The organism is Klebsiella sp. CN_Kp075, assembly GCF_040065055.2.
Taxonomy (GTDB): domain Bacteria; phylum Pseudomonadota; class Gammaproteobacteria; order Enterobacterales; family Enterobacteriaceae; genus Klebsiella; species Klebsiella aerogenes.
This window is the reverse complement of the sequence record NZ_CM198050.1, coordinates 5,290,742-5,345,722: the sequence shown is the minus strand read 5'-3', so window position 1 is coordinate 5,345,722 and position 54,981 is coordinate 5,290,742. Positions and strand designations below refer to the sequence as shown.

Genomic DNA, 54,981 nt, shown 5'->3' with positions numbered 1-54,981 from the left:
GGCGGACTCCACTCGAACATAAAATCGATATAAAAGAAAAACTGAAACAATCGTGATTGTTGGCACACGTCGCAAGACCCTGCATAAGCCGAAAAAGCCCCTGCGCAAAAGGGGTGACGTGCGAACCGCTATTTGCGGTTTTACCCGGGTCGGATCCGTGGATCGCGATCGGGACCGGGGATCATAGCCTAAACTGAGAAAGAGATCTTGTGTTTCTCAACAGATTCTTCCCGATTTATCCACAGGAGGATCGAAACCGGGTAAGTGTAATCGATCCTGGCGAGAGTGCGGCACGATTTCGCCCGCATATTGGAAAAATTAATGAGCTATGCCGGTTTTGAACAGAATCGATCTAACAAAGATCCTTTACGATCCTTGCGCTTTACCCGCCAGGCCGTATAATCCCCCACCCGGCGCGTAACGCCCGTTTTCGCAACTCGTCTCAGCTTATTTTTTGTGCGGCAAGGTGCGAGAAATAAGGAAAGAGAATTGACTCCGGAGTGTACAATTATTACAATCCGGCCTCTTTAATCACCCACGCTGAGGCGTAAGTCGTTCGAAGTTCGTTCGGGTCTACGCAAAAGTCAGTGAATTTATTCAAGTTTAGGTAGAAATCGCCATGAAACGCACTTTTCAACCGTCTGTACTGAAGCGCAACCGTTCTCACGGCTTCCGTGCTCGTATGGCTAATAAAAATGGTCGTCAGGTTCTGGCACGTCGTCGTGCTAAAGGCCGCGCTCGTCTGACCGTTTCCAAGTAATAAAGCTAACCCTGCGTGGTTAAGCTAGCATTTCCCAGGGAGTTACGTTTGTTAACTCCCAGTCATTTCACTTTCGTCTTCCAGCAGCCACAACGGGCTGGCACGCCGCAAATCACCATCCTCGGCCGCCTGAATTCGCTGGGGCATCCCCGCATCGGTCTTACCGTCGCCAAGAAAAACGTTAAGCGCGCGCATGAACGCAATCGGATTAAACGTCTGACGCGTGAAAGCTTCCGTTTACGTCAACATGAACTCCCGCCAATGGATTTCGTGGTGGTGGCAAAGAAAGGGGTTGCCGACCTCGATAACCGTGCTCTCTCGGAAGCGTTGGAAAAATTATGGCGCCGCCATTGTCGCCTGGCTCGCGGGTCCTGATAGGCCTTATCAGGGTCTATCAGCGCCTGATTAGTCCGCTACTCGGGCCGCACTGTCGTTTCACGCCAACCTGTTCTCAATACGGAATTGAGGCATTGCGCAGGTTTGGAGTGATAAAAGGCAGTTGGTTGACGGTGAAACGCGTATTAAAATGCCACCCTTTACACCCTGGTGGTGACGACCCCGTCCCGCCTGGACCATTTGATACCAGAGAACACTAACGATGGATTCGCAACGCAATCTTCTTATCATCGCTTTGTTGTTCGTGTCTTTCATGATCTGGCAAGCCTGGGAGCAGGACAAAAATCCGCAAACCCAGCAGCAGACCACGCAGACTACGACCACAGCAGCGGGTAGCGCCGCAGACCAGGGCGTACCGGCCAGTGGCCAGGGGAAACTGATTACGGTTAAAACTGATGTGCTTGATCTGACCATCAACACCAGCGGTGGTGATGTTGAGCAAGCGCTGCTTCCGGCTTACCCGAAAGCGCTGAAATCTACTGAACCGTTCCAGTTACTGGAAACCACGCCACAGTTTATCTATCAGGCACAGAGCGGCTTAACCGGTCGTGACGGCCCGGATAACCCGGCTAACGGCCCGCGTCCGCTGTATAACGCTGATAAAGATGCGTATGTACTGGCTGACGGCCAGAACGAAATCGTTATTCCGCTGACTTACACCGACAAAGCGGGCAACGTCTTCACCAAAACTTTCACCCTGAAACGCGGTGATTATGCGGTGAACGTTGGCTACAACGTGAAAAACGTCGGCGAAAAACCGCTGGAGATCTCCTCCTTCGGTCAGCTGAAGCAAACGGCAGCGCTGCCATCAAGCCGCGATACACAAACCGGCGGTCTGTCTACCATGCACACCTTCCGTGGCGCGGCGTACTCCACTGCTGATTCGAAATACGAAAAATATAAATTCGATACTATCGTCGACAACGAAAACCTGAACGTCAGCACCAAAGACGGTTGGGTGGCGATGTTGCAGCAGTACTTCACCACCGCGTGGGTTCCGCATAACAACGGCACCAACAACTTCTATACCGCTAACCTCGGTAATGGCGTTGTCGCTATCGGCTATAAATCACAGCCGGTACTGGTGCAGCCTGGTCAAACCGACAAGCTGGAAAGCGTGCTGTGGGTCGGCCCGGCTCTGCAGGATAAAATGGCTGCCGTCGCGCCGCACCTGGATCTGACCGTCGACTACGGCTGGCTGTGGTTCATCTCCCAACCGCTGTTTAAGCTGCTGAAATTCATCCACGGCTTCCTCGGCAACTGGGGCTTCTCGATTATCGTCATCACCTTTATCGTTCGTGGCATCATGTACCCGCTGACTAAAGCGCAGTACACCTCCATGGCGAAGATGCGTATGCTGCAGCCGAAGATTCAGGCAATGCGCGAGCGTCTGGGCGACGATAAACAACGTCAAAGCCAGGAAATGATGGCGCTGTATAAAGCTGAAAAAGTTAACCCGCTGGGTGGCTGCTTCCCGCTGATTATTCAGATGCCTATCTTCCTTGCGCTGTACTACATGCTGAGCGCCTCGGTTGAACTGCGTCATGCGCCGTTTATCCTGTGGATCCACGACCTGTCCGCGCAAGACCCGTACTACATCCTGCCGATCATCATGGGCGCGACCATGTTCTTCATCCAAAAGATGTCGCCGACCACCGTGACCGACCCGATGCAGCAGAAGATCATGACCTTTATGCCGGTCATCTTCACGGTGTTCTTCCTGTGGTTCCCGTCTGGTCTGGTGGTGTACTACATCGTCAGCAACCTGGTAACCATTATTCAGCAGCAGCTGATTTACCGTGGTCTGGAGAAGCGTGGCCTGCATAGCCGCGAGAAGAAAAAATCCTGATTCGGTGTAGGCCGGATAAGGCGAAGCCGCCATCCGGCAATGCGCGCCGGGTTGCCTGATGGCGCTAACGCTTATCAGGCCTACAATCAAAAGGCGGTCGAATGACCGCCTTTTTTTATTGCGATTTGAAGAGACATATCATGAGCCATAACGACACTATCGTCGCCCAGGCAACCCCACCGGGACGCGGGGGTGTGGGCATCCTGCGTATCTCCGGCCTTAAGGCGCGCGACGTCGCGCAGGCGGTACTCGGCAAGCTGCCGAAGCCGCGCTATGCCGACTATCTGCCGTTCAAAGACGCCGACGGTACGCCGCTGGATCAGGGGATTGCGCTGTGGTTCCCGGGACCCAATTCCTTTACCGGCGAAGATGTCCTCGAACTGCAGGGCCACGGCGGCCCGGTCATTCTGGATCTGCTGCTCAAACGTATTCTGACGTTGCCCGGCGTTCGCATAGCCAATCCGGGCGAGTTTTCCGAGCGCGCGTTCCTCAACGACAAGCTCGACCTGGCGCAGGCAGAGGCCATCGCCGACCTTATCGACGCCAGCTCAGAGCAGGCGGCCCGTTCGGCGTTGAACTCCTTGCAAGGGGCCTTCTCCGCGCGTGTGAACCATCTTGTGGAAGCGCTCACTCACCTGCGCATCTACGTGGAAGCGGCGATTGATTTCCCGGATGAAGAAATTGATTTCCTCTCCGACGGTAAAATTGAAGCCCAACTGAACGACGTGATCGCCGATCTCGATGCCGTCCGCGCCGAAGCCCGTCAGGGCAGCCTGTTGCGTGAAGGGATGAAAGTGGTGATCGCTGGACGGCCTAACGCCGGTAAATCCAGCCTGCTAAACGCCCTGGCCGGCCGTGAAGCGGCGATCGTCACCGATATCGCCGGCACCACCCGCGACGTGCTGCGCGAGCATATTCATATCGACGGTATGCCGCTGCATATCATCGATACCGCAGGCCTACGTGACGCCAGCGATGAAGTGGAGCGCATCGGCATTGAACGCGCCTGGCAGGAAATTGAACAGGCGGATCGGGTGCTGTTTATGGTCGACGGCACCACCACCAGCGCCGTTGACCCGGCGGAGATCTGGCCGGACTTTATCGAACGCCTACCCGCTAAACTGCCGATTACCGTGGTGCGTAATAAAGCCGACGTCACCGGCGAAGCGCTGGGGCTCAGCGAAGTAAATGGCCACTCACTAATCCGCCTGTCGGCGCGTACCGGTGAAGGGGTCGAGGTGCTGCGCAACCACCTTAAGCAGAGCATGGGCTTCGATACCAACATGGAAGGCGGCTTCCTCGCCCGTCGTCGCCACCTGCAGGCGCTGGAAACGGCAGCGAACCATCTGCAGCAGGGAAAAGCCCAACTGCTGGGCGCCTGGGCCGGGGAACTGCTGGCGGAAGAGCTGCGTCTGTCGCAACAGGCATTAAGCGAAATCACCGGCGAATTTACCTCTGACGACCTGCTGGGCCGCATCTTCTCCAGTTTCTGTATTGGTAAGTAAGCATTACTGGTAAGCATCTACTAACCCGCCATAACGTTCTGTTATGGCGGGTTTTTTATTTAATGTCCCTAATCACATCAACTCTGTGAGGCAATCACCTGTTTTTCCTTTCAGGAAAAGAGTGTTGTCCAAATGGCAACTCGTACTCCCTGGCGCTAGCCACTATGCTGTACGCCATTCTTATTGCGAGGGTCCTATGGCACGCTTTCTTATCTGCAGTTTCGCTTTGGTACTGCTCTATCCATCCGGCATTGATATGTATCTGGTCGGCCTACCGCGCATCGCCCAGGATCTTGGCGCCAGCGAGGCGCAGCTGCATATCGCCTTTTCGGTCTATTTAGCCGGTATGGCTACCGCGATGCTTTTTGCCGGGCGCGCGGCGGATAAATCCGGGCGTAAACCGGTCGCGATTTTTGGCGCCATCACCTTCATACTGGCCTCGCTACTGTGCTCGCAGGCGCATAACAGCACGCATTTCCTGATCGGCCGCTTTATCCAGGGGATCGGCGCGGGAAGCTGCTACGTCGTCGCTTTTGCCGTTCTGCGCGATACGCTGGACGAGCGCCGCCGCGCCAAGGTACTGTCGCTGCTTAATGGCATTACCTGCATCATTCCCGTTCTCGCGCCGGTACTCGGCCATCTGATCATGTTGAAATATCCGTGGCAGAGCCTGTTCTACACCATGACAGGCATGGGGGTGATGGTAGGGTTATTGTCGGTGTTTATGCTGCGCGAGACGCGCCCGACAACGCATCCGCAGGCAGGCGCACAGCATAATGCCACTGCTGAATCGCTGCTAAACCGGTTTTTCCTTAGCCGCATAGTCATTACGACTCTCAGCGTCACCGCAATTCTGACCTACGTGAACGTCTCTCCGGTGCTGATGATGGAAGAGATGGGTTTCGACCGCGGAACTTATTCAATGGCGATGGCGCTGATGGCGATGGTCAGCATGGCCGTGTCGTTCTCCACGCCGTTCGCCCTGACGCTGTTTAAACCACGCACCCTGATGCTGACCTCGCAGACGTTGTTCCTTGTCGCTGGCGTGGTATTGAGCCTCGCCGTCAGCCAGCCCCTCACCATGCTGGGATTAGGCATGATCTGCGCGGGTTTCTCGGTCGGCTTTGGCGTCGCGATGAGCCAGGCGCTAGGGCCTTTCACGCTGCGCGCGGGCGTCGCCAGTTCCGCTCTCGGTATCGCTCAGGTCTGTGGTTCTTCGCTGTGGATTTGGCTGGCGGCTATCATCGGGCTGAGCGCCATGAATATGCTGATCGGGATACTCATTGCCTGTAGCATAGTCAGTATTGTTCTGATACTGGTCGTCTCGCCGGCGCGCGCGACGCAAGATAATGAAGAAATCCCTGTCGAGTCTCGATCTTAATCTCCTGCTGTGCCTGCAGCTTCTGACCCAGGAGCGCAGCGTCACCCGCACGGCGAAACGGATGAACGTTTCGCCGTCGGCGGTGAGTAAATCATTGGCCAAGCTACGCGCCTGGTTTGACGATCCGCTATTTGTTAAAACCCCACTAGGGCTGGCGCCAACGCCGTTAATGAGCAGCATGGAGCAGGATCTCGCCGACTGGATGCAGATGGGCAATCAGATCCTCGATAAACCGCACCACACCATGCCAAGCGGCCTGAAGTTTGAGCTGGCGGCAGAATCGCCGCTGCTGATGATCCTGTTCAACACCCTCTCCCAGCAAATTTATCAACGTTATCCACAGGCGCTGATCCGCTTACGCAACTGGGATTACGACTCGCTGGATGCGATCATTCGCGGCGAGGTCGATATCGGTTTTTGCGGCCGGGAAACCCATCCCCGTTCGCGCGAACAGCTGAGCCTGCTGCCGTGGTATATCGATTTTGATGTCCTGTTTAGCGACCTGCCGCAGGTGTGGCTGCGCGCCGATCATCCGGCGCTTAATGAAGAGTGGAATCTGGAAACATTCCTGCGCTATCCGCACATCAACATCTGCTGGGAACAGAGCGATACCTGGGCGCTGGATGATGTGTTACATGATCTGGGCTACAAGCGCACCGTCGCGCTGACCCTACCCGGCTTTGAGCAGTCATTATTTATGGCGGCGCAGCCGAATCACACCATGATAGCCACCGCGCCGCGCTATTGTCAGCACTATAATCAGCAACACCATCTGCCGCTGGTATCGCGCCCGCTGCCGCTGGAGCCGCAGCTACTGGAAAAAATGCGCGTGCCGTTCACCCTGCTGTGGCATAAGCGTAATAGCTATAATCCAAAGATCGTATGGCTCAGAGAGACCCTTAAACAGCTCTATTCCAATACGCTGTAGGGAATTTGCCCATCATCCTCACGTTGTTGCGCAAGAAATTGTAAAAGTCAGACATTATCCCTTCTCAAGGAAGAATTTCCGCATTAAAACCTGCTCATTGTGAGCGATAATATCATTCACAATTTTTATCTCTGACCATTAATCACGGAGCGACGAATGGCAACGCATTTTGCAAGAGGGATACTCAACACCAGGGAGCCGCTATCGACGCGTTTGTCGGCGGCATGTCATCAATCCGCACGTAACCTACCCGAATACCGACAGAGCCGCTATCGCGCCTCGCGTTCGCTGCTCGCTGAACTGCTTTTCATGCTTTATGGTATCGGCGAACTGCCGGAAATCATTAGCGAACCCAATGGACGGCCCGTATTTCGCGATCCCCACCTTCCCCGCTTTTCCATCTCTTATGCCGGGAATATCGTCGGCGTAGCGCTAACGACGGAAGGTGACTGCGGTCTCGATATGGAACTGCAGCACGCCTCGCGTGGCGTCCATCCGCTACATGCCGCCGATCGCTATGTCTTCAATAGCAATGAGAATTTATGGATTAACATCCAGCACGATCCGGATGAAGCCCGCGCCCAACTGGTCGCGCTGCGCCGCAGCGTGCTGAAGCTCACCGGTGAAGCCCCGGTACGAGTACAACTGCTGCCGGGGTCTGGTCGCCTGCGTACCGCTGGCACCCAATCGATTGAAGCCATCTGTGATGCCGAAACGCTGCTGGTGTGGTCAATTGCCGTCACCCCGAATATCGGGCCGCTGAAGGTCTGGGAATTCGATAGTAAAGAGGGCTGGCGCTGCCTGCCTGATGCGCAAACGCGCGCCAAAGAGACTGACGCGCGCCTGATGCGCTTTACCAGCTTACCGGTAGAAAAAGTATTCTCCCTCAACTGACCGGTTTAGCCGGCCATCATGATGCAAAGGAGCACTCATGTCTGATACGTTGAAAGTTGTTACGTTACTCGGAAGTCTGCGCAAAGGTTCTTTTAATGCCATGGTTGCGCGTACGCTGCCAGGCATTGCGCCTGCGGGCATGGAAATCTCCGCGCTGCCGTCGATCGGCGATATCCCGCTGTACGATGCCGATATCCAACAGGAAGAGGGGTTCCCGCAGAGCGTGCAGGAGATCGCGAAACAAATCCGCGAAGCGGACGGCGTGGTGATCGTTACCCCGGAATATAACTACTCGGTACCCGGCGGCCTGAAGAACGCCATCGACTGGCTCTCACGTCTACCGGAGCAGCCGCTGGCCGGTAAGCCGGTGCTGATCCAGACCAGCTCAATGGGCGCTATCGGCGGGGCTCGCTGCCAGTATCATCTGCGCCAGATTCTGGTCTTCCTCGATGCGATGGTCATGAACAAGCCGGAATTTATGGGCGGCGTGATTCAGAACAAAGTCGATCCGCAGGCGGGTGAAGTGGTCGATCAGAGCACGCTGGACCATCTGCGCGGCCAGCTGACCGCCTTTGGCGATTATATTCAGCGGGTAAAAGCATAAAAAAAGCCCGGCAGCGATGCCGGGCCATTTCATCATGCGTGCGGATCAATGCGCATCGATAAAGACAATTTTCAGCACGAACAGCAGCGAAACGATAATCACGCACGGGCTGAGTTCACGCAGACGGCCAGTGCCAATCTTCATCACGCAGTAGGAAATAAAGCCCAGGGCGATACCTTCGGTGATCGAGAAGCTGAACGGCATCATCACCGCGGTGATAAACGCCGGTACCGCTTCCGTCAGGTCATCCCACTTCACGCGCGCCAGGCTTGAGGTCATCAGCACGCCAACGTAAATCAGCGCCCCGGCGGCGGCATAGGCCGGAACCATCCCCGCCAGCGGCGACAGGAAGATGACCAGCAGGAACAGAATACCCACGACAACGGCGGTCAGGCCGGTACGCCCGCCAACGGAAACGCCGGAGGAGGATTCGATATAGGCCGTAACCGAAGAGGTGCCAATAAAGGAGCCGGCGACGGACGACACGCTATCGACGAACAGCGCCTGCTTCATGCGCGGGAATTTACCCTGCGCATCCGCCAGCCCGGCTTTATCGGTAACGCCAATCAGGGTGCCGGAGGAGTCGAACAGGTTAACCAGCATGAACGAGAAGATCACGCCCGCCAGGCCAAGGTTCAACGAACCGGCCAGATCGACCTGCCCCACAACCGAGGTTACGCTCGGCGGCGCGGAGACGATGCCGGTATAGTGCACATCGCCGAGCATCCAGCCCAACAGGGTGGTGACCACGATGGAGACCAGCACGGCAGCATGAATATTACGCGACGCCAGGATAGCGATAATAAAGAATCCGAGCACGCCCAGCAGCACGCTGTGGGAGGTCAGGTTACCGATGCTGACCAGCGTGTCCTGGTTCGCCACGATAACGCCAGCGTTCTTCAGGCCCATCATGCCGATAAACAACCCGATACCGCTGGTAATGCCCACGCGCAGGCTCACCGGGATATTGGCTATCATCCAGTAGCGTACGCGGAAGAGGGTCAGCAGCAGCAGGCCAACGGCGCCCCAGAAAATCGCGCCCATCCCCACCTGCCACGGCAGGCCCATCGCCTGAACCACCACGAAGGCAAAGAAGGCATTCAGACCCATCGCTGGCGCCAGCGCCACCGGCAGATTCGCGAACAGACCCATCAGGATGCTGCCGAAGGCCGCGATCAGACAGGTGGTCACAAAGACAGCGCTGGTATCCATACCCGCCACGCCAAGAATTTGTGGGTTCACGAAGACGATGTAGACCATCGTCAGGAACGTGGTGAAACCGGCGATCGCTTCAGTGCGCACCGTGGTGCCGTGCTCGCGCAGTTTAAATACGCGCTCCAGCAGACCCTGGCCAGAAGACTGGCTGGTTTGTTGTTGACTCATTATCGGTTTCCGAACGTAAAAGGAGGGAAAATTCGAGGCTATCCTATACCAAATTACGGCACCAGGCGCGGTTGTATGGTAATTTTTTTCATTTATTTTGCTTATACGGCAACGATTGCGTCGCGGCATTGAGCATTACGAAAACGTTAAACTTGTTAAATTGGAAATAGTATGACCCAACCACAAGCAGTATTTTTCGATTGTGACGGCACGCTGGTCGACAGCGAGGTGATTTGCTCACGCGCCTATGTTCACATGTTTCAAGAATTCGGTATTACGCTGGATTTAGCCGAAATTTTTAAGCGCTTCAAGGGCGTTAAGCTGTACGAGATTATCGACACCATCAACGCTGAATATGGCGTTAACCTGCAGAAAGAGACTCTGGAGCCGGTGTATCGCGCCGAAGTCGCCCGTCTGTTCGATAGCGAGCTGGAGGTCATCCCCGGCGCCGCTGCACTGCTGGACGCGGTGAAGATCCCGATGTGCGTGGTGTCGAATGGCCCGGTCAGTAAAATGCAGCATTCGCTCGGTAGAACGCAGATGCTGCACCACTTCCCCGACCGGCTGTACAGCGGTTACGACATTCAGCGCTGGAAACCCGACCCGGCGCTGATGTTCCATGCGGCAGAGGCCATGCAGGTACAAGTCGAAAACTGTATTCTGGTTGATGATTCCAGCGCAGGAGCCCAATCGGGGATCGCCGCAGGTATGGAAGTCTTTTACTTCTGCGCCGACCCGCACAACCAACCGATCGATCATCCAAAGGTAACGACCTTCACCGATTTAGCTGAGCTGCCGGCATTGTGGAGAGCGCGTGGCTGGGATATTACTCGTTAAGACCCGGCGTCGCTACGCTCGGCCGGGCTACGGTTGATCACAACGGTAGCCCCGCTGGCCAGCGGCTTTTTAGTGCTGCAATTCCGCCGCTGCTGCTTTATCCGCAATAATCACCAACGAAGGGTGCAATTTGAGCACCGATGCCGGCACCTGTTCGCTGACCGGGCCTTCCACCACCTGCTTTAGCGCTTGCGCTTTCGCCGCGCCGCTGACAATCAACAGCAGGTTTTTTGCCGCCATCACGCTTTTCGGCCCCATGGTGACATAGCTATCCGGCACCACGTTGAAATCGCCCCCCATCTCACCGTTCGCAACAATGCCAACCAGATCCCCCTGAATCGGTACTTCGACCGTCTCATCATGAAAGCGCGTGGTGTTCGGCAGGTTGCCGCAAAAATGGCCGTCGGCGCCCAGCCCCAGCACAATCAGGTCAAGACCGCCGACCTCTTCCAGGCGGCGATCGTGTTGAGCCGCGTTCTCCAGCGTCAATTTGTGAATATTCTCTTCTTTGATCTGCGCTGGGGTAAAAAACAGCTGGCGCAGGTTGGAAATCGTCACCCCTTCACGCTGCTGGCCGCGAAAAGGAATCTCATCAAAGTTGTAATAGTGCACCCGATCATAGAATGATTTCCCTTTGATGGCGGCCACCAAATGCTCATACATACGCTTCGGCGTACTCCCCGCCGTCACCGCCAGATTCATCCGTCGCAGCATTGTGATATAGCCTAAAAGATGATGGCAGGCGACCAGGCTCATCTCTTCATAATCTTCCGTCACAATCAATTTCATCTCATCTTCCTTTACTGGTTGAGACAGGGGGCGCCATGCCCCCTGACGGTTATTTAAAGAGCTTTTGCACAAACTCGGCATAGGCCGGACGCCAGACGTCCATTTCATGATTCAGGCCGGGATAAGAGTGGTAATCAAATTTGATCTTCTGCTTTTCCAGTTCGCTTTTCAGGCCTGCAATATCTTTGCCAGTGACGGAGTCTTTTTCGCCAACCGCCAGCGTAAAGTTACGCAGTTGCTTATTGATGGCGTCAGGGTTATTCAACTGCGCCTCCACGCCAGCATCGGGAACCGTGGTTGTCGTAACCCCGCTAAAGGTGGCAAGCCACCCGAAGCTATCAAGATGGTTCATCCCGGATACCAGCGCCTGGTAACCGCCCTGCGACAGCCCCGCCAGCGCCCGGCCGTCGGCATCTTTACGCACGTTAAATCGGGAATCGATCAGCGGAATGATGTCGTGCATCAGTTCGTTGTCTGCGGCTTTCGCATTGAGTGGATAGAAGTTTTTACGCCGCTCCTGCGGCGGGAAGTTTTCCGCGATCGCTTGAGGAATATCGGTTTCGGTATCCGGCACCACCACCAGCATCGGCTTGATTTTGCCCTCCGCCAGCAGATTATCCATCATTTGCGGGATGCGTCCCTGGTCGATGGCCGACAGACCGCTATCGCCAAAACCGTGGTAGAAATAGAGCACCGGCAAAGGCTCGCCGCTGCCGTTATAGCCCGGTGGCGTCCAGACGTAGACGCGACGCTCTGACTTAAGCGCCGTCGAATGGTAGGTGACGGTACGCAGATCGCCGTGCGGGACCGCCCGATCGTCAAGAATGCTGCCGGGCACCAGGATCAGGCTGGTATTCACCTGGCGTTGCGGTTTCTGGTAGCGGCTGCCGGTATCGACGGAACGAAAACCATCCACATCGAAATAGTACTCATAAAGATTGGCGGCCAGGCGATCGCTTTTCCACGTCCATACGCCCTGGGTGTCTTTGGTCATGTCATGAGAGACAAAGGTATCCGGCGTCGACCCCGTGACGACGGAAACGCGCCTGGCATCGGGGGCAAATAATCGGAAAGTCACGCTGTTATCCGTATTCACCTGAGTAATATATTGGCTGACAGGAATAGCGGCATCAGGCATCGTCGGCAGCGGTGCGGCGTGCGCCGTAAATGTGGCGCCAGCCAGCGCCAGGGCGAAGTAAATTGCATGTCGTTTCATTTTGATTCCTTTTTACGTTTTTATTAGCAGGCGCTTGCGGCCTTACCACCAAATTTCAGCCTGCGCGCCGACCGCGAACTGGTCGTTCTTGCCATCTTCAAAAACCGCGGTGGTATTGTTAGCAGCCTTATCCAGATCGATATCTTCGGCTTTAATATAAGTCGCATAAAAACGGATTTCCGGGCGCGAGGTCAGCATACTGGTATTAACTTTGAAGGTATGGATTAAGGTGGTCTTATAACCGGATTCGTTATATTTCTTGCCCGTCACATCTTTGTTCTGCTGTTTGAAGTAGCCCAATTCAACGCCGGTCTGATTATATTTATTCCAGATATATGCCGGACGGACCACGGCGCGAATAGATTCAAAGTCTGAATGGGCGCCGGTTTCATAGCTATAGATGTCATTACCAAATGAGTAGACGATTGCATTCGCCATAATGACATCATCGCGCAGATAGGTTTCCCCCTGCGAGGTTAAGCGCACGGCGGTGCCGTTGGTATGATCGCCATAATAACGCCCATTATTGGTGGTATATGGGCTCGAACCGGCATAGCGCGAGAAGCTGCTGGCGATGGAGTTGTTCGCCAGTAATAATGAGAACTCGTTAAAGCCGCCGTTATCAAATTTCTGCGTTAATGAGGTGCCCACCATCCAGGTATCTTTCCATTGGTAGTAACCTTCATTCCCCTCTTTATATTTCTCTGATGAGCTTTGATTGGCGGCGACATAGCGCCCGCTCACCATCAGCGAGGCTTTATCCCACAGCGGAATATCTTTGTAACGCACATCCAGGGTATTGGTATTAATTTGCTGCTTATTAGTCAAAGAGCGGTCATAGTCATCGATGTCTTCGCGCACCAGCGCGATATCAAATTTACCGGCGCCCACCTTCCAGTTTTCAAGCCCCACGCCAGCCGCCGCATCGGTTCTTTGCGTTTTCCAGTCCAGCATCTGGATCTCGATTTTCGGCGCGCCGTGCTTACCGACCCAGAAATCCGCTTCCGGGGCAAACGGCAGAAAGCCTTTGGTGTTGACGTACATATCCGAGAACTGAAGGTAGTTTTCGCCGCCGGCATTGTCGCCAAACCAGCCGGTAGAATACTGCTGACCCACATTGCCATCGAGCATCACGATGGCATCCACACGTTTGTCACCCTCCTGAAAAACGCGCTGTTTAAGCTGTAAATCAAACCAGCCGGAATACTCGTTACCCAAACGGCCAAGCGAGCCGATGGCCCACGATTTTGGCGAACCGTGCGAGGCGGTCCCCCAGCCAGAACGGTAATAGCCGTTATAGCTAAAGCCGATTTCATCTTTTACAAACTTGCTAAAATCTTTCAGCGTCATGGCGCTATAGGTTGGCTCACCGCCCTGCGCCGGCTGTTCATTTTTGACCAGTACCGCATCCGGCTTAGCGGCCGCTTGGGTCGCCGTGGGCGCTTTCGCACTCTGGCTCTTCTGGCTATTTTCCGGTTGCGACCAGGCGGCCCAGACCTGGTTCCTTTTTTTCTCCTGATCCTGATATTTCTTGAGTTCTTTTTGCGTGTCCTGAAGCGCTTTTTCCAGAAGCTCCAGCCGTTGTTCAACCGTAAGTTGCCCGGCAATAAGATTTGTTGAATAAGAAAGCGGCGCCAGCAAAACCATCGCCGAAGCGATCATATTTCTTCTAATCATAATAATCCCTTATATAAGCATTGGCGTAAATGAAACACGTAACAAATAAATAGCGTTATGTTTTTAATAAACTGCATTAATACCATTCCACGTAACTGCAGCTTTTATTTTCCTGCCGAATAAGTGGCAAAAAAAAACCTGAAGGAGACCATCTGCATTAACAGATAATCCTCTTCAGGTTTTGCCCGCTCATTGCGGTAACAACCCTTATCACCAAACCATTCAGCGTCTAAAACAAAAAAACCTGACATCGCCGCCTGGGGCAATATCAGGTTTTGCCTGCTGTCGCAGTAACAATCCATTTGACCTTCTGAGCAGCAACGCCCGGTCAGTGGGAAAGATTGTTACGCGATAAAATTTAAAACTCAAATAGCCAGAGTATTAATTGTGACGATAATCGCAGCAATATGTCAGCGATGCAGACAATCATTGTTGATTCTGATTATTCCCTTTACCAGAATCAACCATCATGATCTTTACTCTTTCGGATCTTTACCCGCGAGCAGTTTATCCAGTTCGTCGCCGCCTACGTGACGGAAATCCTGGCCTTTGACGAAGTAGAAAATATATTCGCAAATATTCTGACAGCGATCGCCGATACGCTCGATGGAACGCGCGCAGAACAGCGCGGTCAGGACGCTCGGAATGGTGCGTGAGTCTTCCATCATGTAGGTCATCAGCTGACGCACGATGCCTTCATATTCCTGGTCGACTTTCTTATCTTCACGATAGATGCGTACCGCCTCATCAAGATCCATACGCGCAAAGGCATCCAGCACGTCATGCAGCATCTGTACGGTATGGCGGCCCAGCGACTCAAGGCTCACCAGCAGCGGCTGGTGCTGCTGAGAAAACTTCTCCAGCGCGGTACGGCAGATTTTATCCGCCACGTCGCCAATACGTTCCAGCTCGGCGATAGTCTTGATGATCGCCATCACCAGGCGCAGGTCGCTGGCGGTCGGCTGACGTTTAGCGATGATGCGCACGCAGGCCTCGTCGATCGCCACTTCCATCATATTGACCTGCTTGTCGCCGTCGATTACGCGCTTCGCCAGATCGCTGTCCTGATTGTGCATCGCGGTGATCGCATCAGAAAGCTGCTGCTCCACCAGCCCACCCATGGTCATCACCTGGGTGCGAATGTACTCCAGCTCTGCGTTGAACTGGCCGGAAATATGTTTATTAAGATTTAAGTTATCCATGATGTCTCCTGATTGCCCATCGGGTTAGCACCTGAAAGCAGAAGGGCAATCAACCGTAGCGGCCAGTAATATAATCTTCAGTTTGCTTCTTAGCGGGCTTGGTAAACAGATCGTCCGTGTTGCTGAATTCAATCAGCTCGCCAAGATACATAAATGCCGTATGGTCGGAACAACGCGCAGCCTGCTGCATGTTGTGGGTAACGATAACGACGGTGTAATCCTGCTTCAGCTCGGTGATAAGTTCCTCGATGCGCCCGGTGGAGATCGGGTCCAGCGCTGAGCAAGGTTCATCGAGCAACAGCACTTCCGGGCGAATCGCGATACCGCGGGCGATACACAGACGCTGCTGCTGACCACCGGAGAGAGAATACCCGCTCTGGTGCAGTTTATCTTTGGTTTCATTCCATAATGCGGCTTTGGTCAACGCCCACTGCACGCGCTCGTCCATATCGGCTCGCGACAGCTTCTCAAACAGGCGCACGCCGAAGGCGATGTTGTCGTAGATGGACATCGGAAACGGCGTCGGCTTCTGGAATACCATCCCCACTTTCGCGCGCAGCAGCGCGATATCCTGGGTATTGGTGAGAATATTGTCGCCATCCAGCAGAATTTCGCCTTCCGCACGCTGCTCCGGGTACAGCTCAAACATCTTGTTGAACGTACGCAGCAGAGTGGATTTACCGCATCCTGACGGGCCGATAAACGCCGTCACCTGGTTCTTAGCGATATCCAGGTTGATGTTCTTCAGGGCATGGAATTTGCCGTAGTAGAAGTTCAGGTCACGAACTGAAATTTTACCCGGATTCGCGTTTACCATACTCATCTCAATCTCTTCCTCATTCGGCGCCGCTTAGGCCGCGCCGCAAAAATTAACCGTGTTTCTTCTTCGCGAAGACAACGCGCGCCAGAATATTCAGCAGCAAGACGCACAGGGTGATAATCAATACCCCGGCCCATGCCAGTTGCTGCCATTCCGCGAACGGACTCATGGCAAATTTAAAAATGGTCACCGGCAGGTTGGCGATCGGCTGCATCATATCGGTGCTCCAGAACTGGTTGGAGAGCGCGGTGAACAGCAGCGGCGCCGTCTCCCCGGCGATACGGGCAATGGCCAGCAGGATACCGGTCATAATGCCGGATACCGACGCCTTAAGGGTGATCGCGGAAATCATCTTCCATTTCGGCGTCCCCAGCGCATAGGCTGCTTCACGCAGGCTATCCGGCACCAGCTTTAGCATGTTTTCAGTGGTACGAATCACGATGGGCACCTGCAGCAGCGCCAGCGCGATAACGCCCGCCCAGCCGGAGAAATGCTGCATCTGCGCCACCACGATGGTGTAGACAAACAGACCCACGACGATAGACGGCGCGGAAAGCAGAATATCGTTGATAAAGCGGATGATTTCCGCCAGTACCGACTTACGGCCATATTCCGCCAGATAGATACCGGCCATGATACCCAGCGGCGTACCAAAGACGGTCGCCCACAGGATCAGCAGGCCGCTGCCCGCCAGGGCGTTCGCCAGACCGCCGCCCGCGGTATTCGGCGGTGGCGTCATTTCGGTGAACAGCGCCAGGCTCATGCCGTCGATGCCACGCGTGATGGTCGACATCAGGATCCAGATAAGCCAGAAGAGGCCGAATGCCATGGTCGCCATCGACAGGGTCAGGGCGATGCGGTTCTTCAGGCGGCGCTTAGCCTGCATCTTGCGACGGGATTCCGCCAGTTCGGCGGTGGTTTGCAATTCGATCGTTGCCATTAGCGTGCCCCCTCGTTCTTAGCGAGACGCATAATCATGAACTTCGACGCGGCCAGAACGATAAAGGTGATAACGAACAGGATCAGGCCCAGTTCCATCAGCGCCGCTACGTGCAGGCCGCTTTCCGCTTCCGCGAATTCATTGGCCAGCGCCGAGGTAATACTGTTGCCCGGCATATACAGCGAAGCGCTGTCGAGCTGATAGGTGTTACCGATAATAAAGGTGACGGCCATGGTTTCGCCCAGCGCGCGGCCCAGGCCGAGCATGACGCCGCCAATCACCCCGTTTTTGGTGAACGGCAGCACAATGCGCCAAATCACCTCCCACGTGGTGCAGCCGATCCCATATGCGGACTCTTTCATCATCACCGGCGTCTGCTCGAAGACATCACGCATTACCGCGGCGATATAAGGAATGATCATGATGGCCAGAATGACGCCGGCCGCCAGGATGCCGATACCGAACGCCGGGCCGGCAAACAGCGCGCCGACAAAGGGGATCGTCGAAAGGACGTTGCCGACTGGTTCCTGGAAGTAAGTCGCAAACAGCGGGGCAAAAATAAACAGGCCCCACATGCCGTATACGATACTCGGGATTGCCGCCAGCAGCTCAATAGCGATACCCAGCGGGCGTTTTAGCCAGGCCGGGGAGAGTTCAGTCAGGAACAGCGCGATGCCGAAGCTCACCGGAACGGCGATCAACAACGCGATAATTGAGGTAACCAGAGTCCCGTAAATCGGTACCAGCGCACCGAAGATCTCATTCGGCGCATCCCACTCTTTGGTCCACAAAAAGGAAAAGCCAAATTTCTGAATACTTGGCCATGAAGAGATGATGAGGGAAACGATGATGCCACCCAGCATCAATAGCACAATCAGCGCAGCCAGTTTTACCAGCGCGCTGAAGATCATGTCACCCTTTTTCCCCGGAGGGTTGAATGCCGGCTTGCTTGCAGCCATAGGTTACTCTTTAAGTTCGGGCCCAAAAAGCCAGCATTTTACTGAGCTTACGGGCAAAGGTAATGCTATACCCGAAATAATTCGAGCTGCAGGAAGCTAGCCGGCAGCTCGACATTCCGCGGGTATTAGTACAGCGCTTTACCGCTGCTGTCTTTCACGTTGGTTTTCCATGCGGCGCGAACCTGCTCAACCACGCTGTCCGGCAGGCTGGCGTAATCCAGCGCATTCGCTTCTTTGCCGCCGTTTTTATATGCCCAGTCGAAGAACTTCAGCACTTCCGCGGTATTCTCCGGCTTATTGGAGGCCTTGTGGACGAGGATGAAAGTGGTTGAGGTGATCGGCCATGCATTTTCACCTTTCTGGTTAGTCAGGTCCTGAGCGAAGGACTTGCTCCAGTCGATACCTTTCGCCGCATTAGCGAAGTTATCTTCCGTCGGGCTGACCGGCTTGCCGTCAGCGGACAGCAGTTTGGTGTAAGCCAGGTTATTCTGCTTAGCGTAAGCATACTCGACGTAGCCGATCGCGCCCGGCAGACGCTGAACGAAGGCCGCGATACCGTCGTTGCCTTTACCGCCCAGACCGGTCGGCCAGTTTACGGTAGAGCCTGCGCCAATTTTAGATTTCCACTCTTCGTTCACTTTCGCCAGATAGCTGGTGAAGACGAAGGAAGTACCGGAACCATCCGCGCGGCGAACCACAGCGATGTTCTGAGCCGGCAGCTTCAGGCCAGGGTTGAGTTTAGCGATCGCTTCGTCATCCCATTTTTTGATTTTGCCCAGGTAGATGTCGCCGAGGGTTTTACCATCCAGCACCAGCTCGCCGGATTTAACGCCCGGCAGGTTAACCGCCAGCACCACGCCGCCGATCACGGTCGGGAACTGGAACAGGCCTTCCTGCGCCAGTTTGTCATCAGCCAGAGGAGCATCAGAAGCACCGAAATCCACGGTGTTGGCAATAATCTGTTTAACGCCGCCAGAGGAACCAATACCCTGGTAGTTAACTTTATTGCCCGTTTCTTTCTGATAGGTATCAGCCCATTTGGCATACACCGGAGCAGGGAAAGTTGCACCTGCGCCAGTCAGGCTTGCTGCTGCGAAAGCAGAGAAAGCGCTCATCGATAAGGTCGCGGCGACAACTGTTGCGACGGTGGTACGCATAACGTTCATAATGTCTCCTGCTGGGATTCGTAAACCGTTGTTTCGAAGCTATGGTGAGCAAAATAGGACAAACAGGTGACAGTAAAATGTACGAATTATGACAGTTTTATGACACACCAGGGGAAAGTAAGAAAACCTAAAATAAAATTAATAATATCAATTAATTACATTTTTATCTTTTGGTCATATGACAGGAAGATTTTGCTTTTATTACATGATTATGGATAACGTAAAATCATCTGGCAACGTTGAGATGTTGGGCAACCATAGCAAGCCTGATCGTACGGCGATAAAGCGTAAACAGGGTAAAAGCCGTTCCATTCATCAATCTACGGCCTAACCAGAGTACGGCTATCTCACACATAAAAAGAATGACCTTATTGGCAGCAATAGCTTCATCTGCGATGACGGCAAGCGCCAGCACTATACAAAAAATAAACAAATTGGCGAGATATAGGTACATAAAAATACGTAATCCAACAGCATGACCTCGACCTACTAACCCTGCAGCTACGCTAGTTATAACAATAACCCCTAAGAGCAGCGGAAAGTAGAAAGCCAGAAAACGGGGCGGAGTAAGTTGGAGACTCTGCAATATAAAAGCCGCATTAACTGAAAAAATAACAATTAATATCAAATAAATACAAGCAGGAACTAGCGGAGAAGGTGATAAGCGTTGCCCATGAGACAAGCTCATCATATCTGTTGTTGTATGCTGCGCGATCTCATCTCTATCTCTTCGCTTGATAAGTTGATCGATTTCCACACCATGCTTGAGAAGCGCTAAGAAATTATTACCACATAAGTTTTTCATTTTAGAATCGCAAACGATTGAATTGTCCCTATTACGTAATCACCAGTTTTTTTAAGGCTCCCAGGTGAACCAATGACTCCACTCACCGCACTTCCCGAAAAAGCAGTCATACTCGATAATGCACTAATTAGTTGTTTTTTAAGCTCTTTCTGGATCGGCTCAATAGGGTAACGTTTAGGATAAACTCCAGCCCGAATCAATGCTTTTATTTCTTTATTAGAAATACCGGGATTTTGTGTTTTTATAATTAACTCGGTTAAACGAGCCCGATCCTGCCTCGGCCATGCTTTAAGCCACTTTTTTGCTTCTAAAGAAGAAATCGCTTTCATACTTTTATAAGTTTTTAAAACATCAAGCAATGCACCAGCAGCAGAAGCAAGAGAGATGACATCCAACGCCGTTGACGTTGATGTATACCAATCTTCCGAATCCAACCAACCTGTTAACGCAGAATTATTGAACTCAATATCCCATAGCCTTATCACACCATTGATACATTGCGCAGTTGTTGCCACCGCACCTGCATACCCTAATATCGCAAATGCGCTTGATGCTCCAGCAGTAACTGCAGTAGCACCAGTACCGATAATAAAAACACCCGCAGTTAACAGAGCACCGCCACAAGATAGTGCTGTTGACGATATTTCCGAACTTAATGACGGCTCAGATATAGCTTTCTTAATACTTTGCTCAGAAGAGTATGTATCTCTACGATTAAGTTTTGTGACTATTACATGGGTTATCTGATTTCGCGATGAGTTAGCATAACAACGGGAAGCCCGGACGAGATAACTCATTCTTCCATCATTAAATATGATACCTACTTGATTAAAATCACGGGTGCAATCTAATGCGGAACCTAGAGCGCGGAAATCAAAGTCAGAGCCAGATGTATTACCCATCCAGCGAGAAAAGTCATAATTTAATAACTTATTTTCTGAAATAGAGAAGAGAGAACTCATAGCATTCCTTGCATTGGCGTTTAGTATAAAAACTATACGACATACTCGTGTATGTAAACACTCCCTATAAGAAAACAGAGAAAAAACAAGAAAACAGGACAATTCCTATTTTGTGTATAGTATTAAAATAAAATCAAAAATAGACTGTGACAATATAAAAAATCCGGCATCCCTTTGCAGAAATACCGGATTATAGCGTCACTCAAAAGAGTGTCGGTCCGTACAGCCTGATTACTCTACGGTCACCGATTTCGCCAGGTTACGCGGCTGGTCAACGTCGGTGCCTTTGATCAGCGCAACGTGATAAGCCAGCAGCTGCAGCGGCACGGTGTAGAAGATCGGCGCAATCACCTCTTCGACATGCGGCATCTCGATGATGTGCATGTTGTCGCTGCCGCTGAAACCGGCGTCTCCATCGGCGAAGACGTACAGTTCACCGCCGCGGGCGCGAACTTCTTCAATATTGGATTTCAGTTTTTCCAACAGTTCGTTGTTCGGCGCCACCACGATAACCGGCATTTCGGCATCAATCAGCGCCAGCGGGCCGTGTTTCAGCTCGCCCGCCGCATAGGCTTCAGCATGAATGTAGGAGATCTCTTTCAGCTTCAGCGCCCCTTCCAGCGCGATCGGGTACTGATCGCCGCGGCCAAGGAACAGCGCGTGATGCTTATCGGAGAAACGTTCCGCCAGCTGTTCGATGCGCTTATCCTGCGATAGCATCTGCTCGATACGGTTCGGCAGCGCCTGCAGGCCATGCACGATATCCTGCTCGATAGCCGCATCCTGGCCCTTGAGACGCGCCAGTTTCGCCACCAGCATCAACAGCACGGTCAGCTGAGTGGTAAAGGCTTTGGTCGATGCCACGCCGATTTCGGTACCGGCTTTGGTCATCAACGCCAGGTCAGACTCGCGCACCAGCGAGGAGCCCGGAACGTTGCAGATAGCCAACGACCCCAGATAGCCAAGCTCTTTAGAGAGACGCAGCGCCGCCAGGGTATCCGCCGTCTCACCGGACTGGGAGAGGGTGATCATCAGGCTGTTGCGACGCACCGCGGATTTGCGGTAGCGGAATTCGGAAGCAATTTCGACATCGCACGGCACACCAGCTAACGCTTCGAACCAGTAACGGGAGACCATCCCGGAGTTATACGAGGTTCCGCAGGCAACAATCTGGATATGCTCAACCTGCGACAGCAGCGCGTTGGCATTCGGCCCCAGTTCGCTGAGATCGACCTCGCCATGGCTGATACGCCCGGTCAGGGTGTTCTTAATCGCGTTCGGCTGTTCGTAAATCTCTTTCTGCATATAGTGGCGATAAATCCCCTTATCACCGGCGTCATACTGCAGATTAGATTCGATCTCCTGGCGATTCACTTCCGCGCCGGATTTATCGAAAATAACCACCGTACGACGGGTAACTTCGGCAATATCGCCCTCTTCGAGGAAGATAAAGCGGCGGGTCACCGGCAGCAGCGCCAGCTGGTCAGAAGCGATAAAGTTTTCGCCCATGCCCAGGCCAATGACCAGCGGGCTACCGGAGCGTGCCGCCAGCAGCGTCCCCGGATCGCGGGTATCCATGATCACCGTACCATAGGCGCCGCGCAGCTGCGGGATTGCGCGCAGTACGGCTTCACGCAAGGTGCCGCCCTGTTCCAGCTCCCAGTGCACCAGATGCGCGATAACTTCGGTATCGGTTTCGGAGACGAAGACATAGCCACGAGACTGCAGCAGGGCGCGCAGCGGCTCATGGTTCTCGATGATCCCGTTATGGACCACCGCAATATGTTCAGAAACATGCGGATGCGCATTGCTCTCAGACGGCTCGCCGTGCGTCGCCCAGCGGGTATGGGCAATCCCGGTACCGCCGTGTAACGGTTGCTCTTCTACCGCCTGAGCCAGCATCTGAACTTTACCGAGACGACGAACGCGGGTCATATGACCTTCGTTATCGACCACTGCCAGACCGGCAGAGTCATAGCCCCGGTATTCCAGACGACGTAAACCTTCGAGAAGGATTTCAGCAATATCACGCTGCGCGACTGCGCCAACAATTCCACACATAGTTAAATTTCCTGATAATGGCGATATGCCATGCGTTGTCGCTGACCTGTATTTGCCCTTTACGGGCGCCCCGAGCCTTGTAGAGAGTGGGGTTATTTTTATGGTACTGCCTGCGGACGGGGACCTATATTGATCCTCTCATCCTGGTTTGCCGGGCGATCTCTCACCCGGCGACAATCTAAAAACTACTTTTTCTTTACCGGACGCTGCCAGCCCTGTTTGTGGACCTGCGGCACGCGACTTAACACTAGTTCGTTGTCAGCAATATTACGCGTGACGGTGGTGCCCGCGGCAATCGTCACGCCGTTACCGACGCTGACCGGCGCGACCAGTTGCGTATCAGAACCGACAAACACGTCATCGCCGATGATCGTTTTATGCTTATTTGCGCCATCATAGTTACAGGTGATGGTACCTGCGCCGATATTAACGTTGTCGCCAATTTCAGCGTCGCCGAGGTAGGAGAGGTGTCCTGCCTTCGAACCTTTGCCCAGACGGGCTTTCTTCATTTCGACAAAGTTGCCAACGTGAGCGCCTTCCAGCAGTTCAGCCCCCGGACGCAGACGCGCAAACGGGCCGATGGTGCAGGCAGCCTGCAGTTGCGCATCTTCAACCACGCTATACGGGCTGATTTCGCAGTCATCGCCGATGACGCTGTCTTTGATGACGCAGCCGGCGCCGATCTTCACGCGATCGCCCAGCACAACATGACCTTGCAGAATAACGTTAGTATCAATTTCGACATCGCGCCCGTGTTTCAGCACGCCGCGCAGATCGAAACGCGCCGGATCGCGCAGCATCACACCCGCCAGCAGCAGTTTTTCTGCCTGCTCTGACTGATATACTCGTTCCAGACGCGAAAGTTGCAGACGGTTGTTCACCCCTTCAACTTCGCTCAGACGCTGTGGATGCACCGCAACGATCTCATGACCTTCCTGATGAGCCATCGCGATAATATCAGTGATGTAGTATTCGCCCTGGGCGTTATTGTTAGTGAGCTTCGCCAACCAGCGTTTCAGGTCCGCGCCGTTAGCAACCAGAATCCCGGTATTGATCTCCTGAATCTGGCGCTGTGCTTCGCTGGCGTCTTTATGCTCAACGATGCCTGTTACCTGGCCATTTTCACGCGTGATGCGCCCATAACCGGTTGGATCATCCAGCTTCACCGTCAACAGGCCGATACCGCCCTGCGGTTTTGCGGCGCGCAGGCGCTGTAGCGTTTCAACCGAAATCAGCGGCACATCGCCATAGAGCATCAAGATATCTTCATCATCATTGAAGAACGGCGCCGCCTGCTGCATCGCATGGCCGGTACCGAGCTGCTCTGCTTGCAGCACCCAGTTGAGGTTATCTTCATGCAGCGTTTGACGCAGCAGATCGCCGCCGTGGCCGTACACCAGGTGTACCGCGGCAGCGCCTAAATCTTTAGCCGCATCAATGACGTGCTGAACCATTGGCTTCCCGGCCAGAGTATGCAGCACCTTAGGAAGATCGGAATACATGCGGGTCCCTTTGCCTGCGGCAAGGATAACCACGCTCATCGCACTGTTTGACATACGCATCCTGACAGCTGTTAGAACGAAAAGTAAAAGCCTTTCACGTTGAAATTGCTACATATTTTTCATCATGAAACGAGACGCGGAGAAAACGTCCAGGCTCAATGCTATACACCATTTTAGGGCGCTATTTTTCACCATCGCAAATCAGTTTAACGCTGAAAAACGATGATAGGGAGAGAAATAGTCGCCTATCTCACTGCTTTTGCTGTTTTTTTTATACATAAATAAAGCATGAGTAAATGGATACCATCTTATGATTAATATGCATTTTATCATTTATGTAAATGGATGGGCGAGTCTGTTTAGCCAGTGAAGCAGTGATGGTTTCATTTCAATAGTCTCTATGGGCATTTTGGTTTACGCTGAGCTAGCTCATTTTTATTTCACTATGCCGTTAGCCAGGAACAGGCTGCTGTTAATCCGCACAGGAAGCGTAATACAATGCATAAATTAAAATTCGGAATTATCCTTACTTTATTGTTATTTATTAATACTTCAGCATGCTATGCGAAATTTCATTCATGCACGGAATATTGGCACGACGATGGCAAAGTTGAAAAAATGTCATGCGGCAGCAATTACAAACCAATACCAGATAGCCCTTATGTATTAAAAAACAACAAAGCCTGGTATACTAATTACAATAGCAGGACATATAATCGGCACTCTGGTTGTGCTGGTGTCACCTGCATGGCACCTGACTTAAATATCCTTCCAGAAATTGAACGTGAAAAAAAACACTATTATTCACTCAATATTAATATCAATCGTATAAATGTAATAAAAGAAAGCGTTAATTATTGTGGACGTAGTAGAATTAATTACATCGCAGATGATAAAAATGTGTATTACAGAGGAACAAAAATAAAAAACGCCGACCCTCAATCATTCAAAGCATACGAAATGAAAGAGCATGACATATACTCTCTCGGATGTTATCTGGCATGGGATAAGAACAATATTTATTACTTAGAAAAACCTCTGGATGTGCCAGTTACCGGTGAAGTCAATCTGATCAATGAATCATTAATTAGCACCGGAAAGCAAATTTATAAAATAGAAAATCAACAAGGTAATTTAATTTTAACGCCTCGTAACGACATCTCTGCCAATCTCTATGCGCTGCCAAGTGGTCGGGGTTTATCCACAGATAACCAGCACCTTTTTTACTATGGAAAGGCTATTGAAACGCTAGCAGGTATCCCACCGACGCTCGTAACACCTGTGTGCCCGGTTCCTGGCTTTCCCCATCAGGAATGCTACCTTCCTGATAATAGTATTTATAATACGATGAAGAATGATGGTTACACTGTTATTCGTACAAAAAATAATATATGGGTGCAAATAAACAAACACTATCATAAAGACATATATAAAATAGGCATCACTCCACAGGACAAGATTTACTTTCTTGTTAAAGCAAAATATAGCGGAAGCGCGTACCTCATTATCAACAACACTTTATATAATCTTGAAAATCATAATAGAAGAGATAAATATGATAGACGTGGCCCCGTCGTTTTTTCGGATTTTCTGATGAGTTATGGTTATTCAAAATTTATTGATAGCCATGGGGTGATTTATGATGAAGCGAATCAAAGCATCGATAATCGTAAGACATTGTTTAAATGTGGTGAAAAAAACAAGAAAAGATTACATTGGGATAAAGATAAAAACACAACCCCAGGAACATTCGTTCTAAGCGATAAGGAATACCGTTACTTTATAGTTAAGGGTGAATTAGCCAAAGTTCAGGATAAAAAAACAAAGCAGTTCATCGACGATAACAAAGGTGATTGTTCAAAATGACCAGGCCTTTGTTCTACTGAAATGAAGAACGGAATTGAGGGGACAAATTCTCCCAGGGCACTCACCGCAGTGACGAACCATACCCTGACAAAAATGCCGATCGCCCTAAGTGACCAGCATCCCCCCTCATGCGACCTCTTGTCCGCGGATTCACATCACATATGTTGGCGTTTGAATGAGCGATAGTGTGTGAAAACAGGGTGGTAGCGCAGCGATTAGAAGCTCAGGGCGCTAAATTTGGCGATGATTTTGTGGAACAGTTTCATGATGATTTCCAGAGTGCAGGTGCGGGTTATGTTTTTTTGTGATACACATCACAAAACAGAGTCTACGCCTCATCATTTAACTAATCAATAACAAAGAAGGAGGGCCTCGCACTTTTTATGCTACGAACAGGAACCTGAAGGTCTCTCTATATTTAATTCTGATATTTAATTAGCCGAACCCACTTATTAAAAATAATAGCTAATTAAATAAATCCAGAAAATATATAACCTAGCTCAATAATAAAATCAAAAGCCAAGAGAAAATAAAAAGTGTAGACTCAAAAAATCATGCCACAATAATTAAGGACAATTAACCATGCATAAATACCTCACACCTGGCGAAAATTCGTCTTTAAACGCGCCAACTGGATTGGTCACCGTTTCCCATCGGACTGGCAATGGGCTGGATATCAACCTTACCGCTTTTCTACTGACTGCATCAGGAAAGACGGAAGATGATACCGGCATGGTGTTTTTTAACGCTCAAAAGCATAGCTCTGGTTGTGCTATGTTTATACCACCTGAACTACAAAATAATGTGATTTCCCATAGCATTCATTTTGATTTATCAAAGCTACCAGCTGGCATTACGAAAATAGCCATCACATTGACTCAAGACGGAAGCGCTGGGGGGTTTTCTACTGTTAACGATCTGCAGGCACAAATAAAAGCGGGCGAACAAATACTGGAACTAGCTCCCGGTTCATTTAATCAGGAGACTGGGATTATCGTGCTGGAATTATATGTGCATAACGGTCAATTTAAAGCCCGATCCGTATGGCAGGGATTTTCCTCAGGCCTGGTCGGGCTTTGTAATATGTATGGTGTCGAGGTAGAAAGTGAACCGGCGCCTGCAACTGCTGGCTTACAAAAACCTAATATAAACAATGCGGTAGTTTCGCTCAAAAAACCAGAAGATAAACACCGCGTTTCGCTTATAAAGGGAAGCGATGCGCCCCCAAAAATTACGATTAGCGCCACATGGGTAGATAACGGCGATGGTCGCGATAATGATGACCTGGATTTACGAGTAGGAATTCTGTGGCCTGACGGTAATATGTCCCTCATTCAGGCGCCGGATAAATCAGGTGCGTTTAATAAAAAACCCTGGGTTTACCATACGGGCGACGTCGTTAGCGCAAGTCTTTCTGCGCCTGGCGTTGAAAAGGTAGAAATTAACCCTGAAATATCCCGACTGGCGGGTGGGAAAATTGCGCTGGTATGTAGTGTCTATTCCGCCGTCAGTAACGGTGTGGTAGCCGTAGCGTCATTAAAACCGAAAATGCGCATGGAGTATGGTGACAAGATTGTAGAATGCTCTTTTGATTTCACGAAAAAGAAAGGTTTCTTCAGTAGCTGTATTTATACCTACGTTATTGGCCTGATTGAAATAGATCAGGATACTATCGAATTATATCCATCAGGTGTGACATCTAAACCGATGAGTGAATCCACTCCTTGGTTAACCCGCCGACAAGACAACAGCCTGGAACTCACGATGAATGGCCCTGCCGTCTTTAAAGGCAGACCTAACAACCGTAGCGGAAGTAAACAATACATCTGATTCTAAACTCAGGGTGGGTCATTAAGCATAAAAAAAGCCAGTCTGTTGCCAGACTGGCTTTTATCTTTCAAGCCGGTGTTACATCGCTTTTTTGGTCAATTCGATAACGCGCAGTTTAGCGATCGCTTTGGCCAGTTCCGCGGACGCCTGAGCGTAATCCACGTCGCCGTGAGAGCTCTTGATGTGCTCTTCCGCTTTACGTTTCGCTTCCAGGGCTCGTGCTTCGTCGAGGTCCTGACCGCGAATTGCCGTATCGGCCAGAACGATCACGTTGCCCGGTTGCACTTCAAGAATGCCGCCGGACAGATAGATAAACTCTTCGTGACCGAACTGTTTAACGATGCGAATCATACCAGGCTTAATGGCGGTGAGCAGCGGCGCATGACCCGGGAAAATACCCAGTTCACCTTCGCTACCCGTTACCTGGATTTTCTCGACCAGGCCAGAGAACATTTGTTTCTCTGCGCTGACGACATCCAGGTGGTAAGTCATTGCCATATCACCCTCCGATTAAGGCGTTAAAGTTTTTTGGCTTTTTCCACGGCTTCTTCGATGGAACCGACCATGTAGAACGCCTGCTCCGGCAGGTGATCGTATTCGCCTTCCATGATGCCTTTAAAGCCACGGATGGTGTCTTTCAGCGAAACGTATTTACCCGGAGAACCGGTAAATACTTCTGCTACGAAGAACGGCTGGGACAGGAAGCGCTGGATCTTACGAGCGCGAGCTACCACCAGTTTATCTTCTTCAGACAGTTCATCCATACCCAGGATGGCGATGATGTCTTTCAGTTCCTGATAACGCTGCAGCAGGGACTGTACGCCACGCGCGGTGTCGTAGTGTTCCTGACCAACAACCAGCGGATCCAGCTGACGGCTGGTGGAATCCAGCGGGTCAACGGCCGGGTAGATACCCAGAGACGCGATCTGACGGCTCAGTACCACGGTTGCGTCAAGGTGCGCAAAGGTGGTTGCTGGGGACGGGTCAGTCAAGTCATCCGCAGGTACGTATACCGCCTGAACGGAGGTGATAGAACCGGTTTTGGTGGAGGTGATACGTTCCTGCAGAACGCCCATCTCTTCCGCCAGAGTCGGCTGATAACCTACCGCTGAAGGCATACGACCCAGCAGTGCAGATACTTCAGTACCGGCCAGGGTGTAACGATAGATGTTATCGACGAACAGCAGAACGTCACGACCTTCGTCACGGAATTTCTCAGCCATGGTCAGGCCGGTCAGCGCAACGCGCAGACGGTTTCCCGGCGGCTCGTTCATCTGGCCGTAAACCAGGGATACTTTATCCAGAACGTTAGAGTCGGTCATTTCGTGGTAGAAGTCGTTACCCTCACGAGTACGCTCACCGACGCCCGCAAACACGGAGTAACCGGAGTGCTCGATCGCGATGTTACGGATCAGCTCCATCATGTTTACGGTTTTACCTACACCCGCACCACCGAACAGACCAACTTTACCGCCCTTAGCGAACGGACACATCAGGTCGATAACTTTGATGCCGGTTTCCAGCAGTTCCTGAGAGCTGGACAGCTCTTCATAGGAAGGCGCCGCGCGGTGGATAGCCCAACGCTCTTCTTCGCCGATGTCGCCTTTCATGTCGATCGGCTGACCCAGGACGTTCATGATACGGCCCAGAGTCGCTTTACCTACCGGGACTTCGATCGGATGCTCGAGGTCTTTAACTTCCAGACCACGACGCAGACCGTCGGAAGAACCCATGGCGATAGCACGAACTACGCCACCGCCGAGCTGCTGCTGAACTTCCAGCACCAGGCTCTCATTACCATTCTGTACCTCAAGGGCATCGTACACGCGTGGTACGGCATCCTGAGGGAACTCGACGTCGACCACGGCGCCGATTACCTGGACAATCTTTCCAGTAGCCATCTTAAATCCTCTACGAAATAACCTGGTTAAACCGCGGCGGCCCCCGAGACGATCTCGGTGAGTTCCTGAGTAATGCTGGCCTGACGAGCTTTGTTGTATACCAACTGCAGCTCTTTAATCAGGCTGCCGCCATTATCGGTCGCGGCTTTCATCGCCACCATACGGGCGGCCTGCTCGCTGGCCAGGTTTTCTACCACGCCCTGATAAACCTGAGATTCCACATAACGACGCAGGAGGGTATCCAGCAGCGCTTTCGGATCGGGCTCATACAGGTAATCCCAGGACTTACGTTTCAGATCATCATCTTCTGAAGCCGGTAATGGCAGCAGCTGAGTGATGGTCGGAGCCTGAGACATGGTGTTAATAAATTTGTTGCTGACAACGTAAAGCTTGTCCAGACGGCCTTCATCGTAGGCCTGCAACATCACTTTTACCGGGCCGATCAGTTCGGACAGGGACGGGTTATCACCCATACCGGTCACCTGGGCCACAATATTGCCGCCCACGGAGTTAAAGAAAGACACGCCTTTAGAGCCGATCATTGCGAGGTCGCACTGAACGCCTTTATCGGACCATGCTTTCATATCCGCCAGCAGTTTTTTGAACAGGTTAATGTTCAAGCCACCGCACAGACCACGGTCGGTCGACACCACCAGGTAGCCCACGCGTTTAACGTCGCGTTCTTCCAGGTACGGGTGCTTATATTCCAGATTACCGTTCGCAAGGTGACCAATCACTTTGCGCATAGTATCTGCATATGGACGGCTGGCCGCCATGCGATCCTGCGTTTTACGCATTTTGGAGGCGGCGACCATCTCCATCGCTTTGGTGATCTTTTGCGTGTTCTGGACGCTTGCGATCTTACTACGTATCTCTTTTGCGCCGGCCATGAGCTTCTCCTCAATGCCTTGCGGCCTGCCCTAAGGCAAGCCGCCAGACTTTACCAGGACTGGGTTGCTTTGAAGGAGTCGAGGATGCCTTTCAGCTTGCCTTCGATCTCGTCGTTATAGCCACCGGTCTGGTTAATCTCTTGCATCAGCGGAGCGTGGTCACGGTCAACGTAAGCCAGCAGAGCGGCTTCGAAGCTACCGATTTTCGCCAGTTCCACATCTTCGAGGTAACCGCGTTCAGCAGCGAACAGTACCAGGCCCTGCTGTGCTACAGACATAGGTGCATACTGTTTCTGTTTCAGCAGCTCGGTCACTTTCTGACCGTGGCTCAGCTGCTTACGAGTCGCTTCGTCCAGATCGGATGCGAACTGAGAGAACGCAGCCAGTTCACGATACTGCGCCAGCGCGGTACGGATACCACCGGACAGTTTCTTGATGATCTTGGTCTGAGCAGCACCACCAACACGGGATACGGAGATACCCGGGTTAACCGCCGGACGAATACCGGAGTTGAACAGGTTGGTTTCCAGGAAGATCTGACCATCGGTAATGGAAATTACGTTGGTCGGAACGAATGCGGAAACGTCACCCGCTTGCGTCTCGATAATCGGCAGCGCAGTCAGGGAGCCGGTTTTACCTTTAACTTCACCATTGGTGAATTTCTCAACGTATTCCGCGTTAACGCGGGATGCGCGCTCCAGCAGACGGGAGTGGAGGTAGAACACGTCGCCCGGGAATGCTTCACGTCCTGGCGGACGACGGAGCAGCAGGGAAACCTGACGGTAAGCAACAGCCTGTTTAGACAGGTCATCGTAAACGATCAGCGCATCTTCACCGCGGTCGCGGAAGTATTCGCCCATTGCGCAACCGGCATACGGCGCCAGGTATTGCAGCGCAGCAGATTCAGAAGCGGTCGCCACAACAACGATAGTGTTGGACAGCGCGCCGTGCTCTTCCAGTTTACGCACCACGTTAGAGATGGTGGACGCTTTCTGGCCGATAGCTACGTATACGCATTTGATGCCGGAATCACGCTGGTTGATGATCGCATCGATTGCCATCGCGGTTTTACCGGTCTGACGGTCACCGATGATCAGCTCACGCTGGCCACGGCCGATTGGAATCATGGCATCAACAGATTTGTAACCGGTCTGCACCGGCTGGTCTACGGATTGACGATCGATAACGCCCGGAGCGATAACTTCGATTGGCGAGAAGCCATCGTGCTCAACAGGACCTTTACCGTCAATCGGCGCACCCAGGGTGTTCACCACGCGGCCTAACAGACCACGACCGACCGGAACTTCCAGAATACGGCCTGTACACTTAACCTTCATGCCTTCGGCGAGGTCAGCATACGGACCCATCACAACCGCACCAACGGAGTCGCGCTCCAGGTTCAGTGCGATAGCGTAACGGTTACCCGGCAGGGAAATCATTTCACCCTGCATACAATCGGCCAGGCCGTGGATGCGGATAACACCGTCACTTACAGAAACAATAGTACCTTCGTTGTGAGCTTCACTCACAACATTGAACTGAGCAATGCGCTGCTTGATCAGTTCGCTGATTTCGGTGGAATTCAGTTGCATGCTCCAGTCCCCTTAAGACTGCAAGACGTCTGCCAGGCGATCAAGACGGCCGCGTACGCTACCATCAATGACCATATCACCCGAGCGGATGATAACTCCTGCCATAACAGACTTATCGATTTTGCAATTCAGCTTAACTTTGCGTGACAGACGCTTTTCCATCGCGCCGGAGATCTTCGCAAGCTGTTCTTCACTCAGTTGGTTGGCAGAAATAACATCTACCTCTGCGATGGCCTCGCTGGCCGCACGCAGGTGAATGAACTGCTCAAGAACATCCGGGAGCACCTTCAGACGACCATTTTCAGCCATCACCCGAATCAGGTTCTGACCATTTTCGTCGAGTTGCTCGCCGCAGATAGCGATAAACGCATCTGAGAGCGTTTCCGGCGCCAGGGCACCGGAGAGAAGCTCTGCCATTTGTTCGTTTTTAGTCACTTCAGCGGCAAACGCCAGCATATCCTGCCAGCGCTCAACACTTTTGTGTTCGACGGCAAAGTCAAAAGCTGCTTTGGCGTAGGGGCGAGCTACCGTTACAAATTCAGACATCAGCCCCTCCCTCCTTACAGTTCAGCGACAAGTTTATCCACGATGTCGCTGTTAGCAGCTTCATCCACGGAACGTTCGATGATCTTCTCGGCGCCAGCAACAGCCAGGATAGCAACCTGCTTACGCAGTTCTTCGCGAGCACGTTTACGTTCGGCATCGATTTCAGCCTGCGCCTGTGCGACGATTTTAGTGCGTTCCTGTTCTGCTTCAGCTTTAGCTTCGTCCAGAATCTGAGAGCGACGCTTGTTCGCTTGCTCGATGATTACCTGGGCTTCCGCTTTCGCTTTTTTCAGCTGGTCGGTCGCGTTGGCCTGTGCAAGGTCCAAATCTTTCTTAGCGCGTTCTGCAGAAGCTAAACCGTCAGAAATTTCTTTCTGGCGCTTTTCGATGGCAGCCATTAACGGCGGCCATACGTACTTCATGCAGAACCATACGAAGATAACAAACGCGATGGCCTGGCCGAGGATTGTTGCGTTCATGTTCACAGCACAATACCTCTTAAATTAACTCTGTGGCTTAGGTTTCTTTCGAACAACTTACTACGCGACAGCAAACATCACGTACAGACCCAGACCTACAGCGATCATCGGGATAGCATCCACCAGACCCATAACGATAAAGAACTGAGTACGCAGCAGAGGAATCAGATCCGGTTGACGCGCTGCGCCTTCCAGGAATTTACCCCCGAGGATGCCGATACCGATCGCAGCACCGATTGCCGCCAGACCCATCATCACAGCGGCAGCCATGTACAGCAGATCCATATTCAGGTTTTCCATGACAGTCTCCAGTTTGTTTCAGTTAAAACGTAGTAGTGTTGGTAAAAATCAATGCTCTTCGGATGCCATCGACAGATAGACAATCGTCAGAACCATGAAGATGAAGGCTTGCAGCGTAATAATCAGGATGTGGAAAATGGCCCAAGGCACATTCAGAATCCACTGTGACCACCACGGCAACAGACCAGCAATCAGAATGAAAATCAGCTCACCGGCATACATGTTGCCGAACAGTCGCAGACCGAGAGAAACCGGTTTGGACAGCAGGCTTACCCCTTCAAGGATTAAGTTGACAGGAATGAACGCCCAGTGATTGAACGGCTGCATGGTCAGTTCTTTAACGAACCCACCAACGCCTTTCATTTTGATGCTGTAGAAAATAATCAGGATGAACACGCCAAGCGCCATCGACAGGGTGATGTTCACGTCCGCAGACGGAACCACGCGCAGTGCAGGCAGGCCGAAAATGTGTTCGCCGATATAAGGAATCAGGTCGATTGGCAGCAGGTCCATCAGGTTCATCAGGAATACCCAGACGAACACAGTAAGCGCCAGCGGCGCGATGACCTTGCTCTTGCCATGGTACATGTCTTTGACGCTGCCATGGACGAAGCCGATGATCATTTCGATGAAGGTTTGGAATTTCCCTGGTACGCCGCTGGTCGCTCTCTTAGCAACGCTACGGAACATGGCAAGGAACAGCAGACCGAGAACCACCGAGAAAAACATGGAGTCAATATTGAGCGTCCAGAAGGTGGCTGGGGGGTTGTGCGGATCCACCAGCGAGAATGTACGTAGGTCCAACTGAAGGTTGTTCAGATGGTGTCCTATGTAATCCTGCGGCGTCATATTTTCTGAAGCCATGATGCCTTTTACCCTTTGTTGTTAATTACAGCTGGAGCCAGAATTTGTACCACCAGCACCAAAACCCACGTCACTATCAGCGGCAAAAATACCACTTCAAAAACCGCCAGCGCCATCGCCAGTAGGGCGAAGGTCAGCAACACCTTGAATGCTTCACCGAAAGCGAAGGTCCAGGCCACTCGGCCTTGTGCTGGTGTATGCGCCTGATGGCGCCAGGCAAAAATCATAAACAACGCGTTTGGCAAAACGACCGCCAAACCTCCGCATATGGCGGAGATGCCCCAGAAGGGGTCTTTGAGGCTGAACAGCAGTCCGCTTGCTATTACTGCCAGTAACTGAATAAACAGAAGCTTTCGAGCAACGTTTCGACTCACGAGCGACATAGACATCACGTTTTTACTCCTGCTCCCTTCGAGGTATGCCGCGTGTCGTATAAAACGTTCTTTAAGACCAAGAGTCAAGCGTCAAAAAGCGGACAAATTATACGGTGACAACACGTGATTTCAAACATTAAGTAGCAAAATAGTGAATAAATGTTTAATTATTTTCTGAGCGGCAATTTTTCATGCATTTCGTCAATCAGTGAGGGATCAACCAGAAGTGCAAATAATGAGAAAACGCGGCCATTAAAGCGTGCATTAGATCACATAATAAACATTTTCGGTGCAATCGAATTAAATCTGTACAGAATCAGTAAGTTTTCATCTTTTTGATATTCAAGATAAAAAGTGAGGTCTTTTTGCAAAACAACCCCACATACAATAAAAACCTTTTATTGACATTTATAATAAAAATTTAACATCAATATGAACTGACAGTTCATCGATTTTTAGCACCCTGATATTTTCAAAGTTGACTATTCTGCCAGTAAACCACCACGCTAAAGTTAAACGCTAGAAAAGCCATAGTAAAAACAAGGTTAAAAGTGGCCAGATAATACCCGCAGGTAACTTTGATTTTTGTAACATGCGCAGGCCACATTTTTTCCACATTTTTTGATAAAAATTATAAGGTGTTTGGCTTAATGACCACCAAATGTCTCTCCCCTTCCAGCTGGGGGACATGCAGTTCAATCACGTCACAAACCTGGTAACCTTCTGGCAGGTTTGCCATTTCACTTTCCTGCGCCTGTCCTTTCAACGCGTAGAAATGTCCGTGTGGCGCCGGCAGGTGGTGGCACCAGCTCACCATATCGTTCAGCGAGGCAAAAGCACGGCTAATGACGCCATCAAACGGCGGCTCTGCGGGAAATTCTTCCACACGGCTCTGCACAGGGGTGATGTTATCCAGTTTTAGCTCATGCTGGACCTGGCGCAGGAAGCGTACACGCTTGCCAAGGCTATCCAGTAATGTGAAATGAGATTCCGGGCGCACGATAGCCAGCGGAATCCCCGGCAGGCCAGGGCCGGTTCCCACATCGATAAAGCGGGAGCCCTGTAGATACGGCGCAACGATAATGCTATCGAGGATATGGCGAACCAGCATCTCGTTAGGATCGCGAACAGAGGTCAGGTTATAGGCTTTGTTCCACTTATCCAGCATCCCGACATACGCCACCAGCTGATTTTTCTGGTGATCGGTGAGCGAAATACCCGCTTCGTCCAGCAGACGAGAAAGTTTGTTGAGCACGGTGAGTACCTTCTAAAAATAATGAGCCCGGAGGCGCTAACGCTTACCGGGCTGTGAATTATAAAGGCGATCGCTGATTTTGCATCCGCCAAATTAACGCGCTCTGACGGCTATCAGGCGCTGCGGCGCAGCATCCCCTGCTTTTTCAGCCACACCAGCAAAATAGAAATTGCCGCCGGAGTAATCCCGGAAATACGCGATGCCTGACCGATAGATGATGGTTTATGGTCGTTTAGCTTGGCAATAACCTCGTTGGACAAGCCGGATACCTGACGGTAATCGAGCGTTGCCGGCAGCAAAGTATTCTCGTTGCGTTGCTGTTTTTCGATCTCGTCCTGCTGACGAGCGATATAGCCTTCGTACTTAACCTGAATCTCAACCTGCTCGGCCGCCTGTTGATCCTGCAGGCCCGGCGCGAACGGAGAAAGCTGAACCAGCTGTTCGTAGGTCATTTCCGGGCGACGCAGCAGATCTTCGCCGCTGGCTTCACGCGATAACGGCGCGGTCAGATGAGCGTTCACTTCGGCTGCGCTTTCCGCCAGCGGGTTAACCCAGCTGGTTTTCAGGCGTTGGCGTTCACGCTCAATGCTTTCCAGTTTCTCGTTGAAACGCGCCCAGCGCTCATCGTCCACCAGCCCCAGCTCTCGTCCCTGTTCGGTCAGGCGCAGATCGGCGTTGTCTTCACGCAGCATCAGGCGATATTCAGCACGGGAGGTAAACATACGGTACGGTTCTTTGGTGCCGAGGGTGCACAGATCGTCCACCAGAACGCCAAGATAGGCCTGATCGCGACGCGGCGCCCAACCTTCTTTTTCCGCTGAGAAGCGGGCGGCATTAAGACCGGCAAGCAGACCCTGCGCGGCGGCTTCTTCATAGCCGGTAGTGCCGTTGATCTGACCGGCGAAGAACAGACCCTGAATGTATTTGCTTTCCAGCGTCGGCTTCAGGTCACGCGGGTCAAAGAAATCGTACTCAATGGCGTAGCCAGGGCGAACGATCTTCGCGTTTTCCATCCCCTGCATTGAGCGGACGATTTGCATTTGCACATCAAACGGCAGGCTGGTGGAGATACCGTTTGGATAAATTTCGTTTGAAGTCAGCCCTTCCGGTTCAAGGAAGATCTGATGCTGGTTGCGATCGGCAAAGCGCATGACCTTGTCTTCGATCGACGGGCAGTAACGTGGGCCGATACCTTCAATCACCCCGGCGTACATTGGGCTGCGATCGAGGTTGCTGCGGATCACATCATGGGTTTTCTCGTTGGTGTGAGTGATATAGCACGGTACCTGGCGCGGATGTTGATCCGCGGATCCCATAAACGAGAAGACCGGCATCGGGTTATCGCCGTGCTGTTGCGCCAGCACGCTAAAATCGATGGTGCGCGCGTCAATTCGCGGCGGAGTACCGGTTTTCAGGCGGCTTACGCGAAGCGGCAGTTCACGCAGACGGCGAGACAGCGGGATTGACGGCGGATCGCCGGCACGGCCGCCGCTGTAGTTGTCCAGACCGATGTGGATTTTGCCATCCAGGAAGGTGCCGACGGTCAGCACCACCGACTTAGCCCGGAACTTGAGGCCCATTTGGGTCACGGCGCCGACGACGCGATCGTTTTCGACAATCAGATCTTCTACTGCCTGCTGGAAGATCATCAGGTTTGGCTGGTTCTCCAGCGCGGTGCGTACCGCCTGACGATACAACACCCGGTCGGCCTGGGCGCGAGTCGCACGGACAGCCGGGCCTTTGCTACCGTTTAGTATCCTAAACTGAATACCTGCCTGATCGATCGCCTTCGCCATCAGACCACCGAGCGCATCCACTTCTTTTACCAGGTGTCCCTTCCCAATACCGCCAATCGCCGGGTTGCAACTCATCTGCCCCAGCGTATCGATATTGTGTGTCAAAAGCAGGGTTTGTTGGCCCATTCGCGCTGCTGCCATCGCGGCCTCAGTGCCTGCATGACCCCCGCCAATGATGATGACGTCAAAAGGATCCTGATAAAACATGGTGATCTGCCTCGCATAACGCGGTTTGAAAATGGATTGAAGCCCGGGCCGTGGATTCTACTCAACTTTGCTCTTTCGAGAAAGGGGCCGGGATCCTGAGTATTAAAAAGAAGATCTTTTATTTAGAGATCTGTTCTATTGTGATCTCTTATTAGGATCGACTCTCTTTGTGGATAAGTCGGATCCACTATTTAAGATCAAACGCTTAAGAAGGATCACAATCTGTGAATGATCGGTGATCCTGTTCCGTATAAGCTGGGATCAGAATGAAGGGTTATGCACAGCTCAAAAAGCATACTCCGGTTATTCTTTGGATAACTACCGGTTGATCCAAGCTTTTGAGCAGGGTTATCCACAGAAGAAGCTGCGGATCTTTACAAAACTCAGAGTAAATTTTTCCAGGATCCCACCCAAACCTCGGCTGGATCTTCAGGAATCTCGTGTTCGAGGACATTAATTTTCAGCGTTTCGCCGATCTGTTTTGCCCCGTTGGCCTTTAATGCCGCTTCCAGTTTGTCGATTGCGCCGCAAAAAGTGTCATATTCGCGGCTACCGATACCCACCGCGCCAAAGCGAACGGCAGAAAGATCGGCCTGCTTCTCCAGCAACGCTTCATAGAAAGGGACCAGGTTGTCCGGAATATCGCCGGCGCCATGGGTAGAAGAGATAACTAACCAGATCCCTTCAGCCTGCAGATCGTCAACCAGCGGACCGTGCTGGATATCAGTGCTGTAGCCCGCTTCTTCCAGCTTTTCCGCCAGATGTTCTGCTACATATTCCGCACTGCCCAGGGTGCTGCCGCTGATAAGTGTAATGTCTGCCATGATCGCCGATCGCCCGCTCAACTATTCTGAGTGGCGTATTGTACGCTGTGAGCGAGCTGGGATCTACCTGTGGAAAAATGTGGGATTAAAAAAAACGATCAGGGCTTGATGGTGCGCATGATCGGGTTCTGCAGCACGATCAGGGTTTCAGTGGACTGAATTTCATCGATTGTTTGGATCTTGTTGATAAGTACCTGCTGCAGGGCATCGATAGATTTACACATTACCTTAATAAAGATGCTGTAGTGGCCGGTGGTGTAGTAAGCCTCGGTCACCTCTTCCAGGCTCTCCAGCCGGGCGAGAGCGGAAGGATAGTCTTTGGCGCTCTTAAGAATAATGCCGATGAAACAGCCGACGTCATAACCGAGCTGTTTCGGGCTGACGTCGATTCTTGCCCCCGTAATAATGCCCGCCTGTTTCATTTTCTCTACACGTACGTGAATCGTACCTGGGCTAACGCCGAACTGTTTGGCCAGTTCGGCGTAGGCGGTGCGCGCATTCGCCATTAAGGCATCAAGAATGCCGCGGTCCAGATTGTCGATCTGATAATTTTCCATTGTTTTTTCTTATGATGTTTGATGATTCTTACTATTTTAGCTTGTTAATTTAATGAATCAAAACTCAGGACGTCTTTTTATTGATTGATTATTGAATTCAGTGCCATTTCTGTTGCTTAATCAATATCAACAGGACGCAGGAGTGATAAAAAATGAAAACCGCATACATCGCAAAACAACGCCAGATTAGTTTCGTTAAATCCCATTTTTCCCGTCAGCTGGAAGAGAAGCTTGGCCTGATTGAAGTGCAGGCGCCGATCTTAAGCCGCGTAGGAGATGGGACGCAGGACAACTTGTCCGGCTGCGAGAAAGCGGTTCAGGTAAAAGTGAAAACACTGCCAGACGCCCAATTCGAAGTGGTTCATTCACTGGCGAAGTGGAAGCGTCAAACCCTGGGACAACACGACTTCAGCGCGGGCGAAGGGCTATACACGCACATGAAGGCCCTTCGCCCCGATGAAGACCGCCTCACCCCAATTCATTCCGTTTATGTTGACCAGTGGGACTGGGAACGCGTCATGGGCGACGGCGAACGCCATACCGGCACGCTGAAAGCGACGGTTGAGGCGATTTACGCTGGGATCAAAGCCACCGAGCTGGCGGTAAGTCAGGAATTTGGTCTGACGCCGTTCCTGCCGGAACAGATCCACTTTATTCACAGTCAGGAACTGTTGAGCCGTTATCCGGATCTGGATGCTAAAGGCCGCGAGAGGGCGATCGCTAAAGAGCTTGGCGCCGTCTTCTTAATCGGTATCGGCGGTAAACTGTCTGACGGTAAGCGCCACGATGTTCGCGCGCCGGATTATGATGACTGGAGCTCGCCATCGGCGGAAGGTTTTGCCGGCCTGAACGGCGATATCCTGGTGTGGAACCCGGTGCTGGAAGACGCTTTTGAGCTTTCCTCTATGGGGATCCGCGTTGACGCCGAGGCGCTGAAGCGCCAGTTGGCGGTGACCGGCGATGAAGACCGTCTGCAGCTTGAATGGCACCAGGCACTGCTGCGCGGCGAGATGCCGCAGACCATTGGCGGCGGTATTGGCCAGTCGCGTTTAACCATGCTGTTGCTGCAGCTTGACCATATCGGCCAGGTACAGTGCGGCGTATGGCCCGCGCAGGTGCGGGAAAGCGTCGCCGCTCTGCTGTAAAGATTAACGCCGCCAGCGACGCAGCAGGCGGCTACGCAATCCGGTATCAAAGCGCCAGATATGATCGAAGATGCGCATGATGCCGGGTTTGCCGTGTACCGACATCGCCACCGCGTGAAAACGATGCTGATGTTTATGCTGCAGCTCCCCCACCTTGTTGACCACCTCATCCGGCAACCGCTGGGCGATAAAATCGGAAATCACCACCGCATCGGCATCGACCCACTGAGGGCTTTGCAAACGTTCAACGATCGCGCGAAAACAGCTGGCCAGATCGGTGCCGCCGCGAAAGCGCTGGCTTAAAAAACGGATCGCCTGCTCCAGCCCCTGCGGGCCGGTTAGCTCGTAGTGCACCACTTCGCTGGAGAACAGCATGATGTAGCAGCGGCGGTTATCCGCCAGCGCGACGCGCATCAGCGCCAGACAAAAGGCTTTGGCGCATTGTTCGTTAAAACCGCCCATCGAACCTGAGGTATCTACGCAGACAATAAATGGCCCGCGCGGCTGCTCATCAAAATCCTGCCGGGTTACCGGGCGTTCGGTGATTTTCTCCCGCCAGGCGTCGCCGTGCAGGCGATAAGTTAATAGCTGTTTTTCCACCAGCTTACGGTAGAACTCGAACTCCAGTTCGGTGATGCCGAGCGTTGCCAGCTCTGGCGGCAACAGACGTAGAATATCGTCGCTTTGCTGCAGGCCATCGACCTGCTCTGGTACCGTTGCCGGTTCACGAACCATCGCGCGGAAGGCCTCCATCGGCGCATCCTTCTTCGGCACCAGTTTGGCTTCCCGCGATCTGCCCAACTGCTCAGCCAGCTGCATCAGTTCCGGCTGTTGGCTGAGAAAATCGCCATAGCGCACGATCAGCTGGTAATCGCCGCGTTTAAGCTCGCCGGCGCTCATATCCCACAGGCGGCCGGCGGCGTTGTCGTTTTCCACCAGCACCGGCTCTAGCTGCCCGCTCAGCGTCATTCGTTCCTGCACCTCGCTGAGCAGCTGATCGCGCTCATCGTCTAATAAGTGCTGGTTGAGGGTGGTGGTCTGTACCACCAGACTTAAGCGCCAGCGTTGTAAGAACAGAGTATGTAGCGCTGGGGTGAAGGTTGCGTTATCGTCCACCAGCTGCTGCGCCTGGGCGGCAAAGGGCGACTGGAGCTTATGCAGCTTGCCGAGGATCTGCGGCAGCTGCACGATAAATTGCGATGTTGAAAGCAGCTGGGCCTGCTGATAGATCTGCACTTCGGCGTCCAGCTCGGGAGGGATCTGCGTCTCTTTGAGCCGGGCGCGAACCGCTTCTCGCCAGCGCGGAATATCGGCGGCGATGATATTTTTCAGCCGCGGAAATTTTTCAAAGAACACCGCCAGTTGAGGCGAGGCCAGCAGCGCCAGCAGCATCTCCTCGATCATCCCTTCTTCGCTGACCGCCAGCATGACATTCAGCATGTCGAGCGTCATGGCTGGCGCGCCTGTTTAATTTGCGCGCCGACGTCCTGCAGGCTGGCTTCGATACGCCCCAGCCAGTCGCCGGGAATAAACAGGCATTTTTGCTGTTCGCTAAAGCGGTTATGTTGCTGGTGCCACTCGTCATCCAGCGCTTCCAGCTGCTGGCGGATCTCGGCAGGCATATTTTCCTGAGATTCGCTGCCGGGCAGCGACAGGCGCGAGCCTTGCAGGCTGACGTCGCGCACCACCAGGTGTTGGCTGGCATCGACATCCATCGTTAATGGCTGGGCAAAACCGATACCGTTGAGCTTGCCGCGGATCTCGCCGCCTTTCTCCAGCCAGTTGATCAGCGCCTGGCGTTCAAAGGCGATATGGATAACTTCGAGATCGTGCAGTTTCAGCGGTTGCTGGAGAAGCAGCGTCAACGTCTCGCCCTCAACACCGTCTGGCAGTTCGTAATGCGGCTTACGGCTGAACATGCCGCCAACGCGCGTGACTTTAAGCGCGGTTTTATCGCTGTGCTGCTGCTGGATTTGAATACGGCGTTGGATGATGGCGCCTAGTTTAGTCAGCATCGCCTGCTGACCCCAGGCATGGCTGGTCATCAGTGACTCCAACTGCTGCGACATCAGATTCATGCTTTCGATGTTATGCCACAGGCAATCTTTCAGCAGGATCAGGTCGATAGGCGCGATGGCGTCGCGGCCGCTAAAGAAGGCGCTGGCCTGCAGCAGACGGATGGCTTTTTTCCAGCGGCGATCGGAAACGTAAGGCGCATTAGGCAAGGCATCTAATTGTTGGCGCAGTTGGAAAACCAGCTCGAAGACGTTGTCCGGCAACTTCACGGTACCAATGTCATGCTGCCACTGGGTAAATTCATCGTTGCTGATTTGCAGGTTTTCAGGAACCGGATTGCTGTTTTCATCCTGCTGGCTGACCAGCATCGAGCGGAAGTTAGTTTTATCCTGTACTTTATCCAGCCACAGGCGGATCAGCATGCGGTCATATAAGGCTTCGAGGCTGTTGTCCGCTTCGGGCAGTTCGTTCGACGCCGCGACCAGCAGGCGCATTGGGATTTTCTCTTCATGGGCGCCGTTGCGGAAGTGGCGTTCGTTGATGGCCGTCAGCAGGGTATTTAGGATAGCTGGGCCGGCTTTCCAGATTTCATCCAGGAAGACGATTTCCGCCTCTGGCAGATAGCCTGCCGTTAAACGCTCATAGCGCCCTTCATCTTTGAGCGCCTGAATCGACAGCGGGCCGAAAACTTCTTCCGGCGTGGAGAAGCGGGTCATCAGATATTCAAAAGCGCGCGCCTGCCTGAAAGCGAACTTAAGGCGGCGGGCGATCAGGCTTTTCGCGATGCCGGGCGGCCCCAGCAGGAACACGCTCTCGCCGCTAAGCGCGGCCAACAGGCACAGGCGTATTGCGTGGCTGCGTTCAAAGAGCCCTTTTTCCAGGGCGGCGCTAAGTCGGGAAATTCTTTCTGCCAGTAAATGTGATTGAGCCATAATAGAGTTGCGTGCTTTGTCGTGTGTCGTTATTGCGTCGAGTATAGATGTTTGATTAGGGGTGGTAATAGCCTGAAGAATCGATTTATTTTCTTTGAGCTAAGTTAATATGGTGTCAGTTAGGGGTACGATTCAGCAAATAATCGTGCATACTGTGCGCTTTTTGTGGGCCAAGGGACTAGGCACACATTTGTTTTATAAACGAAAAGACTAGTCTATGAGCACTGATAATAAACAATCGCTGCCGGCAATAACGCTGGCGGCAATCGGCGTGGTTTACGGCGATATCGGTACCAGTCCACTGTATACCCTTCGCGAATGTCTGTCAGGCCAGTTTGGCTTTGGCGTTGAACGCGATGCGGTTTTTGGCTTTCTGTCGCTGATTTTCTGGCTGTTGATCTTTACCGTATCAATAAAATACATCACCTTCGTGATGCGGGCGGATAACGCCGGCGAGGGCGGGATCTTGACGCTGATGTCGCTGGCGGGGCGCAACACCTCGGCAAAGATGACCTCCGTATTGGTGATCCTCGGCCTGATTGGCGGTAGCTTCTTCTATGGTGAAGTGGTGATAACCCCGGCAATATCGGTGATGTCGGCGATAGAGGGGTTGGAAATTATCGCCCCACAGCTGGATACCTGGATTGTCCCCATCTCCATTATTGTGCTGACCCTGCTTTTTGCTATTCAAAAACACGGAACCGGGATGGTCGGCAAGCTGTTCGCGCCAATTATGCTGATCTGGTTCCTGTTGCTGGCGGTGCTTGGCGCGCGCAGTATCCTCGATAACCCGGAAGTTCTGCAGGCGCTGAACCCTTACTGGGCAGTGAACTTCTTCCTGCAGTACAAAACGGTATCCTTTATTGCGCTCGGCGCGGTGGTGCTGTCGATTACCGGTGTGGAAGCGCTGTATGCCGATATGGGTCACTTCGGCAAACTACCGATTCGCGTAGCGTGGTTCTCGGTAGTACTGCCATCACTGGTGCTTAACTATTTTGGCCAGGGCGCGCTGCTGTTGAAGCACCCGGAAGCCATTAAAAACCCGTTCTTCCTGTTGGCGCCGGAATGGGCGCTGATCCCGATGCTGATTATCGCGACCCTGGCGACGGTTATCGCCTCGCAGGCGGTGATTTCCGGGGTCTTCTCGCTGACTCGTCAGGCCGTGCGTCTGGGCTATCTGTCGCCAATGCGCATTATCCATACTTCGGAAATGGAGTCCGGGCAGATTTACATCCCGTTCATTAACTGGCTGCTGTACGTTTCTGTGGTCATCGTCATTGTCAGCTTCGAGCACTCTTCTAATCTGGCGGCGGCGTACGGTATTGCGGTAACGGGCACCATGGTGTTGACCTCCATTCTGTCGGCGACCGTGGCGCGCAAAAACTGGCACTGGAATAAGCTGTTTGTCGGCCTGATGCTGGTGGCCTTCCTGTGTATCGATATTCCGCTGTTCTCGGCGAACCTCGATAAAATCGTCTCCGGCGGTTGGTTGCCGTTATCACTGGGCCTGGTGATGTTTACGGTGATGACCACCTGGAAGAGCGAGCGTTTCCGCCTGCTGCGCCGGATGCATGAACATGGCAACTCGCTGGAAGCGATGATCTCCTCGCTGGAGAAATCACCGCCGGTGCGCGTGCCGGGTACCGCGGTCTATATGTCTCGCGCCCTGAACGTGATCCCTTTTGCGCTGCTGCATAACCTGAAACACAACAAGGTGCTGCATGAACGCGTGATCCTGCTGACCCTGCGCACCGAAGATGCCCCGTATGTGCATAACGTGCGCCGCGTGCAGATTGAGCAACTGTCGCCGTCGTTCTGGCGCGTTGTAGCAAGCTATGGCTGGCGTGAAACGCCGAACGTCGAAGAGGTGTTCCATCGCTGCGGCCTGGAAGGGCTGAGCTGCCGAATGATGGAAACGTCGTTCTTTATGTCCCACGAGTCGCTGATTATCGGCAAACGGCCATGGTATCTGCGCCTGCGCGGCAAACTATATCTGCTGTTGCAGCGTAACGCTCTGCGCGCGCCGGATCAGTTTGAAATCCCGCCGAACCGGGTTATCGAACTCGGTACTCAGGTAGAAATCTGATGTCAAAAAGCCCTTCAATAACGAAGGGCTTTTTTGTCTCTCACATCTCGATGCAATTTCCTGCCCACGCCTTGCGAAACGTTTCGATGGCGATCACATTTATCTCTTTTGATGATGGTTTTTTGCTCCTGCATTTACAATACTAATGTTAGCGAAACGTTTCGCTAGTGGAGCAAAAGAGAAAAAATGAAAAAAGGCACCGTACTTAACGCTGATATTTCTTCCGTTATCTCCCGCCTCGGTCATACCGATATGCTGGTTGTTTGCGACGCCGGATTGCCGGTTCCCCGCAGCAGCGCGCGAATCGATATGGCGCTTACTCAGGGCGTACCTTCATTTATGCAGGTTCTGGAGGTCGTAACGACGGAAATGCAGGTTGAGGCGGCGGTCATCGCGGAAGAGATTAAAACCCATAATCCGCAACTCCACGCGACGTTGCTCAATCATCTTGAGCAGCTGCAGCAGCACCAGGGAAATACGATTGAAATTCGTTACACCAGTCATGAGCAGTTCAAAAAACAAACCGCAGATAGTCAGGCGGTAATTCGCAGCGGGGAGTGTTCCCCGTATGCGAATATTATTCTCTGTGCCGGCGTCACTTTCTGAGGTCGCCGCCATGGAAGCTTTATTACAGCTGAAAGGGATCGATAAAGCGTTCCCTGGCGTCAAAGCGCTCTCCGGCGCGGCGCTGAATGTCTATGCTGGCCGGGTAATGGCGCTGGTAGGGGAAAATGGCGCCGGTAAATCGACAATGATGAAGGTACTCACCGGTATCTATACCCGTGATGCCGGTTCTTTGCTGTGGTTAGGTAAAGAAACGACCTTTAACGGCCCAAAATCCTCACAGGAAGCCGGTATCGGCATCATTCACCAAGAACTCAACCTGATCCCGCAATTAACGATTGCCGAGAACATCTTCCTTGGCCGCGAGTTCGTTAACCGCTTTGGCAAAATCGACTGGAAAAAGATGTATGCCGAAGCGGACAAGCTGCTGGCGAAGCTGAATTTACGTTTTAACAGCCAGAAGCTGGTGGGCGATCTGTCGATTGGCGATCAGCAAATGGTGGAAATCGCCAAAGTGCTGAGCTTCGAATCGAAGGTCATCATTATGGATGAGCCTACCGATGCCCTGACCGATACCGAGACCGAATCGCTGTTCCGCGTCATCCGCGAATTGAAATCGCAGGGGCGCGGCATTGTCTATATTTCCCACCGCATGAAAGAGATCTTCGAAATCTGCGATGACGTCACCGTATTTCGCGACGGGCAATTTATTGCCGAGCGTGAAGTGGCTTCGCTGGATGAAGACCGACTGATCGAGATGATGGTTGGCCGTAAGCTGGAAGATCAATATCCGCATCTCGATAAGGCGCCCGGCGCGGTACGTCTGAAGGTCGATAATCTCTGCGGTTCCGGGGTGGAAAACGTGACGTTTACCCTGCGTCAGGGCGAAATCCTCGGCGTTGCCGGGCTGATGGGCGCCGGGCGCACTGAACTGATGAAGGTGCTGTACGGCGCGCTGCCGCGCAGCAGCGGTTCCGTGACGCTGGACGGCCATGAAGTCGTCACCCGTTCGCCGCAGGATGGCCTGGCGAACGGCATTGTTTATATCTCCGAAGACCGTAAGCGTGATGGCCTGGTGCTCGGGATGTCGGTCAAAGAAAACATGTCATTAACCGCGCTGCGCTACTTCAGCAGGGCGGGCGGTAGCCTTAAGCATAAAGATGAACAGCAGGCGGTCAGCGATTTCATTCGGCTTTTTAATGTGAAGACGCCTTCAATGGAGCAGGCAATTGGCCTGCTTTCTGGGGGGAACCAGCAAAAAGTCGCTATCGCTCGCGGGCTGATGACCCGGCCGAAAGTGCTGATCCTCGACGAACCAACCCGTGGCGTCGACGTCGGGGCGAAGAAAGAGATCTACCAGCTGATTAACCAGTTTAAAGCCGATGGCCTGAGCATCATCCTTGTCTCTTCTGAGATGCCGGAAGTGCTGGGCATGAGCGATCGCATCATTGTGATGCATGAAGGGCATCTCGGCGGTGAATTCACACGCGAGCAGGCCACCCAGGAAGTATTGATGGCTGCCGCTGTGGGCAAGCTTAACCGTGTGAATCAGGAGTAAAAAAGATGACTACCCAGGCTGTTACTGGTCGCCGCTATTTCACTAAAGCGTGGCTGATGGAGCAAAAATCGCTGATCGCCCTGCTGGTGCTGATCGCGATCGTTTCGACCATGAGCCCTAACTTTTTTACCGTTAATAACCTGTTCAACATTCTGCAGCAGACTTCCGTTAACGCCATCATGGCGGTCGGGATGACGCTGGTCATTCTGACATCGGGGATCGACCTGTCCGTCGGTTCTCTGCTGGCATTGACCGGCGCCGTCGCGGCGTCTATCGTCGGTATCGAAGTGAATGCGCTGGTGGCCGTTGCCGCCGCGCTGGCGCTCGGTGCGGCTATTGGCGCGGTGACCGGGGTAATTGTCGCGAAAGGTCGCGTGCAGGCGTTTATCGCCACCCTGGTGATGATGCTGCTGCTGCGCGGCGTGACGATGGTTTATACCAACGGTAGCCCGATCAACACCGGCTTTAGCGATAACGCCGATCTGTTTGGCTGGTTCGGTATCGGACGCCCGCTTGGGATCCCGACGCCGGTATGGATTATGGCGATTGTCTTCCTGGCGGCCTGGTACATGCTGCACCATACTCGCCTGGGCCGTTATATTTATGCCCTGGGCGGTAACGAAGCGGCGACGCGGCTTTCCGGCATCAGCGTGAATAGAGTGAAAATCATCGTCTATGCGCTGTGCGGGATGTTGGCTTCACTGGCCGGCATCATCGAAGTGGCGCGTCTTTCCTCTGCGCAGCCGACGGCGGGGACGGGCTATGAATTAGACGCGATTGCTGCGGTCGTACTTGGCGGCACTAGCCTGGCCGGTGGTAAAGGTCGTATCGTCGGCACGCTGATTGGCGCGTTGATCCTGGGCTTCCTGAACAATGGTCTGAACCTTTTAGGCGTTTCTTCCTATTACCAGATGATCGTCAAAGCGGTGGTGATTTTGCTGGCGGTACTGGTAGATAACAAAAAGCAGTAACTGAGAACTCTACAGGACATCTTAACTATGAATATGAAAAAACTGGCGACCCTGGTCTCTGCTGTTGCTCTAAGCGCGACCGTTAGCGCAAACGCGATGGCGAAAGATACCATCGCACTGGTTATCTCTACCCTGAATAACCCCTTCTTCGTTTCTCTGAAAGACGGCGCGCAGAAAGAAGCCGATAAGCTGGGCTACAACCTGGTGGTGCTGGATTCCCAGAATAACCCGGCGAAAGAGCTGGCGAACGTACAGGACTTAACGGTTCGCGGCGCCAAACTGCTGCTGATTAACCCAACCGACTCCGATGCTGTCGGCAATGCGGTGAAGATGGCGAACCAGGCTAAAATCCCGGTTATTACCCTGGACCGCCAGGCTTCAAAAGGCGATGTGGTGAGTCATATTGCTTCCGATAACGTGCTGGGCGGTAAAATGGCCGGCGACTATATCGCGAAGAAAGTCGGGGAAAATGCGAAAGTCATTGAGCTGCAAGGCATTGCCGGTACCTCTGCGGCGCGCGAGCGCGGCGAAGGTTTCAAACAGGCCGTGGCGGCGCATAAGTTCAACGTACTGGCCAGCCAACCCGCTGACTTCGACCGTACCAAAGGTCTGAACGTGATGCAGAACCTGCTGACGGCGCATCCGGACGTGCAGGCGGTGTTTGCGCAGAACGACGAAATGGCGCTGGGCGCGCTGCGTGCGCTGCAGACTGCTGGAAAATCTGATGTGATGGTGGTTGGATTTGACGGCACTCCGGATGGCGAAAAAGCAGTAAATAGTGGCAAACTGGCAGCGACCATCGCCCAGTTGCCGGAGCAGATCGGCGTTAAAGGCGTCGAAACCGCTGATAAAGTGCTGAAGGGTGAAAAAGTGGATGCCAGCTATCCGGTTGAGCTGAAACTGGTCATTAAGCAGTAAAATGCGATTCGGGCCGGCAACGGTCCGAGGGACAACATAAAAAAGAAAAGCAGGGCATGCGCCACCGGAGTCCGGTGGCGCGCTTTCCCGGGAACAAAGATGATGAAAACCGCAGGCAAACTTGTCGTCCTTGGCAGCATCAATGCCGATCACATTCTTAACCTTGAATCCTTCCCTACTCCAGGTGAAACCGTTACCGGAAACCACTATCAAGTGGCTTTCGGCGGTAAAGGCGCCAATCAGGCTGTCGCTGCCGGGCGTAGCGGCGCGGATATTGCCTTCATTGCTTGTACTGGCGATGACGATATCGGCGAACGCGTTCGCCGCCAGCTGGCGAGCGATAACATCGACGTGGCGCCGGTGCGTGCCGTTGCTGGCGAATCAACCGGCGTCGCGTTAATTTTCGTTAACGCGGAAGGCGAGAATGTCATCGGTATTCATGCCGGCGCAAATGCTGCGCTTTCTGTTTCTCAGGTTGAGGCGGAAAAAGAACGAATTGCCAGCGCGCAGGCATTGTTAATGCAGCTGGAGTCGCCGCTGGAGAGCGTGATGGCCGCTGCGAAAATCGCTCATCAGCATCAGACTACCGTGGTGCTTAACCCTGCCCCGGCGCGCGAACTTTCAGATGAACTGCTGGCGCTGGTGGATGTCATTACGCCGAATGAAACCGAAGCGGAAAAGCTGACCGGTATTCGCGTTGAAAGCGACGACGATGCCGCGAAAGCTGCCAGTGCGCTTCATGCGAAAGGGATTGGTACGGTGATGATTACTCTCGGCAGCCGCGGCGTGTGGTTAAGCTGCGAGGGCGAAAGCCGCCGGGTCCCCGGATTTAAAGTTCAGGCCATCGATACGATCGCCGCTGGCGACACTTTTAATGGCGCATTTGTCACCGCGCTGCTGGAAGGCCGTGAAGTGGCAGACGCCATCCGTTTTGCCCATGCCGCCGCCGCGATTGCTGTCACCCGTAAGGGAGCGCAACCGTCTGTGCCGTGGCGCAAAGAGATCGACGAATTCTTGCGTCAACAGGGGTAATGCTTGGCTACCATGAAGGATGTGGCCCGCGTCGCGGGCGTTTCCACCTCGACCGTTTCTCACGTCATTAATAAAGACCGCTTTGTCAGCGAGGCGATTACCGCCAAAGTTGATGCGGCGATCAAAAGTCTTAACTACGCACCTTCGGCGCTGGCGCGTAGCCTCAAGTTAAATCAGACGCGAACCATCGGCATGTTGATCACCGCCAGTACTAACCCGTTTTATTCGGAGCTGGTGCGCGGCGTGGAACGCAGCTGTTTCGAGCGCGGCTACAGCCTGGTTTTATGTAATACCGAAGGCGATGAGCAGCGGATGAATCGCAATCTGGAAACGCTGATGCAAAAACGCGTCGATGGTCTGCTGCTGCTGTGCACCGAAACGCATCAACCTTCCCAGGAGATCATGCAGCGTTATCCGTCGGTGCCGACGGTGATGATGGACTGGGCGCCGTTCGACGGCGACAGCGATCTCATTCAGGATAATTCGTTGCTCGGTGGCGATATGGCGACCCAGTATCTGATCGATCGCGGTCATACCCGTATTGCCTGCATTGCCGGGCCGCTGGATAAGACGCCGTCGCGACTGCGCCTGGAAGGCTACCATGCGGCGATGGCGCGCGCCGGGCTGGATGTCGCCGAAGGTTATGTCATTACCAGCGATTTTGAATTTGGCGGCGGTTTTACCGCGATGCAGCAACTGCTGGCGTTAACGCCACGGCCGCAGGCGGTATTTGTCGGTAATGATGCGATGGCGGTCGGCGCGTATCAGGCGCTGTATCAGGCCGGGTTGCGTATTCCGCAGGATATGGCGCTGGTGGGGTATGACGATATTGAACTGGCGCGCTATATGACCCCGCCGCTCACCACTATTCATCAACCCAAAGATGAACTGGGAGAGCTGGCTATCGATGTGCTGATTCACCGCATGGCGGATCCCGGGCAAAAACAGCAGCGCGTGCAGCTTACCCCCGAACTGGTGGTTCGCGGTTCAGCTTAGTGCTTGTGCCGCTCCGTTATCAGGTTGCGGCCATCTTTAGCTCTGAGCAGCATAAACATCAGCGCTGATACCACGGTGATCGCACCCATCGTGATAAAGGTATAGTGGAATTGTTCGATGGTGCTGGCGTTATCAAATCCTTCATAAAAACGCAGGACTGCCGCGCTGATGGCCACGCCAAGGCTAATGGACAGCTGCTGGGTTACCGCGAGTAGGCTGTTGCCGCTACTGGCATTGTCATCGGTTAAATCAGCAAGCGTAATGGTGTTCATCGAGGTGAACTGCGTGGACATCGCCATCCCCAGCACAAATAGCGGCAGTAGTAGCAGCCACAGTGGCATTCCTGGCGACTGCAACGCAAACTGCGCGATCATCAAACCAATAAAGATAGTGACCCCCACCAACGTTTTGCGATAACCAAACCAGCGTAGTATCTGTGTGACGGTCGACTTGGCGATAATCGAGCCAATGGCCGTCGGCGCAATCATGCAGCCGGCGATAATGGCCGGGTAGCCGAAACCGACCTGTAGCATCAGAGGCATCAGGAACGGTACGCAGCCGGTTCCTAACCGTGTGGCCAGGTTGCCGGCGATCCCGACAGAGAAGGTATGGGTCTTAAATAAGGAGAGTGAAATCAGCGGCGTGGGATGGCGACGAGCATGGCGAATATAGGCCAGCATGAGCACGACGCTCAGGGCGATGACGGACAGCGCCATCCAGCTGGCAACGATTTTCTCGCCAAAGAGTTCAATACCGCTGGAGAACAGCACCAGACTTAACCCAAAAAGAACAAAGCCGCTGGTATCGAAACGACGGCGGGGCGTGGTGAAGTCCGGCATATATTTGCGGGCGTAGAGAATGCCGATGATACCAATCGGGATGTTAATCAAGAAAATCCAGTGCCAGCTGGCCCAGGTGACTAACACGCCGCCGAGTACAGGACCGAGAATGGGGCCGACCAGGCCAGGCATGGTAACGAAGTTGAGTACCGGCAGCAGTTCGCTACGCGGATAGGCGCGTAACAGCGCCAGACGCGCAACCGGCATCATCATTGCGCCGCCGATCCCCTGGATGACGCGGAAGACAACCAGTTCGGGTAGCGAAGTGGAAAGCGCGCAGGCAAGGGAACCTAAGGTAAACAGGCTGACGGCAATGATAAAGACTTTGCGGGTGCCGAAGCGGTCGGCCAACCAACCGCTCACCGGTATCAGCATCGCTACCGTCAGGGTGTAGCTGATAATGGCGGATTGCATCGCCAGCGGGGAGTGACCAAGGCTATGCGCAATAGCGGGAAGCGCGGTATTAAGAATAGTGGCGTCCAGCGCCTGCATAAAGAAAGCCATGGCCGCAATCCACGGCAGTCCGGCCATACTCCGCCCTTTCTTCCCGGTCATGCCTTTTCCTTCTTTATTTACCTGTGTGGTTTGGGGTATTCAACAATGTCTGGCAGGCAAGCTGCGCGCGCGGACCATCGCTTTCCTGAATGGCGTCAACAATAGCCTGGTGCAGATCCAGTTTAACGACTTCATTTTGCGTAATCGAGGTGAAATAGGTCTGATAGACCGAATGGAATAACGACGCGAAAGAGGTGAGAAACGGGTTGCCGCTCATCGCATAAATATGTTCATGCCAGGCCATATCGACTTCAATCCAGCGTTCGCGGATAAAATGTCTTTTCAGCTCGATCATTTCTTCCATTAACGTATTGAGCTGCGCTTTTTGCTCGGAGGTACCGGCAATCGCCGCCAGAAAACAGGCCTGAGGCTCCAGGCTGCTACGCATCACCAGGAAATGGCTAACCACTTCTTCGAAATTATCTTCCGTCAGCCACCAGGCGAGTAGTTCTTTATCCAGAAAGTTCCAGCTGCTGCGCGCCAGAACGCGAGTACCGATACGCGGACGCGGAAGCAGCATGCCTTTAGCCGCCAGCGTTTTTACCGCTTCTCGTACTGCCGTCCGGCTGACGCCAAACTGTTCGCCCAGCTCCATTTCACCGGGAAGGATGCTCTCTGGCGGATATTCGCCAGTGAGGATTTTTTGGGCGATCTTCTCCGCGATGACCCAGGAGATGTTTTTTTGTGCCGCCAGCTGCTGTGCGCTTATAGACATGAATGCCGTTCCTTTCTCTTTTCTACTTCATCAGTATGCCACCTGACGGCTTATTTCGGTGGTTAAAACAGCAAAAGGGCCATTTTTTACGATTTCAACATCCGCTTTGGCGAAAAAAGAGACGGTTGAAAAGTTTTTTGAAAACAGGGCTTGTCAACGTCTCAGAACTCCCTATAATGCGCCTCCACTGACACGGAACAACGGCAAGCAAGCCGCCGGGTCAGCAGGGTTTCAGCAGTAAAATACGACGCTGAAAACCGACAGAGAAAAGTGAAAATAAACGCTTGACTCTGAATGAGGAAAACGTAATATACGGGACCTCGCAACGGTGAGCTGAAAGCCGCGTTGCAACTGCTCTTTAACAATTTATCAGACAATCTGTGTGGGCACTCAAAGTGACATGGATTCTTAACGTCCTCGGACGAAAAATGAATACCAAGTCTCTGAGTGAACATGCGTAATTCATTACGAAGTTTAATTCACGAGCATCAAACTTAAATTGAAGAGTTTGATCATGGCTCAGATTGAACGCTGGCGGCAGGCCTAACACATGCAAGTCGAGCGGTAGCACAGAGAGCTTGCTCTCGGGTGACGAGCGGCGGACGGGTGAGTAATGTCTGGGAAACTGCCTGATGGAGGGGGATAACTACTGGAAACGGTAGCTAATACCGCATAACGTCGCAAGACCAAAGTGGGGGACCTTCGGGCCTCATGCCATCAGATGTGCCCAGATGGGA

General features: G+C 52.9%; 52 protein-coding genes and 1 rRNA gene (1 of these 53 running past the window's edge). 22 read left to right on the top strand and 31 right to left on the bottom strand.

The genetic code is table 11. The features are described 5' to 3' along the window. Positions 1–321: 321 nt before the first annotated feature. From ABLV78_RS25465 to ABLV78_RS25420, 10 genes are all read left to right on the top strand, one after another. On the top strand, positions 322–402 hold the full coding sequence (locus ABLV78_RS25465; protein WP_419773121.1) for a hypothetical protein: 81 nt from the start codon (positions 322–324) through the stop codon (positions 400–402). Positions 403–619: 217 nt separating this feature from the next. Continuing rightward, the gene (gene rpmH / locus ABLV78_RS25460) at positions 620–760 is read left to right on the top strand and encodes a 50S ribosomal protein L34 (protein ID WP_015369029.1); all 141 of its coding nucleotides are present in this window, start codon (positions 620–622) and stop codon (positions 758–760) included. Positions 761–775: 15 nt separating this feature from the next. After that, on the top strand, positions 776–1,135 hold the full coding sequence (rnpA, locus tag ABLV78_RS25455; RefSeq protein ID WP_015703902.1) for a ribonuclease P protein component: 360 nt from the start codon (positions 776–778) through the stop codon (positions 1,133–1,135). Then, entirely contained in the window at positions 1,099–1,356 is a 258-nt protein-coding gene (yidD, locus tag ABLV78_RS25450; protein ID WP_015703903.1) for a membrane protein insertion efficiency factor YidD, read from the top strand. Before rnpA ends, yidD begins: the two co-directional genes overlap by 37 nt. 2 nt (positions 1,357–1,358) lie before the next feature. After that, complete coding sequence (yidC, locus tag ABLV78_RS25445; protein ID WP_015369027.1) at positions 1,359–3,005, top strand: membrane protein insertase YidC; 1,647 nt, start codon at positions 1,359–1,361, stop codon at positions 3,003–3,005. Between the two features lie 140 nt (positions 3,006–3,145). Further along, complete coding sequence (mnmE, locus tag ABLV78_RS25440; RefSeq protein ID WP_042894095.1) at positions 3,146–4,510, top strand: tRNA uridine-5-carboxymethylaminomethyl(34) synthesis GTPase MnmE; 1,365 nt, start codon at positions 3,146–3,148, stop codon at positions 4,508–4,510. Positions 4,511–4,706: 196 nt separating this feature from the next. Beyond that, entirely contained in the window at positions 4,707–5,891 is a 1,185-nt protein-coding gene (locus ABLV78_RS25435) for an MFS transporter (protein ID WP_047044603.1), read from the top strand. Next, positions 5,860–6,819, top strand: coding sequence for an HTH-type transcriptional regulator YidZ (yidZ, locus tag ABLV78_RS25430; protein WP_047044600.1), 960 nt, complete (start codon positions 5,860–5,862; stop codon positions 6,817–6,819). The genes ABLV78_RS25435 and yidZ overlap by 32 nt, the downstream gene beginning before the upstream one ends. Before the next feature lie 309 nt (positions 6,820–7,128). After that, positions 7,129–7,713 carry a 4'-phosphopantetheinyl transferase family protein gene (locus ABLV78_RS25425; RefSeq protein WP_161798780.1) on the top strand — a complete coding sequence of 195 codons (585 nt, stop codon included), beginning with the start codon at positions 7,129–7,131 and terminating at the stop codon, positions 7,711–7,713. 37 nt (positions 7,714–7,750) lie between these two features. After that, positions 7,751–8,317, top strand: coding sequence for an NADPH-dependent FMN reductase (locus ABLV78_RS25420; RefSeq protein WP_045378124.1), 567 nt, complete (start codon positions 7,751–7,753; stop codon positions 8,315–8,317). 45 nt (positions 8,318–8,362) lie between these two features. Here the strand turns inward: ABLV78_RS25420 and ABLV78_RS25415 are convergent, their stop codons facing one another. Further along, positions 8,363–9,700 carry an NCS2 family permease gene (locus ABLV78_RS25415; RefSeq protein ID WP_072206473.1) on the bottom strand — a complete coding sequence of 446 codons (1,338 nt, stop codon included), beginning with the start codon at positions 9,698–9,700 and terminating at the stop codon, positions 8,363–8,365. 171 nt (positions 9,701–9,871) lie between these two features. Here ABLV78_RS25415 and yieH point away from each other — a divergent pair, with 171 nt between their 5' ends. Beyond that, entirely contained in the window at positions 9,872–10,537 is a 666-nt protein-coding gene (gene yieH / locus ABLV78_RS25410) for a 6-phosphogluconate phosphatase (protein ID WP_032713001.1), read from the top strand. 69 nt (positions 10,538–10,606) lie between these two features. Here yieH and ABLV78_RS25405 read toward each other — a convergent pair whose 3' ends face one another. The 13 genes from ABLV78_RS25405 to glmU all read right to left on the bottom strand — a co-directional run bounded on the left by ABLV78_RS25405 (position 10,607) and on the right by glmU (position 24,690). Then, on the bottom strand, positions 10,607–11,326 hold the full coding sequence (locus ABLV78_RS25405) for a glucosamine-6-phosphate deaminase (protein ID WP_047044594.1): 720 nt from the start codon (positions 11,324–11,326) through the stop codon (positions 10,607–10,609). Positions 11,327–11,375: 49 nt separating this feature from the next. Beyond that, positions 11,376–12,542: an alpha/beta hydrolase-fold protein gene (locus tag ABLV78_RS25400; RefSeq protein ID WP_047044593.1), complete on the bottom strand. Its 1,167-nt coding sequence runs from the start codon at positions 12,540–12,542 to the stop codon at positions 11,376–11,378. A 42-nt stretch (positions 12,543–12,584) separates the two neighbouring features. After that, positions 12,585–14,219, bottom strand: a complete 1,635-nt coding sequence (locus ABLV78_RS25395; protein WP_088389927.1) for a carbohydrate porin — start codon at positions 14,217–14,219, stop codon at positions 12,585–12,587. 104 nt (positions 14,220–14,323) lie between these two features. Further along, positions 14,324–14,521, bottom strand: a complete 198-nt coding sequence (locus tag ABLV78_RS25390; protein WP_047044587.1) for a hypothetical protein — start codon at positions 14,519–14,521, stop codon at positions 14,324–14,326. A 174-nt stretch (positions 14,522–14,695) separates the two neighbouring features. Continuing rightward, positions 14,696–15,421 (bottom strand): phosphate signaling complex protein PhoU, encoded by a 726-nt coding sequence (gene phoU, locus ABLV78_RS25385; RefSeq protein ID WP_004145007.1) that lies wholly within the window; start codon positions 15,419–15,421, stop codon positions 14,696–14,698. A 49-nt stretch (positions 15,422–15,470) separates the two neighbouring features. Then, positions 15,471–16,244 (bottom strand): phosphate ABC transporter ATP-binding protein PstB, encoded by a 774-nt coding sequence (pstB, locus tag ABLV78_RS25380; RefSeq protein WP_015369015.1) that lies wholly within the window; start codon positions 16,242–16,244, stop codon positions 15,471–15,473. 46 nt (positions 16,245–16,290) lie between these two features. Further along, on the bottom strand, positions 16,291–17,181 hold the full coding sequence (pstA, locus tag ABLV78_RS25375) for a phosphate ABC transporter permease PstA (RefSeq protein WP_045395998.1): 891 nt from the start codon (positions 17,179–17,181) through the stop codon (positions 16,291–16,293). Further along, positions 17,181–18,140: a phosphate ABC transporter permease PstC gene (gene pstC / locus ABLV78_RS25370; RefSeq protein ID WP_045396000.1), complete on the bottom strand. Its 960-nt coding sequence runs from the start codon at positions 18,138–18,140 to the stop codon at positions 17,181–17,183. Before pstC ends, pstA begins: the two co-directional genes overlap by 1 nt. Before the next feature lie 125 nt (positions 18,141–18,265). Continuing rightward, positions 18,266–19,306: a phosphate ABC transporter substrate-binding protein PstS gene (gene pstS, locus ABLV78_RS25365; RefSeq protein WP_015369012.1), complete on the bottom strand. Its 1,041-nt coding sequence runs from the start codon at positions 19,304–19,306 to the stop codon at positions 18,266–18,268. Between the two features lie 226 nt (positions 19,307–19,532). Continuing rightward, entirely contained in the window at positions 19,533–20,111 is a 579-nt protein-coding gene (locus tag ABLV78_RS25360) for a hypothetical protein (protein WP_045396002.1), read from the bottom strand. Then, entirely contained in the window at positions 20,108–21,073 is a 966-nt protein-coding gene (gene ssp4 / locus ABLV78_RS25355) for an Ssp4 family T6SS effector (protein WP_047044582.1), read from the bottom strand. Before ssp4 ends, ABLV78_RS25360 begins: the two co-directional genes overlap by 4 nt. 231 nt (positions 21,074–21,304) lie before the next feature. Then, the gene (gene glmS, locus ABLV78_RS25350; RefSeq protein WP_015703916.1) at positions 21,305–23,134 is read right to left on the bottom strand and encodes a glutamine--fructose-6-phosphate transaminase (isomerizing); all 1,830 of its coding nucleotides are present in this window, start codon (positions 23,132–23,134) and stop codon (positions 21,305–21,307) included. A 185-nt stretch (positions 23,135–23,319) separates the two neighbouring features. Next, entirely contained in the window at positions 23,320–24,690 is a 1,371-nt protein-coding gene (gene glmU / locus ABLV78_RS25345) for a bifunctional UDP-N-acetylglucosamine diphosphorylase/glucosamine-1-phosphate N-acetyltransferase GlmU (protein ID WP_045396006.1), read from the bottom strand. Positions 24,691–25,134: 444 nt separating this feature from the next. On the opposite strand from glmU, the gene ABLV78_RS25340 reads away from it, so the two are divergent. Together ABLV78_RS25340 and ABLV78_RS25335 are read left to right on the top strand one after the other, a co-directional pair. Beyond that, the gene (locus ABLV78_RS25340; protein WP_080961786.1) at positions 25,135–26,502 is read left to right on the top strand and encodes a DKNYY domain-containing protein; all 1,368 of its coding nucleotides are present in this window, start codon (positions 25,135–25,137) and stop codon (positions 26,500–26,502) included. A gap of 582 nt (positions 26,503–27,084) precedes the next feature. Further along, positions 27,085–28,332 (top strand): TerD family protein, encoded by a 1,248-nt coding sequence (locus ABLV78_RS25335; protein ID WP_047044575.1) that lies wholly within the window; start codon positions 27,085–27,087, stop codon positions 28,330–28,332. Between the two features lie 78 nt (positions 28,333–28,410). On the opposite strand, the gene ABLV78_RS25330 is transcribed toward ABLV78_RS25335, so the two are convergent. The 13 genes from ABLV78_RS25330 to asnC all read right to left on the bottom strand — a co-directional run bounded on the left by ABLV78_RS25330 (position 28,411) and on the right by asnC (position 39,917). Next, positions 28,411–28,830 carry a F0F1 ATP synthase subunit epsilon gene (locus tag ABLV78_RS25330; RefSeq protein WP_015703917.1) on the bottom strand — a complete coding sequence of 140 codons (420 nt, stop codon included), beginning with the start codon at positions 28,828–28,830 and terminating at the stop codon, positions 28,411–28,413. 20 nt (positions 28,831–28,850) lie between these two features. Beyond that, entirely contained in the window at positions 28,851–30,233 is a 1,383-nt protein-coding gene (gene atpD / locus ABLV78_RS25325; RefSeq protein ID WP_015369008.1) for a F0F1 ATP synthase subunit beta, read from the bottom strand. A 26-nt stretch (positions 30,234–30,259) separates the two neighbouring features. Continuing rightward, the gene (gene atpG, locus ABLV78_RS25320) at positions 30,260–31,123 is read right to left on the bottom strand and encodes a F0F1 ATP synthase subunit gamma (RefSeq protein ID WP_015369007.1); all 864 of its coding nucleotides are present in this window, start codon (positions 31,121–31,123) and stop codon (positions 30,260–30,262) included. A gap of 50 nt (positions 31,124–31,173) precedes the next feature. Beyond that, positions 31,174–32,715 (bottom strand): F0F1 ATP synthase subunit alpha, encoded by a 1,542-nt coding sequence (atpA, locus tag ABLV78_RS25315; protein WP_015369006.1) that lies wholly within the window; start codon positions 32,713–32,715, stop codon positions 31,174–31,176. Between the two features lie 12 nt (positions 32,716–32,727). Beyond that, a complete protein-coding gene (gene atpH / locus ABLV78_RS25310) occupies positions 32,728–33,261 on the bottom strand; it encodes a F0F1 ATP synthase subunit delta (RefSeq protein ID WP_015369005.1) in 534 nt (177 codons plus the stop codon). A gap of 14 nt (positions 33,262–33,275) precedes the next feature. After that, a complete protein-coding gene (gene atpF, locus ABLV78_RS25305) occupies positions 33,276–33,746 on the bottom strand; it encodes a F0F1 ATP synthase subunit B (RefSeq protein WP_004107293.1) in 471 nt (156 codons plus the stop codon). Positions 33,747–33,800: 54 nt separating this feature from the next. After that, entirely contained in the window at positions 33,801–34,040 is a 240-nt protein-coding gene (gene atpE / locus ABLV78_RS25300; RefSeq protein ID WP_000429386.1) for a F0F1 ATP synthase subunit C, read from the bottom strand. A gap of 48 nt (positions 34,041–34,088) precedes the next feature. Continuing rightward, the gene (atpB, locus tag ABLV78_RS25295; RefSeq protein WP_015369004.1) at positions 34,089–34,904 is read right to left on the bottom strand and encodes a F0F1 ATP synthase subunit A; all 816 of its coding nucleotides are present in this window, start codon (positions 34,902–34,904) and stop codon (positions 34,089–34,091) included. An 8-nt stretch (positions 34,905–34,912) separates the two neighbouring features. After that, positions 34,913–35,293: a F0F1 ATP synthase subunit I gene (gene atpI / locus ABLV78_RS25290; RefSeq protein ID WP_015703918.1), complete on the bottom strand. Its 381-nt coding sequence runs from the start codon at positions 35,291–35,293 to the stop codon at positions 34,913–34,915. Between the two features lie 616 nt (positions 35,294–35,909). Then, entirely contained in the window at positions 35,910–36,533 is a 624-nt protein-coding gene (rsmG, locus tag ABLV78_RS25285; protein WP_047044571.1) for a 16S rRNA (guanine(527)-N(7))-methyltransferase RsmG, read from the bottom strand. A 113-nt stretch (positions 36,534–36,646) separates the two neighbouring features. Beyond that, the gene (gene mnmG / locus ABLV78_RS25280) at positions 36,647–38,536 is read right to left on the bottom strand and encodes a tRNA uridine-5-carboxymethylaminomethyl(34) synthesis enzyme MnmG (RefSeq protein WP_015369000.1); all 1,890 of its coding nucleotides are present in this window, start codon (positions 38,534–38,536) and stop codon (positions 36,647–36,649) included. Positions 38,537–38,919: 383 nt separating this feature from the next. Continuing rightward, on the bottom strand, positions 38,920–39,360 hold the full coding sequence (gene mioC, locus ABLV78_RS25275) for an FMN-binding protein MioC (RefSeq protein WP_047044568.1): 441 nt from the start codon (positions 39,358–39,360) through the stop codon (positions 38,920–38,922). A gap of 98 nt (positions 39,361–39,458) precedes the next feature. Next, positions 39,459–39,917 (bottom strand): transcriptional regulator AsnC, encoded by a 459-nt coding sequence (asnC, locus tag ABLV78_RS25270; RefSeq protein WP_015368998.1) that lies wholly within the window; start codon positions 39,915–39,917, stop codon positions 39,459–39,461. 152 nt (positions 39,918–40,069) lie between these two features. Between asnC and asnA the strand changes: the two genes are divergently transcribed. Next, positions 40,070–41,062: an aspartate--ammonia ligase gene (gene asnA / locus ABLV78_RS25265; RefSeq protein WP_047044566.1), complete on the top strand. Its 993-nt coding sequence runs from the start codon at positions 40,070–40,072 to the stop codon at positions 41,060–41,062. 3 nt (positions 41,063–41,065) lie between these two features. On the opposite strand, the gene viaA is transcribed toward asnA, so the two are convergent. After that, complete coding sequence (viaA, locus tag ABLV78_RS25260) at positions 41,066–42,514, bottom strand: ATPase RavA stimulator ViaA (RefSeq protein ID WP_015368996.1); 1,449 nt, start codon at positions 42,512–42,514, stop codon at positions 41,066–41,068. Then, a complete protein-coding gene (gene ravA, locus ABLV78_RS25255; protein WP_047044564.1) occupies positions 42,511–44,010 on the bottom strand; it encodes an ATPase RavA in 1,500 nt (499 codons plus the stop codon). Before ravA ends, viaA begins: the two co-directional genes overlap by 4 nt. Before the next feature lie 217 nt (positions 44,011–44,227). On the opposite strand from ravA, the gene kup reads away from it, so the two are divergent. The 7 genes from kup to rbsR all read left to right on the top strand — a co-directional run bounded on the left by kup (position 44,228) and on the right by rbsR (position 52,135). Further along, on the top strand, positions 44,228–46,096 hold the full coding sequence (kup, locus tag ABLV78_RS25250; protein WP_045396012.1) for a low affinity potassium transporter Kup: 1,869 nt from the start codon (positions 44,228–44,230) through the stop codon (positions 46,094–46,096). Positions 46,097–46,282: 186 nt separating this feature from the next. Then, entirely contained in the window at positions 46,283–46,702 is a 420-nt protein-coding gene (gene rbsD, locus ABLV78_RS25245; protein ID WP_045396015.1) for a D-ribose pyranase, read from the top strand. Positions 46,703–46,712: 10 nt separating this feature from the next. Then, positions 46,713–48,218, top strand: coding sequence for a ribose ABC transporter ATP-binding protein RbsA (rbsA, locus tag ABLV78_RS25240; protein ID WP_015368992.1), 1,506 nt, complete (start codon positions 46,713–46,715; stop codon positions 48,216–48,218). Between the two features lie 5 nt (positions 48,219–48,223). Further along, positions 48,224–49,189: a ribose ABC transporter permease gene (gene rbsC, locus ABLV78_RS25235; protein ID WP_015368991.1), complete on the top strand. Its 966-nt coding sequence runs from the start codon at positions 48,224–48,226 to the stop codon at positions 49,187–49,189. Positions 49,190–49,216: 27 nt separating this feature from the next. Continuing rightward, positions 49,217–50,107, top strand: coding sequence for a ribose ABC transporter substrate-binding protein RbsB (rbsB, locus tag ABLV78_RS25230; protein WP_045396020.1), 891 nt, complete (start codon positions 49,217–49,219; stop codon positions 50,105–50,107). 99 nt (positions 50,108–50,206) lie between these two features. Beyond that, positions 50,207–51,139 carry a ribokinase gene (rbsK, locus tag ABLV78_RS25225; RefSeq protein ID WP_161801952.1) on the top strand — a complete coding sequence of 311 codons (933 nt, stop codon included), beginning with the start codon at positions 50,207–50,209 and terminating at the stop codon, positions 51,137–51,139. Positions 51,140–51,142: 3 nt separating this feature from the next. Next, positions 51,143–52,135: a ribose operon transcriptional repressor RbsR gene (rbsR, locus tag ABLV78_RS25220; protein WP_072251486.1), complete on the top strand. Its 993-nt coding sequence runs from the start codon at positions 51,143–51,145 to the stop codon at positions 52,133–52,135. Here the strand turns inward: rbsR and mdtD are convergent. Both mdtD and ABLV78_RS25210 read right to left on the bottom strand, forming a co-directional pair. Next, complete coding sequence (mdtD, locus tag ABLV78_RS25215) at positions 52,132–53,529, bottom strand: multidrug transporter subunit MdtD (RefSeq protein WP_045396023.1); 1,398 nt, start codon at positions 53,527–53,529, stop codon at positions 52,132–52,134. The two genes, rbsR and mdtD, sit on opposite strands and share 4 nt — an antisense overlap. A 13-nt stretch (positions 53,530–53,542) precedes the next feature. Continuing rightward, complete coding sequence (locus tag ABLV78_RS25210) at positions 53,543–54,244, bottom strand: FadR/GntR family transcriptional regulator (RefSeq protein WP_045396024.1); 702 nt, start codon at positions 54,242–54,244, stop codon at positions 53,543–53,545. Positions 54,245–54,740: 496 nt separating this feature from the next. On the opposite strand from ABLV78_RS25210, the gene ABLV78_RS25205 reads away from it, so the two are divergent. Beyond that, positions 54,741–54,981, top strand: a 16S ribosomal RNA gene (locus ABLV78_RS25205) (it continues 1,299 nt past the right edge of the window).

What these genes read in the sequence shown, in the direction of transcription:
- atpB (WP_015369004.1), bottom strand. Translation starts at nt 34,904, where the DNA reads ATGGCTTCAGAAAATATGACGCCGCAGGATTACATAGGACACCATCTG.
- atpD (WP_015369008.1), bottom strand. Translation starts at nt 30,233, where the DNA reads ATGGCTACTGGAAAGATTGTCCAGGTAATCGGCGCCGTGGTCGACGTC.
- atpA (WP_015369006.1), bottom strand. Translation starts at nt 32,715, where the DNA reads ATGCAACTGAATTCCACCGAAATCAGCGAACTGATCAAGCAGCGCATT.
- ABLV78_RS25465 (WP_419773121.1), top strand. Translation starts at nt 322, where the DNA reads ATGAGCTATGCCGGTTTTGAACAGAATCGATCTAACAAAGATCCTTTA.
- ravA (WP_047044564.1), bottom strand. Translation starts at nt 44,010, where the DNA reads ATGGCTCAATCACATTTACTGGCAGAAAGAATTTCCCGACTTAGCGCC.
- viaA (WP_015368996.1), bottom strand. Translation starts at nt 42,514, where the DNA reads ATGACGCTCGACATGCTGAATGTCATGCTGGCGGTCAGCGAAGAAGGG.
- ABLV78_RS25395 (WP_088389927.1), bottom strand. Translation starts at nt 14,219, where the DNA reads ATGATTAGAAGAAATATGATCGCTTCGGCGATGGTTTTGCTGGCGCCG.
- rbsK (WP_161801952.1), top strand. Translation starts at nt 50,207, where the DNA reads ATGATGAAAACCGCAGGCAAACTTGTCGTCCTTGGCAGCATCAATGCC.
- pstS (WP_015369012.1), bottom strand. Translation starts at nt 19,306, where the DNA reads ATGAACGTTATGCGTACCACCGTCGCAACAGTTGTCGCCGCGACCTTA.
- ABLV78_RS25400 (WP_047044593.1), bottom strand. Translation starts at nt 12,542, where the DNA reads ATGAAACGACATGCAATTTACTTCGCCCTGGCGCTGGCTGGCGCCACA.
- phoU (WP_004145007.1), bottom strand. Translation starts at nt 15,421, where the DNA reads ATGGATAACTTAAATCTTAATAAACATATTTCCGGCCAGTTCAACGCA.
- ABLV78_RS25425 (WP_161798780.1), top strand. Translation starts at nt 7,129, where the DNA reads ATGCTTTATGGTATCGGCGAACTGCCGGAAATCATTAGCGAACCCAAT.
- atpH (WP_015369005.1), bottom strand. Translation starts at nt 33,261, where the DNA reads ATGTCTGAATTTGTAACGGTAGCTCGCCCCTACGCCAAAGCAGCTTTT.
- mioC (WP_047044568.1), bottom strand. Translation starts at nt 39,360, where the DNA reads ATGGCAGACATTACACTTATCAGCGGCAGCACCCTGGGCAGTGCGGAA.
- ABLV78_RS25335 (WP_047044575.1), top strand. Translation starts at nt 27,085, where the DNA reads ATGCATAAATACCTCACACCTGGCGAAAATTCGTCTTTAAACGCGCCA.
- ABLV78_RS25330 (WP_015703917.1), bottom strand. Translation starts at nt 28,830, where the DNA reads ATGGCAATGACTTACCACCTGGATGTCGTCAGCGCAGAGAAACAAATG.
- rbsC (WP_015368991.1), top strand. Translation starts at nt 48,224, where the DNA reads ATGACTACCCAGGCTGTTACTGGTCGCCGCTATTTCACTAAAGCGTGG.
- ABLV78_RS25415 (WP_072206473.1), bottom strand. Translation starts at nt 9,700, where the DNA reads ATGAGTCAACAACAAACCAGCCAGTCTTCTGGCCAGGGTCTGCTGGAG.
- rbsD (WP_045396015.1), top strand. Translation starts at nt 46,283, where the DNA reads ATGAAAAAAGGCACCGTACTTAACGCTGATATTTCTTCCGTTATCTCC.
- glmS (WP_015703916.1), bottom strand. Translation starts at nt 23,134, where the DNA reads ATGTGTGGAATTGTTGGCGCAGTCGCGCAGCGTGATATTGCTGAAATC.
- pstA (WP_045395998.1), bottom strand. Translation starts at nt 17,181, where the DNA reads ATGGCAACGATCGAATTGCAAACCACCGCCGAACTGGCGGAATCCCGT.
- pstB (WP_015369015.1), bottom strand. Translation starts at nt 16,244, where the DNA reads ATGAGTATGGTAAACGCGAATCCGGGTAAAATTTCAGTTCGTGACCTG.
- rbsB (WP_045396020.1), top strand. Translation starts at nt 49,217, where the DNA reads ATGAATATGAAAAAACTGGCGACCCTGGTCTCTGCTGTTGCTCTAAGC.
- pstC (WP_045396000.1), bottom strand. Translation starts at nt 18,140, where the DNA reads ATGGCTGCAAGCAAGCCGGCATTCAACCCTCCGGGGAAAAAGGGTGAC.
- yieH (WP_032713001.1), top strand. Translation starts at nt 9,872, where the DNA reads ATGACCCAACCACAAGCAGTATTTTTCGATTGTGACGGCACGCTGGTC.
- ABLV78_RS25360 (WP_045396002.1), bottom strand. Translation starts at nt 20,111, where the DNA reads ATGAAAAACTTATGTGGTAATAATTTCTTAGCGCTTCTCAAGCATGGT.
- rbsA (WP_015368992.1), top strand. Translation starts at nt 46,713, where the DNA reads ATGGAAGCTTTATTACAGCTGAAAGGGATCGATAAAGCGTTCCCTGGC.
- atpE (WP_000429386.1), bottom strand. Translation starts at nt 34,040, where the DNA reads ATGGAAAACCTGAATATGGATCTGCTGTACATGGCTGCCGCTGTGATG.
- mnmG (WP_015369000.1), bottom strand. Translation starts at nt 38,536, where the DNA reads ATGTTTTATCAGGATCCTTTTGACGTCATCATCATTGGCGGGGGTCAT.
- yidD (WP_015703903.1), top strand. Translation starts at nt 1,099, where the DNA reads ATGGCGCCGCCATTGTCGCCTGGCTCGCGGGTCCTGATAGGCCTTATC.
- ABLV78_RS25405 (WP_047044594.1), bottom strand. Translation starts at nt 11,326, where the DNA reads ATGAAATTGATTGTGACGGAAGATTATGAAGAGATGAGCCTGGTCGCC.
- ABLV78_RS25435 (WP_047044603.1), top strand. Translation starts at nt 4,707, where the DNA reads ATGGCACGCTTTCTTATCTGCAGTTTCGCTTTGGTACTGCTCTATCCA.
- mnmE (WP_042894095.1), top strand. Translation starts at nt 3,146, where the DNA reads ATGAGCCATAACGACACTATCGTCGCCCAGGCAACCCCACCGGGACGC.
- atpI (WP_015703918.1), bottom strand. Translation starts at nt 35,293, where the DNA reads ATGTCTATGTCGCTCGTGAGTCGAAACGTTGCTCGAAAGCTTCTGTTT.
- ABLV78_RS25210 (WP_045396024.1), bottom strand. Translation starts at nt 54,244, where the DNA reads ATGTCTATAAGCGCACAGCAGCTGGCGGCACAAAAAAACATCTCCTGG.
- ABLV78_RS25390 (WP_047044587.1), bottom strand. Translation starts at nt 14,521, where the DNA reads ATGGATTGTTACTGCGACAGCAGGCAAAACCTGATATTGCCCCAGGCG.
- ssp4 (WP_047044582.1), bottom strand. Translation starts at nt 21,073, where the DNA reads ATGAGTTCTCTCTTCTCTATTTCAGAAAATAAGTTATTAAATTATGAC.
- asnA (WP_047044566.1), top strand. Translation starts at nt 40,070, where the DNA reads ATGAAAACCGCATACATCGCAAAACAACGCCAGATTAGTTTCGTTAAA.
- rpmH (WP_015369029.1), top strand. Translation starts at nt 620, where the DNA reads ATGAAACGCACTTTTCAACCGTCTGTACTGAAGCGCAACCGTTCTCAC.
- atpG (WP_015369007.1), bottom strand. Translation starts at nt 31,123, where the DNA reads ATGGCCGGCGCAAAAGAGATACGTAGTAAGATCGCAAGCGTCCAGAAC.
- kup (WP_045396012.1), top strand. Translation starts at nt 44,228, where the DNA reads ATGAGCACTGATAATAAACAATCGCTGCCGGCAATAACGCTGGCGGCA.
- yidC (WP_015369027.1), top strand. Translation starts at nt 1,359, where the DNA reads ATGGATTCGCAACGCAATCTTCTTATCATCGCTTTGTTGTTCGTGTCT.
- yidZ (WP_047044600.1), top strand. Translation starts at nt 5,860, where the DNA reads ATGAAGAAATCCCTGTCGAGTCTCGATCTTAATCTCCTGCTGTGCCTG.
- asnC (WP_015368998.1), bottom strand. Translation starts at nt 39,917, where the DNA reads ATGGAAAATTATCAGATCGACAATCTGGACCGCGGCATTCTTGATGCC.
- ABLV78_RS25340 (WP_080961786.1), top strand. Translation starts at nt 25,135, where the DNA reads ATGCATAAATTAAAATTCGGAATTATCCTTACTTTATTGTTATTTATT.
- glmU (WP_045396006.1), bottom strand. Translation starts at nt 24,690, where the DNA reads ATGTCAAACAGTGCGATGAGCGTGGTTATCCTTGCCGCAGGCAAAGGG.
- ABLV78_RS25420 (WP_045378124.1), top strand. Translation starts at nt 7,751, where the DNA reads ATGTCTGATACGTTGAAAGTTGTTACGTTACTCGGAAGTCTGCGCAAA.
- mdtD (WP_045396023.1), bottom strand. Translation starts at nt 53,529, where the DNA reads ATGACCGGGAAGAAAGGGCGGAGTATGGCCGGACTGCCGTGGATTGCG.